At 62.9% G+C, this 57,671-nt stretch carries 50 protein-coding genes (1 of these 50 cut by a window edge); 34 read left to right on the top strand and 16 right to left on the bottom strand.

Annotation, left to right across the window (positions count from 1 at the left end):
* A protein-coding gene (radA, locus tag QCE79_RS07545; protein WP_244827742.1) for a DNA repair protein RadA crosses the window boundary here: on the top strand, positions 1-345 show its end. The gene continues 1,044 nt to the left of window position 1, outside the view; only the last 345 of its 1,389 coding nucleotides appear in the window; the start codon falls outside the window, past its left edge; the stop codon is at positions 343-345.
* 170 nt (positions 346-515) lie between these two features.
* Positions 516-779, top strand: a complete 264-nt coding sequence (locus QCE79_RS07540; protein ID WP_244827743.1) for a DUF2866 domain-containing protein — start codon at positions 516-518, stop codon at positions 777-779.
* A gap of 152 nt (positions 780-931) precedes the next feature.
* Here the strand turns inward: QCE79_RS07540 and QCE79_RS07535 are convergent, their stop codons facing one another.
* On the bottom strand, positions 932-2,872 hold the full coding sequence (locus QCE79_RS07535; protein ID WP_309843115.1) for an ATP-binding cassette domain-containing protein: 1,941 nt from the start codon (positions 2,870-2,872) through the stop codon (positions 932-934).
* Between the two features lie 144 nt (positions 2,873-3,016).
* Between QCE79_RS07535 and QCE79_RS07530 the strand changes: the two genes are divergently transcribed.
* The gene (locus tag QCE79_RS07530) at positions 3,017-3,508 is read left to right on the top strand and encodes a glutathione peroxidase (protein ID WP_309843113.1); all 492 of its coding nucleotides are present in this window, start codon (positions 3,017-3,019) and stop codon (positions 3,506-3,508) included.
* Between the two features lie 4 nt (positions 3,509-3,512).
* On the opposite strand, the gene cls is transcribed toward QCE79_RS07530, so the two are convergent.
* The 6 genes from cls to dapC all read right to left on the bottom strand — a co-directional run bounded on the left by cls (position 3,513) and on the right by dapC (position 9,815).
* Positions 3,513-5,027 (bottom strand): cardiolipin synthase, encoded by a 1,515-nt coding sequence (gene cls / locus QCE79_RS07525; protein WP_250464474.1) that lies wholly within the window; start codon positions 5,025-5,027, stop codon positions 3,513-3,515.
* A gap of 150 nt (positions 5,028-5,177) precedes the next feature.
* Positions 5,178-6,065, bottom strand: coding sequence for a 50S ribosomal protein L3 N(5)-glutamine methyltransferase (gene prmB, locus QCE79_RS07520; RefSeq protein ID WP_309843109.1), 888 nt, complete (start codon positions 6,063-6,065; stop codon positions 5,178-5,180).
* 31 nt (positions 6,066-6,096) lie between these two features.
* Positions 6,097-7,236: a succinyl-diaminopimelate desuccinylase gene (gene dapE, locus QCE79_RS07515; RefSeq protein ID WP_309843106.1), complete on the bottom strand. Its 1,140-nt coding sequence runs from the start codon at positions 7,234-7,236 to the stop codon at positions 6,097-6,099.
* Positions 7,237-7,331: 95 nt separating this feature from the next.
* Positions 7,332-7,691: an ArsC family reductase gene (locus QCE79_RS07510; protein ID WP_404989191.1), complete on the bottom strand. Its 360-nt coding sequence runs from the start codon at positions 7,689-7,691 to the stop codon at positions 7,332-7,334.
* A 2-nt stretch (positions 7,692-7,693) separates the two neighbouring features.
* The gene (gene dapD, locus QCE79_RS07505; protein WP_244827749.1) at positions 7,694-8,521 is read right to left on the bottom strand and encodes a 2,3,4,5-tetrahydropyridine-2,6-dicarboxylate N-succinyltransferase; all 828 of its coding nucleotides are present in this window, start codon (positions 8,519-8,521) and stop codon (positions 7,694-7,696) included.
* Between the two features lie 43 nt (positions 8,522-8,564).
* Entirely contained in the window at positions 8,565-9,815 is a 1,251-nt protein-coding gene (dapC, locus tag QCE79_RS07500) for a succinyldiaminopimelate transaminase (protein ID WP_309843103.1), read from the bottom strand.
* Between the two features lie 280 nt (positions 9,816-10,095).
* Between dapC and QCE79_RS07495 the strand changes: the two genes are divergently transcribed.
* From QCE79_RS07495 to def, 5 genes are all read left to right on the top strand, one after another.
* Positions 10,096-11,055, top strand: coding sequence for a DMT family transporter (locus tag QCE79_RS07495; protein ID WP_250525741.1), 960 nt, complete (start codon positions 10,096-10,098; stop codon positions 11,053-11,055).
* Between the two features lie 135 nt (positions 11,056-11,190).
* A complete protein-coding gene (smc, locus tag QCE79_RS07490) occupies positions 11,191-14,706 on the top strand; it encodes a chromosome segregation protein SMC (protein ID WP_309843101.1) in 3,516 nt (1,171 codons plus the stop codon).
* A gap of 173 nt (positions 14,707-14,879) precedes the next feature.
* On the top strand, positions 14,880-16,124 hold the full coding sequence (locus tag QCE79_RS07485) for a cell division protein ZipA C-terminal FtsZ-binding domain-containing protein (RefSeq protein ID WP_244827753.1): 1,245 nt from the start codon (positions 14,880-14,882) through the stop codon (positions 16,122-16,124).
* A gap of 204 nt (positions 16,125-16,328) precedes the next feature.
* Entirely contained in the window at positions 16,329-18,407 is a 2,079-nt protein-coding gene (gene ligA, locus QCE79_RS07480; RefSeq protein ID WP_309843097.1) for an NAD-dependent DNA ligase LigA, read from the top strand.
* The gene (def, locus tag QCE79_RS07475) at positions 18,404-18,937 is read left to right on the top strand and encodes a peptide deformylase (protein WP_244827755.1); all 534 of its coding nucleotides are present in this window, start codon (positions 18,404-18,406) and stop codon (positions 18,935-18,937) included. The genes ligA and def overlap by 4 nt, the downstream gene beginning before the upstream one ends.
* Before the next feature lie 73 nt (positions 18,938-19,010).
* On the opposite strand, the gene QCE79_RS07470 is transcribed toward def, so the two are convergent.
* The 4 genes from QCE79_RS07470 to map all read right to left on the bottom strand — a co-directional run bounded on the left by QCE79_RS07470 (position 19,011) and on the right by map (position 25,053).
* The gene (locus QCE79_RS07470; RefSeq protein ID WP_309843092.1) at positions 19,011-19,247 is read right to left on the bottom strand and encodes a hypothetical protein; all 237 of its coding nucleotides are present in this window, start codon (positions 19,245-19,247) and stop codon (positions 19,011-19,013) included.
* 273 nt (positions 19,248-19,520) lie between these two features.
* Positions 19,521-21,584, bottom strand: a complete 2,064-nt coding sequence (locus tag QCE79_RS07465; RefSeq protein WP_309843089.1) for a pseudouridine synthase — start codon at positions 21,582-21,584, stop codon at positions 19,521-19,523.
* A 6-nt stretch (positions 21,585-21,590) separates the two neighbouring features.
* Positions 21,591-24,179: a [protein-PII] uridylyltransferase gene (locus QCE79_RS07460; RefSeq protein ID WP_309843087.1), complete on the bottom strand. Its 2,589-nt coding sequence runs from the start codon at positions 24,177-24,179 to the stop codon at positions 21,591-21,593.
* A 61-nt stretch (positions 24,180-24,240) separates the two neighbouring features.
* Positions 24,241-25,053, bottom strand: coding sequence for a type I methionyl aminopeptidase (gene map / locus QCE79_RS07455; protein ID WP_244827759.1), 813 nt, complete (start codon positions 25,051-25,053; stop codon positions 24,241-24,243).
* A 386-nt stretch (positions 25,054-25,439) separates the two neighbouring features.
* Here map and rpsB point away from each other — a divergent pair, with 386 nt between their 5' ends.
* From rpsB to QCE79_RS07375, 16 genes are all read left to right on the top strand, one after another.
* Positions 25,440-26,192, top strand: coding sequence for a 30S ribosomal protein S2 (gene rpsB, locus QCE79_RS07450; protein WP_244827760.1), 753 nt, complete (start codon positions 25,440-25,442; stop codon positions 26,190-26,192).
* Between the two features lie 160 nt (positions 26,193-26,352).
* Positions 26,353-27,234, top strand: coding sequence for a translation elongation factor Ts (tsf, locus tag QCE79_RS07445; protein ID WP_244828013.1), 882 nt, complete (start codon positions 26,353-26,355; stop codon positions 27,232-27,234).
* Positions 27,235-27,438: 204 nt separating this feature from the next.
* Entirely contained in the window at positions 27,439-28,152 is a 714-nt protein-coding gene (pyrH, locus tag QCE79_RS07440; protein WP_244827761.1) for a UMP kinase, read from the top strand.
* Positions 28,153-28,288: 136 nt separating this feature from the next.
* Complete coding sequence (frr, locus tag QCE79_RS07435) at positions 28,289-28,849, top strand: ribosome recycling factor (protein WP_244827762.1); 561 nt, start codon at positions 28,289-28,291, stop codon at positions 28,847-28,849.
* Positions 28,850-28,931: 82 nt separating this feature from the next.
* Positions 28,932-29,714 carry a polyprenyl diphosphate synthase gene (uppS, locus tag QCE79_RS07430; protein ID WP_244827763.1) on the top strand — a complete coding sequence of 261 codons (783 nt, stop codon included), beginning with the start codon at positions 28,932-28,934 and terminating at the stop codon, positions 29,712-29,714.
* Positions 29,708-30,520, top strand: coding sequence for a phosphatidate cytidylyltransferase (locus tag QCE79_RS07425; protein WP_244827764.1), 813 nt, complete (start codon positions 29,708-29,710; stop codon positions 30,518-30,520). The genes uppS and QCE79_RS07425 overlap by 7 nt, the downstream gene beginning before the upstream one ends.
* 10 nt (positions 30,521-30,530) lie before the next feature.
* Positions 30,531-31,748, top strand: coding sequence for a 1-deoxy-D-xylulose-5-phosphate reductoisomerase (locus tag QCE79_RS07420; RefSeq protein ID WP_250464499.1), 1,218 nt, complete (start codon positions 30,531-30,533; stop codon positions 31,746-31,748).
* 7 nt (positions 31,749-31,755) lie between these two features.
* Complete coding sequence (gene rseP / locus QCE79_RS07415) at positions 31,756-33,129, top strand: RIP metalloprotease RseP (protein WP_250464501.1); 1,374 nt, start codon at positions 31,756-31,758, stop codon at positions 33,127-33,129.
* A 77-nt stretch (positions 33,130-33,206) separates the two neighbouring features.
* Positions 33,207-35,519, top strand: coding sequence for an outer membrane protein assembly factor BamA (gene bamA / locus QCE79_RS07410; protein ID WP_244827767.1), 2,313 nt, complete (start codon positions 33,207-33,209; stop codon positions 35,517-35,519).
* An 84-nt stretch (positions 35,520-35,603) separates the two neighbouring features.
* On the top strand, positions 35,604-36,143 hold the full coding sequence (locus tag QCE79_RS07405) for an OmpH family outer membrane protein (protein WP_244827768.1): 540 nt from the start codon (positions 35,604-35,606) through the stop codon (positions 36,141-36,143).
* A gap of 30 nt (positions 36,144-36,173) precedes the next feature.
* Positions 36,174-37,265 (top strand): UDP-3-O-(3-hydroxymyristoyl)glucosamine N-acyltransferase, encoded by a 1,092-nt coding sequence (gene lpxD, locus QCE79_RS07400; protein ID WP_309845241.1) that lies wholly within the window; start codon positions 36,174-36,176, stop codon positions 37,263-37,265.
* Positions 37,266-37,661: 396 nt separating this feature from the next.
* Entirely contained in the window at positions 37,662-38,120 is a 459-nt protein-coding gene (gene fabZ, locus QCE79_RS07395; RefSeq protein WP_244827769.1) for a 3-hydroxyacyl-ACP dehydratase FabZ, read from the top strand.
* 55 nt (positions 38,121-38,175) lie between these two features.
* Positions 38,176-38,964: an acyl-ACP--UDP-N-acetylglucosamine O-acyltransferase gene (gene lpxA / locus QCE79_RS07390; RefSeq protein ID WP_309843075.1), complete on the top strand. Its 789-nt coding sequence runs from the start codon at positions 38,176-38,178 to the stop codon at positions 38,962-38,964.
* A 9-nt stretch (positions 38,965-38,973) separates the two neighbouring features.
* Positions 38,974-40,140 (top strand): lipid-A-disaccharide synthase, encoded by a 1,167-nt coding sequence (gene lpxB / locus QCE79_RS07385; RefSeq protein ID WP_309843072.1) that lies wholly within the window; start codon positions 38,974-38,976, stop codon positions 40,138-40,140.
* On the top strand, positions 40,140-40,856 hold the full coding sequence (rnhB, locus tag QCE79_RS07380) for a ribonuclease HII (RefSeq protein WP_244827772.1): 717 nt from the start codon (positions 40,140-40,142) through the stop codon (positions 40,854-40,856). The genes lpxB and rnhB overlap by 1 nt, the downstream gene beginning before the upstream one ends.
* A gap of 3 nt (positions 40,857-40,859) precedes the next feature.
* Positions 40,860-41,639: an RNA methyltransferase gene (locus QCE79_RS07375; RefSeq protein WP_309843069.1), complete on the top strand. Its 780-nt coding sequence runs from the start codon at positions 40,860-40,862 to the stop codon at positions 41,637-41,639.
* Here the strand turns inward: QCE79_RS07375 and QCE79_RS07370 are convergent, their stop codons facing one another.
* Entirely contained in the window at positions 41,640-42,458 is an 819-nt protein-coding gene (locus QCE79_RS07370) for a pyruvate, water dikinase regulatory protein (protein WP_244827774.1), read from the bottom strand.
* Between the two features lie 431 nt (positions 42,459-42,889).
* On the opposite strand from QCE79_RS07370, the gene ppsA reads away from it, so the two are divergent.
* The 3 genes from ppsA to QCE79_RS07355 all read left to right on the top strand — a co-directional run bounded on the left by ppsA (position 42,890) and on the right by QCE79_RS07355 (position 46,810).
* A complete protein-coding gene (gene ppsA, locus QCE79_RS07365) occupies positions 42,890-45,307 on the top strand; it encodes a phosphoenolpyruvate synthase (RefSeq protein ID WP_244827775.1) in 2,418 nt (805 codons plus the stop codon).
* A gap of 94 nt (positions 45,308-45,401) precedes the next feature.
* A complete protein-coding gene (locus QCE79_RS07360; RefSeq protein WP_250464507.1) occupies positions 45,402-45,833 on the top strand; it encodes an NfeD family protein in 432 nt (143 codons plus the stop codon).
* 47 nt (positions 45,834-45,880) lie between these two features.
* Positions 45,881-46,810 carry an SPFH domain-containing protein gene (locus QCE79_RS07355; protein WP_244827777.1) on the top strand — a complete coding sequence of 310 codons (930 nt, stop codon included), beginning with the start codon at positions 45,881-45,883 and terminating at the stop codon, positions 46,808-46,810.
* Between the two features lie 42 nt (positions 46,811-46,852).
* On the opposite strand, the gene smpB is transcribed toward QCE79_RS07355, so the two are convergent.
* The gene (gene smpB / locus QCE79_RS07350) at positions 46,853-47,302 is read right to left on the bottom strand and encodes an SsrA-binding protein SmpB (RefSeq protein WP_250464509.1); all 450 of its coding nucleotides are present in this window, start codon (positions 47,300-47,302) and stop codon (positions 46,853-46,855) included.
* 115 nt (positions 47,303-47,417) lie between these two features.
* Between smpB and QCE79_RS07345 the strand changes: the two genes are divergently transcribed.
* Together QCE79_RS07345 and QCE79_RS07340 are read left to right on the top strand one after the other, a co-directional pair.
* On the top strand, positions 47,418-47,855 hold the full coding sequence (locus QCE79_RS07345) for a type II toxin-antitoxin system RatA family toxin (protein WP_244827779.1): 438 nt from the start codon (positions 47,418-47,420) through the stop codon (positions 47,853-47,855).
* Entirely contained in the window at positions 47,852-48,181 is a 330-nt protein-coding gene (locus QCE79_RS07340) for an RnfH family protein (protein ID WP_244827780.1), read from the top strand. Before QCE79_RS07345 ends, QCE79_RS07340 begins: the two co-directional genes overlap by 4 nt.
* Before the next feature lie 10 nt (positions 48,182-48,191).
* Here QCE79_RS07340 and QCE79_RS07335 read toward each other — a convergent pair whose 3' ends face one another.
* The gene (locus tag QCE79_RS07335; protein ID WP_309845239.1) at positions 48,192-49,166 is read right to left on the bottom strand and encodes a DMT family transporter; all 975 of its coding nucleotides are present in this window, start codon (positions 49,164-49,166) and stop codon (positions 48,192-48,194) included.
* Between the two features lie 211 nt (positions 49,167-49,377).
* On the opposite strand from QCE79_RS07335, the gene guaB reads away from it, so the two are divergent.
* From guaB to guaA, 3 genes are all read left to right on the top strand, one after another.
* Positions 49,378-50,838 (top strand): IMP dehydrogenase, encoded by a 1,461-nt coding sequence (gene guaB, locus QCE79_RS07330; RefSeq protein ID WP_244827782.1) that lies wholly within the window; start codon positions 49,378-49,380, stop codon positions 50,836-50,838.
* Positions 50,839-50,865: 27 nt separating this feature from the next.
* A complete protein-coding gene (locus QCE79_RS07325) occupies positions 50,866-51,654 on the top strand; it encodes a hypothetical protein (RefSeq protein ID WP_244827783.1) in 789 nt (262 codons plus the stop codon).
* A 159-nt stretch (positions 51,655-51,813) separates the two neighbouring features.
* Entirely contained in the window at positions 51,814-53,397 is a 1,584-nt protein-coding gene (gene guaA, locus QCE79_RS07320; protein WP_250508934.1) for a glutamine-hydrolyzing GMP synthase, read from the top strand.
* 306 nt (positions 53,398-53,703) lie between these two features.
* On the opposite strand, the gene serB is transcribed toward guaA, so the two are convergent.
* Together serB and QCE79_RS07310 are read right to left on the bottom strand one after the other, a co-directional pair.
* Complete coding sequence (serB, locus tag QCE79_RS07315; protein WP_309843065.1) at positions 53,704-54,543, bottom strand: phosphoserine phosphatase SerB; 840 nt, start codon at positions 54,541-54,543, stop codon at positions 53,704-53,706.
* Between the two features lie 141 nt (positions 54,544-54,684).
* Positions 54,685-55,650, bottom strand: coding sequence for a LysR substrate-binding domain-containing protein (locus QCE79_RS07310; protein ID WP_309843063.1), 966 nt, complete (start codon positions 55,648-55,650; stop codon positions 54,685-54,687).
* A 105-nt stretch (positions 55,651-55,755) separates the two neighbouring features.
* Here QCE79_RS07310 and QCE79_RS07305 point away from each other — a divergent pair, with 105 nt between their 5' ends.
* Together QCE79_RS07305 and QCE79_RS07300 are read left to right on the top strand one after the other, a co-directional pair.
* Entirely contained in the window at positions 55,756-56,772 is a 1,017-nt protein-coding gene (locus QCE79_RS07305; RefSeq protein WP_250525751.1) for a zinc-binding alcohol dehydrogenase family protein, read from the top strand.
* Positions 56,773-56,928: 156 nt separating this feature from the next.
* Positions 56,929-57,483, top strand: coding sequence for a DUF6013 family protein (locus QCE79_RS07300; RefSeq protein ID WP_250464526.1), 555 nt, complete (start codon positions 56,929-56,931; stop codon positions 57,481-57,483).
* Positions 57,484-57,671 lie beyond the last annotated feature (188 nt).

The raw sequence follows: 57,671 nt of genomic DNA, 5'->3' as shown, positions 1-57,671 counted from the left end.
CATGCGGGCATCGCGTGTTTCGATCAGGACGTGTTCCTGAACGCCGTCGGCGGCGTGAAGATCACCGAACCCGCGGCCGATCTCGCCGTGCTGCTCGCCATCCATTCGTCGATGCGCAACAAGCCGCTGCCGAAGGGCCTCATCACGTTCGGCGAAGTGGGACTCGCCGGCGAGATCCGGCCTTCGCCGCGCGGACAAGACCGGCTCAAGGAAGCGGCCAAGCTGGGCTTTTCGGCCGCGCTGATTCCGAAGGCCAACGCGCCGAAGCAGCCTATCGACGGGCTGAACGTGATCGCGGTGGATCGGATCGAGGAAGCGATCGACCGCGTGCGCGACCTGGAGTGAGCTCCTGGCGCGCTTGGTCAGAGCTTCGTAATGCGGCGTAAAAATGTCGCGTCGATATGTAACCTGATTCGCGCGCGATCTTCTTATCCTTACAGGGCTACGGAACCGGCCGGCTTCGTCTGCTGTCTCGACACAGGCGAAGTGATTGCAAGGATCGAGAGGACCACGCTTTGAACCACATCAAATCAACGCGGCCCAAGCCCGCGTTTCATCTGCGCGGGTGCCGTGTCTCCGCGCCGCTGCAGCAGCCTTTCGGTGGCGGATGCCGGATCGTCGAATGGATCGACGGTGAAGGGCAGATTTCGCGCCGTGTCGTCGCGGCCGATGCCACCGAGGACGAAGTCGTCGCGACTATCCGCCGCCATGTGACGGGGCGCAAGCACGTGCTCGTCGATGACGAACGGCAACCAAGGCAGACCTTGCCGCGAAGGTGAAATTCGTGGCGGCGGCGTGGGTGAACGTGTTGCGTGTCGATCTGTGAAGGGTTGCGCTTCCTACGAAGCACGGTGGCGTTCGAAGGCTTGCGGCGCGCCAGGCACGCGAAGCTACGTGAGTCCGGCCGCTGGATCAGCGCGCCGCAAAGTCATCACCCGATCTGCTCAAGCTCTTCATGCGCTTCCAGCCACTCCATTTCGAGCGCCTCCAGCCGCGCGCCGACTTCGCCTTGCCGGCGAATGGTGTCGGTTAGCTTCGTTTTCATCGCGGCCTCGTAACTCGCGGGATCGGCCACGAACGCATCGAGCGTGGCTTTCTCCGCGTTCAGCGCATCCATTTCCTTTTCTATCTTCGCAATGCGTGACTGCAGCGGCTTCTTCAGATGCGCGAGCTTCTGCCGCTCCTGCGCCTCCAGACGGCGCTGTTCCTTGCGGTTCTGCGCGCTGTCCTGCGTGTCTGCGTTCGTGGACGACGCGCCATTCGCGTCCTTTGCCGCCGCGCGCGTTTCGGCGGCGTGTTGCAGCAGCCAGTCGCGATAATCGTCGAGATCGCCGTCGAACGGACTCAGACGATGCTTCGCCACCAGCATGAAGGTGTCGGTCGTCGCGCGCAGCAAGTGCCGGTCGTGCGACACGAGGATCAGCGTGCCTTCGAACTGCGCGAGCGCCATGGTCAGCGCGTGGCGGGTTTCGAGGTCGAGGTGATTGGTCGGCTCGTCCAGCAGCAGCAGATTCGGCTTCTGCCAAATGATGAGCGCCAGCGCGAGCCGCGCCTTTTCGCCACCGGAAAACGGCGCGATCTTCGCGGTCGCCATTTCGCCCGAAAAGTTGAAGCTGCCGAGAAAGTCGCGCAGTTCCTGCTCGCGCGTGTCGGGCGCAAGCCGCGCGAGATGCTGAATGGCGGAGTCGTCGGGACGCAGCGTTTCGAGCTGATGCTGCGCGAAGTAGCCAATCTGCAAGCCCTTGCCTTGCCGCACGCTGCCGGACAGCGCGGCAAGCGTGCCGGCGAGCGTCTTGATGAGCGTCGATTTACCCTGCCCGTTCGCGCCGAGCAAGCCGATGCGCTGACCGTTTTGAATCGACAGCGTCACGCCTTCGACAATCGGAATCTCGATGCCCTCGTTGCGATAACCGCAGCGCACGTCTTCCATGACCATCATCGGATTGGGCGCGGCGTCGGGCGCGCGGAACTCGAACGTGAACGGCGAGCTCGCATGCGCGGGCGCGATCAGCTCCATCTTCTCCAGCGCCTTGACACGGCTTTGCGCCTGCTTGGCCTTGGTCGCCTTGGCCTTGAAGCGGTCGATGAAACTCTGCAGATGCGCCACCGTTCTCTGCTGCTTTTCGTAGGCGTTCTGCTGCAAGGCGAGCTGCTGCGCGCGCAGCACTTCGAACCGGCTGTAGTTGCCGCCGTAGCGCTTGATCTGACGACTCTCAAGATGCAGCGTGACATTGCAGACCGCGTCGAGAAATTCGCGGTCGTGCGAAATCACGACGAGCGTGCCGGGATAACGGCCGAGCCAGTCTTCGAGCCAGATGATTGCATCGAGGTCCAGGTGATTCGTGGGTTCGTCGAGCAGCAAGAGGTCGGACGGACACATCAGCGCCTGCGCCAGATTCAGGCGCATGCGCCAACCGCCCGAGAAGCTCGTCACCGGTTCGCGTGTCTGCGCGAGCGTGAAGCCCAGGCCGAGCAACAGCGTTTCGGCGCGCGCGGGCGCGGTGTAGCCGTCGGCATCGGCGAAAGCGGCGTGGGCTTCGGCTTCGGCCGCGCCGTCATGCGCCGCCGAAGCCGCCGCGATGCGTGCCTCGATAGCCCGCAGTCGCGTGTCGCCGTCGAGCGTGTAGTCGAGCGCCGTGCGGTCCACGGCGGGCGTTTCCTGTGCGACATGCGCAATGCGCCACGAAGGCGGCAGCGCGAAATCGCCGCCGTCCGCGTGCAACTCGCCGCGCAACACGGAGAAGAGCGTGGATTTGCCCGCGCCGTTCGCGCCGACGAGACCGGCTTTCTCGCCCGGATTGAGCGTGAAACTGGTCTCTTCGAAAAGCGGCTTGGTGCCGCGGGAGAGGCTGAACTGGTTGAAGCGAATCACGGAAGATGGCGGCGCGGCATGAGGGAAACCGCTATTTTAGACTGCGGCCACGAAGCGCCGGGGGTCGTCCGTTCGGCCAATGGCGGTAAGTGGCGCGCGGTAGTAGCATCGCCTTTCTTCGAATCTTTCCAGCGGGAGCAACTCATGAGTGCAGCAAGCGACGACATTTACGCGTTCAAGGCCGAGACGCTGGGCGGCGAGACGGTGGGCATCGACCAGTATCGCGGCAAGGTGCTTTTGATCGTGAACACCGCGAGCGAATGCGGCTTCACGCCGCAATACAAGGGTTTGCAGGAAGTCTATGAGCGCTTCGCGGCGCGCGGTTTCGAAGTGCTCGGTTTTCCCTGCAACCAGTTCGGCGCGCAGGAACCGGGCGATGCCACGCAGATCGGCAGCTTCTGCGAAAAGAACTACGGCGTCACGTTCCCGATGTTCGCGAAAATCGACGTCAAGGGGCCAAATGCGCATCCGCTCTTCAAATATCTGACATCGAAGGAACCGGGCGTGCTCGGCACCGAGGTCATCAAGTGGAATTTCACGAAGTTTCTCGTGAACCGCAACGGCGACATCCTGAAGCGCTACGCGTCGCTGACGAAACCGGAGTCGATTGCCGAGGACATCGAAAAACTGCTGTAGCGCCTTAGAGGATAGGCGAGAAGAGGCGCGCCACGTGCATGGCCATGCGTCGCCAGGACGCCGCGCCGCGATAGTCCTCGCGGTCGATCTCATACGAAAGCGCGAAGTCGGCGAGCAGCATGCTTTCGACTTCACGCGCGAAAGCGTTGTCGACGGTCAGCACCATGACCTCGAAGTTGAGGCGAAAGGAGCGGTTGTCGAGATTGGCGCTGCCTATGGCCGCGCCGACATCGTCGACGAGCACGACCTTTTGATGCAGAAAACCCGGCTTGTAGCGGAAGATGCGCACGCCCGCCTGCAACAAATCGTAGGCATACAGCTTCGATGCCGCGAACACCACGCGATGATCGCGCCGGCTCGGAATCAGGATGCGTACATCGACGCCACGCATCACGGCAAGGCGCAGCGCGGAGAACACGGCTTCGTCGGGAATCAGATAGGGCGAGGTGATCCAGACACGTTGGCGCGCCGCGTTGATCGCCTCGACGAAGAAGAGCGAACAGGTCTCCTGTTTGTCGGCCGGGCCGCTCGACAACACCATGCAGTGCATGTTTTCGTCCGAATGCGGCGCGGGGCCGAGCTCGGGCAGGCGTTGCGTGGCCCAGTACCAATCTTCCGTGAAAACGAACTGGATGCTCGCCACGGCGGGGCCGCGCACCTCGACGTGGGTATCGCGCCAGGGCGTGAGGCGTGGATTGCCGCCGAGATACTCGACGCCCACGTTGTGTCCGCCGACGAACGCGCGCTTGCCGTCGACCACCACGATCTTCCGGTGATTGCGGAAGTTGATCTGGAAGCGGTGCACGAACTTGCGCTTGGCCGCGAACGGATGTGCCTGTACGCCGCTCGCACGCAGCGCATTCACGTAGCGATGCGGCAAGTCGAAGCTGCCGATGCTGTCGTAGAGAAAATAGACGCGCACGCCCGCTTTCGCCCGCGCGATGAGCATCTCCTTGAGCAACTCGCCGAGCGCATCGGCGCGCACGATGAAGAACTGCACGACGACATAGTGCTCGGCCGCTTCGATGGCGGAGAGAATCGCGGAGAACGTGGCGTCTCCGTTGACGAGCACGCGCACCGAGTTGCCGCGCAGGAACGGCATGCCCGAGAGGCGCTGCAAAGTGCGAATGGTCGGATTGCCGAGATAGCTCGCCGGTCCCGGCGCAATCTCGCCGCGCACGCCCGACGCGTCGAGCAGCGCGCCGGCTTCGTCGCGATGAATCGGGAGCGGCTGAGGCGCGTCGCTGCGATCCGTCGAGTCCCATTCGGCGGGTTTCGAGCGGCTGCGCAGAATCTCGACTTCGAGCCGACGCGCGTCGATATAACCCGCGAACTTGCTACGGCCGAGAAACAGATAAGGAATGAGCGTGAAGTAAGGCATGGCCACGAGCGACACCGCCCACGCCACCGCGCCCTGCGAGGTGCGCGTATTGATGATGGCGTGAATCGCCGCGATCACGCCGAGCACATGCGCGGCTATCACGAGCGTGCCGAGGTGTAGCCAGTCTGCTGCTTGCATGGAATGCCGTTGGTCCGATGACGACGCGTGCAGCCTGCACGGCGCGACAGCAAATGCGCTGCCGCGAGGATGCGTCATATTACCGAACCTTGGGCGCAAGTCGCGGCCCGAAAAGGACCGCGCTTGCGTTGAAACAACGCCGCTGAAGGCTCAGGCCGGCAGGTCGGCGGCCTGGATCAGGAACACGTTGTCGTCGCCGGCGCTGGTCGAGAGCCAGATTAGATCGAGACCGCCGAGCGCCGCTTCGACATTGGCGCGTTCGTTGCCGATCTCGACGACGAGCACGCCGTCTTCGGTCAGCCACTTGCTCGCCTCGTGCACGATACGCCGCACCACGTCCATGCCGTCCGCGCCGCCCGCGAGCGCGAGTGCCGGCTCGTGGCGATATTCCTCGGGCAGCGACTGCATGGCGGTGGCGTTGACGTATGGCGGGTTCGTGATGATCACTTCGTAGCGCGTGTCTTGCGGCAGCGGCGCGTACAGGTCGCCTTCGTAAAGCGAGATGCGTTCGTCGAGTTCGTAGTCGTCGACGTTGCGGCGCGCGACCGCGAGCGCATCGGCGGAGATGTCGACGGCATCGATATCGGCGTTTTCGAACGCCTGCGCCGCGAGCACCGCGAGGCAGCCCGAACCCGTGCAGAGTTCGAGCACGCGCGTGACCTGGTCGGGGTCGGCCACGTAAGGCTGCAAGCCGTCCTGCAGCAATTCGCCGATGAACGAACGCGGCACGATCACGCGCTCATCGACGTAGAAACGGTGTCCGTGCATCCACGCTTCCTGCGTGATGTAGGCGGCGGGCACGCGTTCCTTCGCGCGGCGCTCGATCACTTTCATGACGGCGTCGATTTCGGTGTCGAGCAGGCGCGCGTCGAGAAACGGGTCGAGCGTGTCGAGCGGCAGATGCAGCGTATGCAGAATCAGATACGCGGCTTCGTCATAGGCGTTGGTCGAACCGTGGCCGAACGAGAGTCCGGCCTGTGTGAAGCGCGTAACGCCAAAGCGCAGCAAGTCGCGCAGGGTGGTGAAGGGCAGCGCCATCGAATGGCTCCTTGTGTGACGGGTAGAGGCTTTAAGCGACGAGTTGTTCGAGCACGCGGCGGTAGATGTTCTTCAGCGGCTCGATGAATCGCACTTCGACATGTTCGTCGATCTTATGGATGGTGCCGTTCGGCGGACCGAATTCGATCACCTGTTTGCAGATGCGCGCGATGAAGCGCCCATCCGACGTGCCGCCCGTGGTCGACAGTTCCGTCGCCACGCCGGTTTCGTCGCGGATCGCTTTTTCGAGCGCCTCGGAGAGTTCGCCGCGCGGCGTCAAGAAGGGCAGGCCGCTCACGGTCCAGGTCAGGTCGTAATCGAGGCCGTGCTTGTCGAGAATGGCTTGCACGCGGCTTTGCAGACCTTCGACCGTGCTCGCGGTCGAGAAGCGGAAGTTGAACATCAGGTCCGCGTGGCCGGGAATGATGTTGGTCGCGCCCGTGCCGGAATGCAGGTTCGAGACTTGCCACGTGGTCGGCGGAAAGTATTCGTTGCCGTCGTCCCAGCGCTCCGCCACGAGTTCGGCAAGCGCCGGTGCGAGCGCATGCACCGGATTTTTCGCGAGATGCGGATACGCGATATGCCCTTGCACGCCCTTGACGACGAGCTTGCCTGTCATCGAGCCGCGCCGGCCGTTCTTGACCATGTCGCCGAGCGTGGCGTTCGAAGTCGGCTCGCCGACGATGCAGTAATCGAGTCGCTCGCCGCGCGCCTTCAAGGCTTCGACGACCTTCACGGTGCCGTCGGTAGCGGGGCCTTCTTCGTCGCTCGTGATGAGAAAGGCGAGCGAGCCGCGATGCAACGGATGGTTCGCGACGAACTCTTCGCTCGATACGACGAACGCCGCAAGCGAGGCCTTCATGTCCGCCGCGCCGCGCCCGTAGAGCTTGCCGTCGCGCTGCGTCGGGGCGAACGGCGGCGAGGTCCATTGTTCGAGCGGGCCGGTGGGCACGACATCGGTGTGGCCGGCGAAGGCAAGCAGCTTGCCTTGCGATCCGTCCGTGCCGCGCTTGACCGCCCACAGGTTCGTGACGCCGCCCGAGGCGATGGTTTCGCAGTGAAAGCCGATCGCGGCGAGGCGTTCGATCATCAGCGCCTGACAATGCTGGTCGTCGGGCGTGACGGACGCGCGTTCGATCAATGCTTCGGTGAGGGATAAGGTGCCGGACATGGTGTCTTGACGTTGATGCGATAAAAAATGCCGGCGCAGGGGGCCGGCACTCGTGGCGCGTCAGTGACTCGGAAAAGCGAAGTCACCGCACGGGATCATGCGAAGATCGTCTCGTACTGCTCGGCCGAAAAGCCGAGCGTCTTCACGCGCCCGTTCACGACGACGACCGGCCGCTTGATGATCGACGGCTTGTGGATCATGAGCGCAATGGCGCCCGCGGTGGTATCCGCTTCGGCCTTGTGCACGTCCGACAGCCCGCGCCAGGTCGTGCCGCGCTTGTTGATGAGCTGGTCGAGCGGCACGTCCTTCAGCCAGTCCTGCACCAGCGCGTTCGACACGCCGGCTTTCTTGAAGTCGTGAAACTCGAACGGCACGCCATGTTCCTCCAGCCACACGCGTGCTTTCTTCACCGTGTCGCAATTGGGAATGCCGTACACGACCGTTGTCTTCGCCACGATCAGTCGCCTCGCAGCAGTTCGTTCAGGCCAACCTTGGCGCGCGTCTTGGCGTCGACCTTCTTGACGATGACCGCGCAATACAGGCTGTGCGAACCGTCCTTCGAAGGCAGGTTGCCCGCGACCACCACCGAGCCCGCCGGAATGCGGCCGTAGCTCACCTGACCGGTTTCGCGGTCATAGATCTTGGTGCTCTGGCCGAGATACACGCCCATGGAAATGACCGAATTTTCCTCGACGATCACGCCTTCCACCACTTCCGAGCGCGCGCCGATAAAGCAGTTGTCCTCGATGATGACCGGATTCGCCTGTAACGGTTCCAGCACGCCGCCAATGCCCACGCCGCCCGACAGATGCACGTTCTTGCCGATCTGCGCGCACGAACCGACGGTGGCCCAGGTATCGACCATGGTGCCTTCATCGACATAAGCGCCAATGTTGGTGTACGAGGGCATCAGCACCACGTTCTTCGCGATGAACGAGCCGCGCCGCGCGATGGCCGGCGGCACCACGCGGAAACCGCCTGCCGCGAAGTCTTCGGGCGTGTAGTTCGCGAACTTCGAGGGCACTTTGTCGTAGAACTGCGAGTAGCCGCCGGCGGGCATCGGCGCGTTGTCTTCCAGACGGAACGACAGCAGCACCGCCTTCTTCAGCCATTGATTCACGACCCAGTCGCCGTCGCGCTTTTCGGCGACACGCAACGCGCCCTTGTCCAGTTGTTCGATGGCATGGGCAACGGCTTCGCGGACTTCCGCGGGCGCGGCCTTGGGCGACAGTTCAGCGCGGTTTTCCCAGGCTTGATCGATGATGCTCTGAAGTTGTTGCGACATAGTTGGTATCGAGGATGATGGAGAGATGGACTGGCCGCGCCCGTCACGGCGAGGCGGGTGCCGTGACCGGCGACAGCGTGCGGCAGAATTCGACGATGCGGCGGGCGCCTTCGACACATTCCTCGACGCCAGCGACGAGCGCGATGCGCACGAAGCCTTCGCCCGGATTCGTGCCGTGCGCCGTGCGGGCGAGAAAGGACCCCGGCAGGACCGTCACATTATAGTCGGCGTACAGACGCGCGGCGAACTCGGTATCCGTGAGACCGGTCTTGGCGACGTTGGCCCACAAATAGAACGCGGCGTCGGGCAGACGCACGTCGAGCACCTCGGCGAGCATGGGCGTGACGGTTTCGAACTGCCGCAGATACTTCGCGCGATTGTCGCGAACGTGCGTTTCATCCTGCCACGCGACCACGCTCGCTTTCTGAAACACCGTCGAAAGCGCCGCGCCATGATAGGTGCGATACAGCAGGAAACTTTTGAGGATAGCGGCGTCGCCAGCGACGAAGCCCGAGCGCATGCCGGGCACGTTCGAGCGCTTCGACAAGCTCGACAGCATGACGAGACGCTCGAAACCGCGATTCAGCTTGTGCGCGGCTTCGAGGCCGCCGAGCGGCGGATTGGCTTCGTCGAAATAGATTTCCGAATAGCACTCGTCGGAGGCAATCACGAAGCCGTGCTTGTCCGACAGCGCGAAGAGTTCGCGCCAGTTGTCGAGCGTGAGCACGGCGCCTGTCGGATTGCCCGGCGAACACACGTAGAGCAGTTGCGTGCGCGCCCAGATTGCTTCGGGCACCGTCGAGTAATCGCACGCGAAGTTGCGCGACGGGTCGCTATTGACGAAGTAAGGCTCGGCGCCCGCGAGCAGCGCCGCGCCTTCGTAGATTTGATAGAACGGGTTCGGACAGAGTACGATGGGCGGCTCGCCCGACGCCGCCGCGTGACTCGCGCCGCGGCTGTCGACAACGGTTTGCGCCAGCGCGAACAAGGCTTCGCGCGAACCGGAAACGGGCAGCACCTCGGTGGCGGGATTGATCGAAGGCAGACCGTAGCGCGTCATCACCCACTTGGCGATGGCTTCGCGCAAGGGCGCGCTGCCGAGCGTTGCCGGATAGCTCGCCATGCCGTCGAGCGAATCGATGACGGCGTCGCGTATCAGCGCGGGCGTGGGATGCTTCGGCTCGCCAATACCGAAGCTGATCGGCGTGAATCCGGCGCGCGGCTCGATGCCCTGAAAAAGCAGACGCAGCTTTTCGAACGGATACGACTGAAGTTTCTGGAGTAGTGGATTCACGGCGTGACCGGTTTTGCGGTTATGCGGTTATGCGTCTGTACGTATGTATGAGCGAACGGCATCCGACGCATGCGTGCAGCGGGCTTGAAGAAGAGCTTCGTCGCGACACGACGAACACGCGAAATGCACACGCAAGAGCACGAGATTATAGCGCGCGGCCTTATGCCGGACGCGTTGCAGCAAAGGACAAACGAATAATGAGCCTCATGAAAGGCGCACTGGTACAGCCGGTTGATCACGATGAGATGCGCGCAATCGCGCAGCCGGCCGGAGTAACACGATGAGCAGCCGCTTCCACGACGCCGGCCCGACGCTCGCCATCATGATCGGCGCATCGGTCTGGGGCCTCGTGTGGTATCCCATGCGCATGCTCGCCGCCATGGGCCTTTCCGGCACCGCCGCCAGCGCAAGCACGAGCGCGGTCGCCTGTCTCTTCGTGCTGCTGTTCCGGCATCGCTCGATCAAGAGCCTTTCGTGGCATTGGCTGCTCGTCGCGCTTGGACTCGCGGCGGGCGTGACGAGCATCGGCTTCGTCTGGGGCGCTATTCACGGCCAGGTGATGCGCGTGCTGCTGCTGTTCTATCTCACGCCCGCCTGGACCGCGATCTTCGCGCACTTCATCCTGAAGGAACGCCTGACTCGCGTGGATGCCGCGCTGTCCTTGCTGTCGCTCGCGGGCGCGGTCACCATGCTGTGGTCGCCCGAACTCGGCCTGCCGTTGCCCGCCAATCTCGCGGAATGGGCGGGGCTCATGGGCGGCATGGGCTTTTCCATCAGCAACGTGCTGGTGGTGCGCATCACGCGCACGCTTCCGGCAATGAAGCCGGAGATGCGCACGGCGGTGATCTTCGGCGGCGCGGCTATCGTCGCTTCGCTCGTCACCGTGTTCGAGCCGATGCCCGCGCCGCCTTCAGCCGCGCAATTGGGCACGGTCGCGTCGATCGTGCTGGGCCTCGGCGTCGTGCTCGCGGTGAACAACATGATCGTGCAGATCGGCCTGGCGCGCGTGCCCGCCAATCGCGCGTCGATCATCATGCTGTTCGAACTCGTCGTCACCGCGCTCTCGTCGTGGCTCTTCGCGCATGAAGTGCCGGGCCCGCGCGAATGGGCCGGCGGCGCGTGCATCGTGGCGGCTTGCGTGCTGTCGGCATGGGTGCATCGGCAGCGAAAAGAAGCCGCTGAAAATACATCGCGCGATGAAGGCGCAGGCAAAAAGAAATCGAGACGGGCGATGGTATGATGGTGACCGCTCGCCGGGTAGGGCTTTAAGCTCATGCCCGGGCCTCGACTGCCTTCAAGGCGAGCATGATCGACGGGCCGCTGTGCGGCCTGTCTGCTATTTACCTCCGTATTCATCTCAAACAGCGAAATCGCCGTGCGTCTGACCTCGATCAAACTCGCTGGCTTCAAGTCCTTCGTCGATCCCACGCATTTCCAGGTCCCCGGCCAGTTAGTCGGCGTGGTCGGTCCGAATGGCTGCGGCAAGTCAAACATCATCGATGCCGTGCGCTGGGTGCTCGGCGAATCGCGCGCGTCCGAACTGCGCGGCGAATCGATGCAGGACGTCATCTTCAACGGCTCCACGGCGCGTAAGCCGGGCAGCCGGGCAAGCGTCGAACTGATCTTCGATAACGGCGACGGCCGCGCCGCCGGGCAATGGAGCGCTTACGGCGAGATCGCGGTCAAGCGCGTGCTCACGCGCGACGGCACCTCCAGCTACTACATCAACAACCTGCCCGCGCGACGCCGCGACATCCAGGACATCTTCCTCGGCACGGGCTTAGGTCCGCGTGCTTACGCGATCATCGGCCAGGGCATGATCGCGCGGATCATCGAGGCCAAGCCCGAAGAACTGCGCGTGTTTCTGGAAGAAGCTGCGGGCGTGTCGAAGTACAAGGAGCGCCGCCGCGAGACGGAGAATCGTCTGCACGATACACGCGAGAATCTGACGCGCGTGGAAGACATCGTCCGCGAGCTCGGCGCGAATCTCGAGAAGCTCGAAGCGCAGGCGGTCGTAGCGACGAAGTACAAGGATCTGCAGGCCGAAGGCGAGGAAAAGCAGCGCCTGTTGTGGCTTTTGCGCAAGAACGAAGCGGGCAACGAAGCCGAGCGGCAGCAACGCGCTATCCGCGACGCGCAGATCGAACTCGAAGCGCAGACCGCGCGTCTGCGCGAAGTGGAAGCGCAACTCGAGACGCTGCGTGTCGCGCACTACAGCGCGAGCGACGCCATGCAAGGCGCGCAAGGCGCGCTCTACGAAGCCAACGGCGAAGTGAGCCGGCTGGAAGCGGAGATTCGCTTCATCGTCGAATCGCGCAATCGCGTGCAGGCTCAGATCGCCGCGCTCAACGCGCAGCGCGAGCAATGGCAAATGCAGGCGCAAAAGGCGCGCGACGAAATCGAGACGGCATCGGAAGCGCTCGCGGAAGGCGAAGAGAAAGCAGTCATCGCGCGGGAAAACGCTGCCGCAAAGCATGACGAACTGCCGGCGCTCGAAGCCCGCTGGCGCGACGCGCAGACGCATCTGAACGAAGAACGCGCAGGCATCGCGCGCGCGGAGCAGGCGTTGAAGCTCGAAGCGGCGCATCAGCGCAATGCGGATCAGCAGCTTCAGCAGTTGCAGCAGCGCGAGGAGCGGCTCAGGACCGAATCGAAAGGACTCGACGCACCCGACGAAGCGCAACTCGAAGAACTGCGCATGCAGCTCGCCGAGCATGAGGAAGTACAGAGCGAAGCGCAGGCGCGTCTCGCCGATGCGCAGGAAACCGTGCCGCGTCTGGATGCCGAGCGCCGCGCGGCGCAGGAGCGTGTACAGGCCGAAAGCGCGCAGAACCACCAGCTCGAAGCGCGGCTTGCTGCCTTGCGGCAGCTTCAGGAAAGCGTTCAGACCGAAGGCAAGATCCAGCCGTGGCTCGACAAGCACGAGCTCGGCGCGCTGCCGCGCCTCTGGAAGAAGCTGCATGTCGAAGCGGGCTGGGAAGCGGCGCTCGAATCGGTGCTGCGTGAGCGGCTGGCGGCGCTCGAAGTATCGAATCTGGACTGGATCAAGGCTTTCGCCGCCGACGCGCCGCCCGCCAAGCTCGCGTTCTATTCGCCGCCCGTCGCCGGCAAGCCGCTCGACACGCCGCAAGGCTTGCGGCCGTTGCTGTCGCTCGTGCGCATCGACGACCCGGGCTTGCGCGCGGTGCTGAACGAGTGGCTCGCCACGACCTTCATCGCCGACGACATCGGCGAGGCGCTCGCGGCGCGCACGCAATTGCCGGAAGGCGGCGCGTTCATCGTGAAGGCAGGGCATGTGGTGACGCGTGTCGGCGTGCAGCTGTACGCCGCCGATTCCGAGCAGTCGGGCATGCTCGCGCGTTCGCAGGATATCGAAAATCTCACGCGGCAAGTGCGCGCGCAGGCATTGCTCGCCGACGAAGCAAAGGCCAACGCGGTACGCGCAGAAGCCGCGCATACCCAAGGCTCGCAAACTCTTGCCGATGCCCGCGCCGCCGCCGAACGCGCGACGCAACGCGTCCACGCGCTGCAACTCGATGTGCTGAAGCTCGCGCAGGCGCATGAGCGCTACACGCAGCGCAGCACGCAGATTGGCGAGGAACTCGAGGAAATCGTCGCGCAGATCGAGGAACAACGCGCGCTGCGGGCCGAATCCGAGGCGGCGTTCGAACATCACGATACGGAGCTCGCGCAATTGCAGGCGCGCTTCGAAGACAACCAGATGGCGTTCGAAGCGCTCGACGAAACGCTCACGGCCGCCCGTCAGGAACTGCGCGAACTGGAACGCGCCGCGAGCGACGCGGGTTTCGCCGCGCGCGGTCTTGCCGCGAAGATCGAGGAATACAAGCGCAACATCGACACGGCGCACGACCAAAGCGAACGCGTGGCGGCATCGCTCGAAGATGCGCGCGCCGAACTCGAAACCATCAACGAACAGACGGCGCAGACCGGCTTGCAGGACGCGCTCGAAGTCCGCGCGGCACGCGAGGAAGCGCTGCATGCCGCGCGCGTCGAACTGGACGATCTGACGGCGCGTCTGCGTGCCTCCGACGAACAGCGGCTACTCGCCGAACGCTCGCTGCAGCCGCTGCGCGACCGCATCAACGAATTGCAGTTGAAGGAGCAGGCCGCGCGCATCAGTGGCGAACAGTTCGTCGAACAGTTGCAGGCAGCGGGCGTCGACGAAGCCGAACTGCAGGCGAAGCTCACGCCGGACATGAAGCCTTCGTATCTGCAAGGCGAAGTCACGCGTCTGAACAACGCGATCACGGCGCTTGGGCCGGTCAACATGGCGGCGCTCGAAGAGCTCGTCGCGGCCACCGAGCGCAAGCAGTTCCTCGACGCGCAATCGGCGGATCTGAACGACGCCATCGGTACGCTGGAAGATGCAATCCAGCGAATCGACCAGGAAACGCGCGCGCTGTTGCAAGGTACGTTCGACGAAGTGAACCGACACTTCGGCGAACTGTTCCCCCGGCTGTTCGGCGGTGGCCAGGCCAAGCTCATCATGACGGGCGACGAAATCCTGGACGCTGGCGTACAGGTGATGGCGCAGCCGCCCGGCAAGAAGAATTCGACCATTCACTTGCTGTCAGGCGGCGAGAAAGCGCTTACCGCGACCGCGCTCGTGTTTGCGATGTTCCAGTTGAACCCGGCGCCGTTCTGTCTGCTCGACGAAGTGGACGCGCCGCTCGACGACGCCAACACGGAACGCTTCGCGAATCTCGTGCGCGCGATGTCGGTCAAGACGCAGTTCCTGTTCATCTCGCACAACAAGATCGCGATGGAAATGGCGCAGCAACTGATCGGCGTGACGATGCAGGAGCAGGGCGTATCGCGCATCGTCGCGGTGGACATGGAGTCGGCGGCGGGCTTCGCCCAAAACGGCTGAAGCGCGCGACGCAGCACCAGGATTTGAATAAGTGGCAGGCCGGACGCTGATCCGGCCAGGCGCGCAGGCGCGGAGTGGTGCGCAAAAGACCCGAGGCGTGATGCCGGAACGCGGTCCGATGCGTGCGACAGATCGCGCGGCGCTTCGTAACCCAAAAGAACGATGGAGCGTGCATGGACGAGTTGACACTCGGTTTGATCGGAGCAGGAGCCGTGGTGGTGGGCGGCGTGGTGGTGTACAACGCGTGGCAGAGCGCCAAGGTGCGCCGCAAGATGCCGCGTCCGATGCCCGACGAGGCAGCCGACGCGCTCGCGCGTCAGGAGACGGACGACGAGCAACCGTTTATCGAACCGGTGCGCCAGCCGCGTCGCGAGCCGGTTTCGAGCGAGAGCGAAGCGCGCGTCGAGCCGAGTTTTGGCGGCGTGAGCCTTGCGGCCGAGCCGGCGCCCGTCGCGCCCGCGCCTATCGCTCCGGCTGACACCGCCGTCGATCTGCAGGCTGAAGCCACCGCCGCCGATGAAGCGGAACTCGCGAGCATCGACGAAGACGGACGCAACGAGCCGACCTTGCCCGCCACGAACACCATTTCGTCGGCGCCGCCGGCGCTGGTAGATCGCCGCATCGATTGCGTCGTGCCGATTCGCCTTGGTGGACCCGTTGCGGGAGACCGCGTGTTGCCGCTGGCGCAGCGTCTGCGTCGCGCGGGCACCAAGCCCGTGACGATAGAAGGCAAGCCCGAGGGCGATTCGACCTGGGAATTGCTGCGCAACGGCGCGCGTTATGAAGAGTTGCGTGCCGCCGCGCAACTGGCAAACCGCAGTGGCCCGCTCAACGAACTCGAGTTTTCCGAATTCGTGACCGGCGTGCAGCGTCTGGCCGATGCCATCGACGGTTCGCCCGAGTTTCCGGACATGATGGAAACCGTGGGCATGGCGCGCGAGCTGGACGCCTTCGCCGCCCAGTGCGACGCGCAGCTCTCCATCAATATCCTGTCCGACGGCGCGCCGTGGTCGGCCAACTACGTGCAGGCGGTGGCCTCGCAAGACGGCCTTTTGCTCTCGCGCGACGGCACGCGTTTCGTGAAACTGGATGCGAAGCAGAACCCGGTTTTCATGCTCCTTTTCGGCGATACCAACTTCCTGCGTGACGACCTCACGTACAAGGGCGGCCAGATGATCACGCTGGTGCTCGACGTGCCGGTGGCGGACGAAGACATCCTGCCGTTCAGGCTCATGTGCGATTACGCCAAGTCGCTGTCCGAGCGTATCGGCGCGCGGGTCGTGGACGATCAGCGCCGGCCGTTGCCGGAATCCGCGTTGCTCAACATCGAAAAGCAATTGATGACGCTGTACGCCAAGCTTGAGCAGGCGGGCATGCCAGCAGGCTCGCCCGCCACGCGGCGGCTCTTCAGCCAATAAGCGCGAGGTCTCACGGCGCGCTCGTCTTTTAGCGTGCAGCGGGCTTCGAAATTGCGCCCCCGACCGGGGCGCTTTCTTTTGCGCGCGCGGCATCGCACGTTTCGTCACATCCTGGCCGTTTGGCCGATGCCACGATTTACCGATCTTCTGAGACAATCGAACGGTCGTTGGCAGACTTAATTCACTTTCCCAAGTATTTGTCGCATGTCCGCTAAAACGAAAGCCGAATCCGCCGCTGCCAGAAAGTCGGGCGCAGCCGTCCCCAGTGCCGATCGTCCGGCCGAGCGCGCGGCGTGGTTGCGCTCGGAACTCGAACGCGCGAATTACGCCTACTACGTGCTCGACCAGCCGGATCTGCCCGACGCCGAATACGACACGCTCTTCAAGGAATTGCAGGGAATCGAGACGGACCGTCCCGATCTCGTCACGCCCGATTCGCCGACGCAACGCGTGGGCGGCAAGGCGGCGGAAGGTTTCGAGCCCGTGGTGCACGACGTGCCGATGCTTTCGCTCAACAACGGTTTCGCCGACGAAGACATCGCCGCGTTCGACAAGCGTGTGTCGGACGCGCTCGCGCACGCGCCGGTGCAATATGCGTGCGAACTGAAATTCGACGGCCTGGCCATTTCCCTGCGTTACGAGGACGGCCGCTTCGTGCAGGCGTCCACGCGCGGCGACGGCGCGACCGGCGAAGATGTGACGGCCAACGTGCGCACCATTCGCTCCATTCCGCTCACGCTCAAGGGCAAGCACGTGCCGAAGCGGCTCGACGTGCGCGGCGAAGCACTGATGTTCAAGCGCGACTTCGAACGGCTCAACGCACGTCAGCGCGATGCCGAGCAGCGCGAGTTCGCCAATCCGCGTAACGCCGCGGCGGGCAGTCTGCGTCAACTCGATCCGAAGATGACCGCGCAACGGCCGCTATCCTTTTTCGCGTATGGCATCGGCGTGCTGGAAGGCGCGGAGATGCCGGATACGCACGCCGGTCTGCTCGACTGGTACAAGGAAATGGGCTTGCCGGTGAACGCGGAACGCGGCGTGGTCGATGGCGCCGAGGGCCTGCTCGACTTTTTCCGCAAGACGGGCGAAAAGCGCGAGCAGCTGCCGTACGACATCGACGGCGTGGTCTACAAGGTCAACCGGCGCGACGAACAGGACAAGCTCGGCTTCGTTTCGCGCGCGCCGCGCTTTGCGCTCGCGCACAAGTTTCCGGCGCAGGAAGCGCTCACGCAGCTGCTGGCCATCGACGTGCAGGTGGGCCGCACGGGCGCCATCACGCCGGTTGCGCGCCTGGCGCCGGTCTTCGTCGGCGGCGCGACCGTCACGAATGCGACGCTGCATAACGAAGACGAAGTGCGCCGGAAGGACATCCGTATCGGCGACACGGTGACCGTGCGCCGTGCGGGCGACGTCATTCCCGAAGTGGTGGGCGCGATTCTCGACCGCCGTCCGGACGACGCGCGCGAGTTCGACATGCCGACCGAGTGTCCGGTGTGCGGCTCGAAGATCGAACGTCTGCCCGACGAAGCCATTGCGCGTTGCACGGGCGGCCTTTTTTGTCCGGCGCAGCGCAAGCAGGCGCTGTGGCATTTCGCCCAGCGCCGTGCGCTCGACATCGACGGCCTCGGCGAGAAGATCATCGATCAACTGGTCGAAGAGAATCTCGTGCGCACGCCCGCCGATCTCTTCAGCCTCGGTTTCTCGACGCTCGCCGCGCTCGACCGGTTCGCCGACAAATCCGCGCAAAACCTGCTCGATTCGCTCGACAAGGCGCGCCACACGACGCTCGCGCGTTTCATTTACGCGCTCGGCATCCGCCACGTGGGCGAGTCGACGGCAAAAGATCTCGCGAAGCATTTCGGCTCGCTCGACCCAATCATCGCCGCTTCGGTCGAGGAATTGCTGGAAGTGAACGATGTCGGGCCGGTCGTCGCCGAAGCCATCCATAATTTCTTCAGCGAAGAGCACAACCAGCACGTCATCGAACAATTGCGCGTCAAGGTGTCGTGGCCGGAAGGTCCGCCCGCACCGAAAGCGCCGCTGGGCGTGCTGGCGGGCAAGACCGTGGTGCTGACGGGCACCTTGCCCACGCTCACGCGCGAAGATGCAAAGGAGATGCTGGAGGCGGCCGGAGCGAAAGTGGCCGGTTCGGTATCGAAAAAGACCGACTACGTGGTGGCGGGCGCGGAAGCAGGCAGCAAGCTTGCGAAAGCGGAGGAACTCGGGGTTCCCGTTCTCGACGAAGACGGCATGAAGAAGCTTTTGGAAGGAGTCACCCCATGATCCGAGAAATCCTGAAGATGGGCGATCCGCGGCTGTTGCGTATCGCCGAGCCGGTCGAGCATTTCGACACGCCGGAACTGCACACGCTGGTGCAGGACATGTTCGATACGATGCGCGACGCCAATGGCGCGGGCCTCGCCGCTCCGCAGATCGGCGTCGATCTGCAGGTGGTGATCTTCGGCTTCGGACAGAATCCGCGCTATCCCGACGCGCCGTCGGTGCCGGAGACGGTGCTCATCAACCCGATCATCACGCCGAACGGTCACGACATGGAGGAGGGCTGGGAAGGCTGCCTGTCCGTCCCCGGCCTGCGCGGCGCGGTACAGCGCTTTTCGATGATCCGCTACCAGGGCTTCGATCAGTACGGCAACGCCATCGAGCGGCTGGCGGAAGGTTTTCACGCGCGCGTCGTGCAGCACGAGTGCGACCATCTGATCGGCAAGCTTTATCCGATGCGTATTACCGACTTCTCGAAGTTCGGCTTCACGGACGTGCTGTTTCCTGGGCTCGATCCGGTTGGCGACGACTGAGAACGTGCGGACGCGCGAGGGCGCGTTCCGCATTTGCACACATCAAAAGCCGCTCCTTGCGGGCGGCTTTTGTTCAGGCGAAGGATTTGGCCGTTCCGCTAACGGCAGGCTGGCGGAACAGCGCGACATGTTCAGGGTTCGCGGACGCTTGCAGACGTCCGTCCGGCAGGCGCGCAACCACGATTTCGCCGATGCCGGGGCTCATGACGACCACTTCATCTCGCAGGGCGAGCAAGGCGTCGAGCCGTCGACGGCCGCTGACGATTTCGAGGCCGCTTTTCGTTTCTCGGACAATGATCTCGACTGACATGGCGATTCTCCTTCGATCAGTTAAATGCTGAATCCTTGGTGCGCTGCAGGACGGTAAAAAAGTCTCTGCGTCACACTTGCCTAACGGAATAATGACTTATTTTCTTTAGGCGGTAATCAGCAAAAAAATAAAACTGGCGATCGATGCCGCGCCATCAGGGGATGCAAGTCGAGACGTCGCTTTTTTGCGACGCAGCCGCGAAGCGGAGAGGATTGCGAGAACGGTCGTTCGTGGTTCACTCCGAACGATGATCGTCCGGAGCGAAACGCGCGATCAGAAGCTCTCGTCGGCGCCGAGATAGCGCCAGTGACCCGGCGGCAGCGCGCCCAGCGTGACGCGGCCCATGCGGATGCGTTTCAGACCGACGACTTCCAGTCCGACCAGTTCGCACATCCGGCGAATCTGGCGTTTTTTGCCTTCATGCAGCACGAAGCGCAACTGCTCGCCGTTCTGCCAACTGACTTGTGCGGTCTTGAGCGGAACGTCGTCGAGCGACAAGCCGTGACGCAGCAGCGCGAGTTGTTCTTCCGGGAAGTGCTGATCCACATCGACTTCGTGTTCGCCGTAGCGCACGCGCACGAGGTACTCCTTGTCGACTTCGGAATGGTTGCCGATCAATTGCTTCGCGATGCGGCCATCCTGCGTGAGTACGAGCAGCCCGGTCGAATCGATATCGAGTCGGCCGGCCGGCGCGAGCGTGCGCAGATGACCCGGTGCGAAACGAATGCCGCTGCGGTCGTCTTGCCAGTGATTGGCCGGATTGATGAGCGTGACGGCGGGCTCGTAGCCGTCTTCTGCCTGACCCGATACGTAGCCGACCGGCTTGTGCAGCAAGATCGTGACGAGCAGCGACTGTGCGGAACGCGCGGCGGGCAGGACATCGATTTCCTGATCCGGGCGGATACGCGTGCCGAGCGTATCGGTGACTTCGCCATCGACGAGCACCCAGCCTTTTTCGATCCACTCGTCCGCTTCGCGGCGCGAGCAGAGGCCGAGTTCGGACATCACCTTCGACAGGCGGACGAGGCCGTCGTCGTGGGCGCGGGGCTTGTGGGCGGGTTCGGTGGATGCCGGGATGACTTCGGCGTGCGGTGGGCGGTCGTCGCGTGATGCGGGACGACGGTCGCCCGCGCCGCGCTTGTCGAAGCTCGGGCGTGAATCGTCGCCACGCGGTTTGAACGTGCGTCGTTCATCGGTGCCGGGCGTGCGGTCGTCGCGTACGAACGGCCGACGCTCCGACCGATCGCCCGCGCCGCGCTTGTCGAAGCTCGGACGCGAATCATCGCGCGGTTTGAAAGGGCGTCGTTCATCGCCACCGGTCGGGCGCTCATCGCGCGCAAACGGCCGCCGTTCGGAGCGATCGCCCGCGCCGCGTTTATCGAAGCTCGGACGCGAATCGTCGCGCGGCTTGAAAGGGCGTCGTTCATCGCTGCCGAGCGTGCGGTCGTCGCGCGCAAACGGACGGCGTTCGGAGCGATCGCTCGCGCCGCGTTTATCGGAGCTCGGACGCGAATCATCGCGCGGTTTGAAAGGGCGTCGTTCATCGCTGCCGGGGTTGCGGTCGTCGCGCGCAAACGGACGGCGTTCGGAGCGATCGCCCGCGCCGCGCTTATCAAAGCTCGGACGCGAATCGTCGCGCGGTTTGAAAGGGCGTCGTTCATCGCTGCCGGGCGTGCGGTCGTCGCGCGCAAACGGCCGGCGTTCCGAGCGATCGCTCGGGCCGCGCTTGTCGAAGCTCGGACGCGAATCATCGCGCGGTTTGAAAGGGCGTCGTTCATCGCTGCCGGGCGTACGGTCGTCGCGCGCAAACGGCCGGCGTTCCGAGCGATCGCTCGCGCCGCGCTTATCGAAGCTCGGACGCGAATCATCGCGCGGTTTGAAAGGGCGTCGTTCATCGCTGCCGGGCGTGCGGTCGTCGCGCGCAAACGGCCGGCGCTCCGATCGATCGCTCGGGCCGCGTTTATCGAAGCTCGGACGCGAATCATCACCACGCGGTTTAAACGCGCGTCGCTCGTCGCCGCCCGAAGAACCGGGCCGACGCTCCGACCGATCGCCCGCGCCGCGCTTATCGAAGCTCGGACGCGAATCATCACCACGCGGTTTAAACGCGCGCCGCTCGTCGCCACCCGAAGAACCGGGCCGACGCTCCGACCGATCCCCCGCGCCACGCTTGTCGAACCCCGCGCGCGAATCGCCCCCCGCACCGCGTGGTGTCGACGGCCGCTCGTGCGGCGTTTCAGGCCGCGTGGTCTTGCGGGCGGTGGAACTACCGGTGCGAACCGGCGACCGCGTCGACGATGTCGGACGCGGATGTTTGGCTGTCAGTTTGACGCGCATAAAGTTTCAGGCTGCGATCGCGCGCAGCAGTTCGGTCTCGATCTGGATCTGGGTGCGATTGTTCGACAAGCTCTTGCCGTCGAGCAAAAACACGTCCTCGACGCGTTCGCCAAGCGTGTTGATTCGCGCTGCCTGCACGCCGATCCGGTGTTGCGCCAGAACGCGCGCGATCGAATAAAGAAGGCCCTGCCGGTCGTTGGCCGACACGGAAAGGATGTAGTACTGGCCACGCTCGTCCGGGCGCAAATCCACACGCGGCGTGACAGGAAAGGTGCGCACGAGCCGCGATACGCGGCCCTTCGACGGCTCGGGCAAAATGCGCTCGTCCGCCAAAAGCGTGCTCAATTGTTGTTCGACGAGATTCGCGATGTCGCGATAACTCCCATCGTGATCGGGATGCGCCACGAGAAAGTTATCGAGCGCGTAGCCATGTCGCGTCGTCGTCACGCGGGCATCCAGCACGGAAAGGCCATTGCGGTCGAAGTACGCGCAGATGCCGGCGAACAGATCCGGCCGGTCCTTCACGTACACCAGCACCTGTAGCGCCGCGCCGATGGGCGACGGGCGCGCGCGCACGATCGGCGCGTCGCTTTCGACATGCCGGTACAGCACACGCGTTTGCCACGCAATATCCGCGGCATCGTGACGCAAGAAGTAGCCGACATCCAGTTTGTCCCACAGCTCGCGCTGCGCATTCTCCGGCACGGTTTCCAGACGCAGGAGCGCGAGCGCCGCCTCCTGACGCGACTTGAGTTCCGAGTGCGCATCCGGCTGTGCGCCGCCGAGCACGGCGAGCGTCGCGCGGAACAGGTCTTCGAGCAGCTTGCCCTTCCAGTTGTTCCAGACCTTGGGCGACGTGCCGCGAATGTCCGCCACGGTCAGAAGATAAAGCGCGGTCAGCCGCCGCTCGGTCTTTACCACGGAGGCGAACTGCTTGATGACTTCAGGGTCGCTCGTGTCCTGCTTCTGCGCGACATGGCTCATCGTCAGATGCTGCTGCACGAGCCACACGACGAGGTCGGTGTCTTCCTGACACATGTCGTGTTCGCGGCAGAAGCGACGGGCATCGGCCATGCCGAGGGTCGAATGATCGCCGCCGCGACCTTTCGCGATGTCGTGGAAAAGCGCCGCGACGTAGAGCACCCACGGGCGCTCGAAATTTCCCATCAACTGACTGCAAAACGGATACTCGTGCGCATGTTCCGCTATCGCAAAGCGGCGCAGGTTGCGCAGCACCATCAGGATGTGTTGATCGACCGTATAGACATGGTAAAGGTCATGCTGCATCTGTCCGACGATGCGCCGGAAGTTCAGCAGATAACGCCCGAGCACGCTCGTCTGGTTCATGAGACGCAGCGCGTGCGTGATGCCCTCGGGCTGCTTGAGAATCTCCATGAAGAGACGCCGGTTCTCCGGATCGCGCCGCCAGCCGCGGCCCATGAGTTCGCGCGCGTTGTAGATCGCGCGCAGCGTGCGCGCCGAGAGTCCCTTGATGCCGCGGGTCTGCTCGTAGAGCAGGAACGCTTCGAGAATGGCGTGCGGTTCGCGCTCGAAGACGTCGTCGCGGGCAATTTCCAGCATGCCCTGCTTCTCGACGAAGCGCCCCGAAATGACGCGCGTGATGCCGCTCGTCGACGGGAACAACTGCGCCTCGACGTTCTGAATCAGAATGGTCGCGAGCTGCGTGACTGCCTTTGCCGCCCAGTAGTAGCGGCGCATCAACTGCTCGCTCGCGCGCTTGGCGGTCGTCGGTTTGAAGCCGAAACTCTCGGCGAGCGGCGTCTGCAAATCGAAGACGAGAATGTCCTGGCGACGCTTCGCAATCACGTGCAACCGCGCACGCAAAGTCTTGAGAAACGCTTCGTTGCGGCGCAGTTCGCGCGCTTCGCGGTCGGTAATGAGACCGCGCAGGTCGAGTTCGCGCCAGCTACTGCCGAAACCGGCTGCGCGCGAAATCCAGAGAATGAGCTGAAGATCGCGCAGACCGCCCGGACTTTCCTTGATGTTCGGCTCGAGGCTGTACGGCGTGTCCTGAAACTTCGCGTGGCGCTGACGCATTTCCAGCACCTTCGCCTGGAAGAAGCCGCGCGGATCGAGCGTCTCCTTGTAGCGCGCGGAAAAGCGTTCGAACAGTTCCGCGCTGCCGAAGATGCGCCGCGCCTCCAGCAGCGACGTGAGGACGGTGACATCGCCGCTCGCTTCCGCGATGCATTGCTCGACCGAACGCACGCTGCTGCCGATATCGAGTCCGAGATCCCACGCCATGCCGATAAACCGCTCGACGCGCGCGTTGAGCGGGCCCACGTCTTCCTGATCGCCGCCGGCATCGGGCAGAAGCACGAGGATATCGACGTCCGAATACGGCGCGAGCTCGCCGCGCCCATAGCCGCCGACCGCGACCAGCGCCGCGTCCACCGGCATCTCGCAGGCGGCCCAGGCGCCCTTGAGCGCGTCGTCGGCGGCGCGCCCGAGCGCGTGCATCAACGGTTCGACGTTCGAAGCCGTCTGAAAGCGTTCGATGAGCGCCGACTTCGCCGCCTTGTAGGCAGCGCGCAGCGTTTCACACGGCGTGGCGACAGGGACTGTGACGCTCATGGGCTCGGATTCAGGAAGGAAGAAGGCCGCGCACGCAAGCGCGGCCGGAGAGCGGCGGAGCTCAGGAAGCCGTGGCCGCGATCAAATGCGAGGGCGCCTGCGTGCCCGCGGACACGGTCAGGACTTCGTAACCGGTCGGCGTGACGAGAACGGTATGTTCCCACTGCGCGGAAAGGCTGCGATCACGCGTCTTGACGGTCCATTGATCCGGCATCGTGCGGATCTCGCGGCGACCGGCGTTGATCATCGGCTCGACGGTGAAGATCATGCCCGCTTCCAGTTCGATACCCGTACCCGCGCGCCCGTAATGCAGCACCTGCGGCTCTTCATGGAACACCTGGCCGATGCCGTGACCGCAATATTCGCGCACCACGCTGTAACCTTGCGCCTCGGCATGCTTCTGGATAGCCGCGCCGATGTCGCCGAGATGCGCGCCCGGACGCACCTGATCGATGCCGAGCCACATGCAATCGAAGGTGGTTTGCACCAGACGCTTCGCCAGAATGGACCCTTCGCCGACGATGAACATGCGGCTCGTGTCGCCGAAATAGCCGTTCTTGATGACGGTGACGTCGATATTGAGCGCGTCGCCGTTCTTGAGCACTTTTTCGCCGGGAATGCCGTGGCAGATTACGTCGTTGACGGAAATGCAGGTGGCTTTCGGGTAAGGCGGATAACCCGGCGGCTGATAGTTGAGCGGTGCGGGCACCGTGCCCTGTTCCTTCACCATGAGTTCGTGGCAAAGGCGGTCGAGTTCTTCGGTGGTCACGCCAGCAACGATATGCGGCGTGATGAAATCGAGCACTTCGCTGGCGAGCCGGCAGGCGACGCGCATTTGCGCGATATCGTGATCGTTTTTCAGCGTAATGGACATGACTAGGCTCAGAAATGCGTGTATGCGGCCGTGAGCCGCGAAATCGGCATTATCGCACCTTAGAGAGGGCGCCGCAGCCCGAATCAAAGGCATGCGGGGCATGGATCGGGCTTCCCCAAGCGCTTTCGGGCACCTGCAAGCGGCTTGAGCTAGTCAATCCTCACATGCTATAGTTACGGGCTAAGTCCTATCCACACTTTTATCTAGGTGTAGTAGGGCTTGGAAAGTAGGTTGAAAGTTAGGGTGGCGGGACGTCTCGCTTCTCTTACAGACAATCGTTCGATTCGCAAGCCGGCGCACCCAGGGTGTCCGGCGTCCGGTTAGCTAGAAGCACCGGGCGCGGGATGCGGCAGCCGGCTTAAGACCCAACCCTCGCGGAGAATTTCATGGCAGTCACGATGCGTCAAATGCTGGAAGCCGGTGTCCACTTCGGTCACCAAACGCGCTTCTGGAACCCCAAGATGGCCCCGTTCATCTTCGGTCATCGCAACAAGATTCACATCATCAACCTCGAAAAGACGCTGCCGCTCTACAACGACGCGCTGAAGTACGTGCGCCAGTTGGCAGCGAACCGCGGCACGATCCTGTTCGTGGGCACGAAGCGTCAATCTCGCGACACCATCGCTCAGGAAGCCGCCCGCTCGGGTATGCCTTTCGTCAACGCCCGCTGGCTCGGCGGCATGCTGACCAACTTCAAGACCTTGAAGGTTTCGATCAAGCGCCTGAAGGACATGGAAGCATCCGTCGAATCGGGTGAAACCGAGCGCATGAGCAAGAAGGAAGCGCTTCTGTTCGAACGCGAAATGCAGAAGTTGCAGAAGTCGATCGGCGGCGTGAAGGACATGGGCGGCATTCCGGACGCGATCTTCGTGATCGACGTCGGCTACCACAAGATTGCCGTGACCGAAGCCAAGAAGCTTGGTATTCCGGTCATCGCCGTGGTCGACACGAACCACTCGCCGGAAGGCATCGACTACGTCATTCCGGGTAACGACGACGCCAGCAAGGCCGTCGCGCTGTACGCCGAAGGCGTGGCCGACGCGATCCTCGAAGGCCGTGCGAACGCGGTGAACGACGTGGTCCAGGCTGTCCGCGAAGGCGACGGCGACGAGTTCGTCGAGGTCAACGCAGAGGCGTAATCGAGCCCTGCGGCCGACATAAAAGGGGGCTTTGCGAAAGGCCCCTTTTTTTTAAGCCGCGGCACTCGGGAGCGCGGCATTGCGTTCTCGCACGTCTAGTACCCTTTCCCGTGGCGGATTCAAGCGGCGGGACGTATCAAACAGACTCAAGGAGCGAATGATGGCGGCAATTACCGCAAGCATGGTGGCAGAACTGCGCGCGAAGACCGACGCGCCGATGATGGAATGCAAGAAGGCGCTGACGGAAGCCGACGGCGACATGGCGCGCGCCGAAGAGCTGCTGCGCGTGAAGCTCGGCAACAAGGCGAGCAAGGCGGCATCGCGCGTGACGGCTGAAGGCATCGTCACGTCGTATATCGACGGCGGCGTGGGCGCGCTCGTCGAACTGAACTGCGAAACCGACTTCGTTGCCAAGAACGACGACTTCCTGGCCTTCGCCAAGACGATCGCCGAACTCGTGGCCAAGAACAATCCGGCTGACGTGGCCGCGCTCTCCGCGCTGCCGCTCGAAAGCTCGACGGTCGACGCCGTGCGCCTCGCGCTCGTCGGCAAGATCGGTGAAAACCTGTCGATTCGCCGTTTCGTGCGCTTTGAATCCGCGAACAAGCTGGCCTCGTATCTGCACGGTGCGCGTATCGGTGTTCTGGTCGAGTTCACGGGCGCGGACGAGCAAGTCGGCAAGGACGTCGCCATGCACGTCGCGGCCATGAAGCCGGTCTCGCTGTCGTCGGACGAAGTGCCGGCCGACCTGATCGCGAAGGAACGCAGCATCGCCGAGCAAAAGGCCGCTGAATCGGGCAAGCCGGCTGAAATCGTCGCCAAGATGGTCGAAGGCAGCGTCCAGAAGTACCTGAAGGAAGTGTCGCTCCTGAACCAGCCGTTCGTGAAGAACGACAAGCAGACGATCGAACAGATGTTGAAGGCCGCAAACGCGTCGGTGCAGAAGTTCGCGCTGTTCGTGGTGGGCGAGGGCATCGAGAAGCGTCAGGACGACTTCGCGGCGGAAGTGGCTGCGCAAGTTGCTGCCGCCAAGCAAGGCTGAGTTTTAAAGTGAAGGCGCTCGGCGGTATGGCGGCGCCGGGCATCGAAAGGCAGTAAGGCGGCAAGGCATCGCGCGGGCGCGGCGAATTCGGGAAAACCCGTATGCGTCGCGCCCGTCGCCCGATCCGGCCGCTTGCGGTAAATATTGTTTCACCCCTACAGTTCTACGTTGTTGCAACCCTCCTCGGCGCGATCGGAAACTCATATGCCCACAGCCTACAAACGCGTACTCCTCAAACTCTCCGGCGAAGCCCTCATGGGCGACGATGCCTTCGGCATCAATCGCGCAACAATCGAAAGGATGGTGGCGGATGTCGCTGAAGTAGTGCGGATGGGCACGCAAATGGCCGTCGTGATCGGCGGCGGCAACATCTTCCGTGGCGTGGCGGGCGGCGCGGCCGGCATGGACCGGGCGACGGCCGACTACATGGGCATGCTCGCGACCATGATGAACGCGCTGGCGCTGCAAGACGCCATGCGTCACGCCGGCATCGAAGCGCGCGTTCAGTCCGCGCTGCGCATGGACCAGGTGGTCGAGCCGTACATCCGCCCCCGCGCGATTCGCCAGCTCGAAGAAGGCAAGGTCGTGATCTTCGCGGCCGGCACGGGCAACCCGTTCTTCACAACCGACACCGCTGCCGCCTTGCGTGGCGCGGAAGTGGGCGCCGAAGTGGTGTTGAAAGCAACCAAGGTCGATGGCGTATACTCCGCCGACCCGAAGAAAGATCCGAGCGCCACGCGCTACAGCACGATCAGCTTCGACGAAGCGATCGGCCGCAATCTGCAAGTCATGGACGCCACGGCTTTCGCGCTGTGTCGCGACCAAAAGCTGCCGATCCGCGTGTTCTCGATCACGAAGCCGGGCGCGCTCAAGCGCATCGTGCAAGGCGACGACGAAGGTACGCTCGTCCACGTGTAAACTCTCGCGTTGAGAGTGGTCAACGAGAAGTTCAAGCGACGTTGAAAGGGCGCCGCGCCGCGGCCGGTGTGGAGCACGCCGGAAGATCGCGCGAAGGCGCCTAGATTGCCAGTAACCCAAGGTTTCGGAGGTTCAAATGAGTGTGGCTGACATTAAAAAAGGCGTCGACCAGAAGATGACGCGGTCGATCGAAGCGTTCAAGGCCGATCTCGCGAAGATCCGCACGGGCCGCGCCCACACGGGTCTGCTCGATCACATCCAGGTCGACTACTACGGCTCGAATGTGCCCATCTCCCAAGTGGCGAACATGACGCTCGTCGACGCCCGCACGATCGGCGTGCAGCCGTGGGAAAAGAAGATGGTCGGCGTCGTCGAAAAGGCGATCCGCGAGTCGGACCTCGGTCTGAACCCGGCAACGCAGGGCGATTTGATCCGCGTGCCAATGCCCGCGCTCACCGAGGAGCGCCGCCGCGAGCTGACCAAGGTCGTGAAGAGCGAAGGCGAATCGGCGAAGATCGCCGTTCGTAACCTGCGCCGCGACGCGAACGAGCAACTGAAGAAGCTCGTGAAGGACAAAGAGATTTCGGAAGACGACGAGCGCCGCGCGAGCGACGACGTGCAGAAATTCACCGACAAGTTCGTCGCCGAAATCGACAAGCTCGTCCAGACCAAAGAAGCCGAAATCATGACGGTGTGAGGCCGTAGATACGGTCTTGCCAGCCTCGACCATTTAGATTGAGGCTGGCTCTCACTTCTGTCGATTTCAAGATTCAACGGCCATGACCTATACCAGCTCTACCGTTCGCGTGCCCGATGTCGCGGCTGTCCCGCGCCACGTCGCGATCATCATGGACGGCAACGGCCGTTGGGCGACCGAGCGGCGCCTGCCGCGCGTCGCCGGTCACACCCGCGGCGTCGATGCGGTGCGCGCCACCGTCGAAAGTTGCGCGCGGCGCGGCGTCGAATTCGTCACGCTGTTCGCGTTCAGTTCCGAAAACTGGCGCCGTCCGACCGAGGAAGTGTCGTTTCTCATGCGCCTGTTCGTGACCGCGCTCGAGCGCGAGATCGGCAAGCTGCACGCCAACGGCATCCGTCTGCGCGTGGTCGGCGACACCGCCATGTTCGACGACCGCATCCGCGCGCTCATTCAGCGTGCCGAGACCAAGACGGCGCGCAATACGCGTTTGACGCTCACCATCGCCGCCAATTACGGCGGGCGCTGGGACATCATGCAGGCGACGAAGAAGCTCATCGCGCAATCGCTCGAACAGGGCGTGCCGGCGCGCGTGGACGACGAATCCTTCGCCGAGCATCTCGCCATGGCTTACGCGCCCGAGCCGGATCTCTTCATCCGTACGGGCGGCGAGCAGCGCATCAGCAATTTTCTGCTGTGGCAACTCGCCTACACCGAGTTCTATTTCACCGATACCTACTGGCCCGATTTCGACGCCGAAGCGCTGGATCGCGCCATCGCGTCGTATGGCGAGCGTGAACGCCGCTTCGGGCGCACCAGCGCACAAGTCGAAAACCAATCGCAGAAGGCCGACACCCTTTCATGCTAAGAACCCGTGTCATCACGGCAATCGTCCTGCTTGCGGTCCTCGTGCCGGTCACGTTGTTCGCGCCGATCGGCGTATTCGGGGCGTTGATCGGTTTTGTCGTCGTCTTCGCCGCATGGGAATGGGGACGGCTCCTCAAGCTCAACGGCGCGGGTCCGGTGGCCTACGCGCTCATTGCGGGACTCGCGCTCATTTTCAGCACGTTTCTCGGCGTCGCGCCCAAGGCGCTCTTCGAAATGGCCGCTATTTTCTGGGTGTTGGCCGGGCCATATGCGCTTTTGCGCAAGCCCGTGCTTTCGGCGGGTGCGTGGCGCGGCTTCCTGCTTTTTGCCGGAATCGTCGTGTTCGTGGCCTGCTGGCACGCGGTGGTCGCGGCCCGCACCGTGGGCGTGGCTTTCGTGCTATCGCTTCTTCTAGTAGTCTGGCTGGCCGATGTGGGCGCATACTTCGCCGGCAAAGCCCTTGGCCGCCACAAGCTGGCCCCGTCCATCAGTCCGGGCAAGACCTGGGAAGGCGCGATCGGCGGCTGGGTCGCGGTGATGGTCATCGGCACGATTGCCGCCGCCACCGCTTTCGAGGCGCCGACCGTCTTCAGCGCGTTCGTCGAACATCTAGGCTGGGCGCGCGCGCTCCTCGCGCTGACCGTGCTGGTTGCGTTCAGCGTGGTCGGCGACTTGTTCGAATCGCTCCTTAAGCGCCAGGCGGGCGTCAAGGATTCGAGCGGTTTGCTGCCGGGTCACGGCGGCGTACTCGACCGGATCGACGCGTTGCTGCCCGTACTGCCGATTGCATTGCTGATGCTCGGCTAGAGAAGAATTCATGCAAAAACGTCTTACATTGCTCGGCTCCACGGGCTCGATCGGCGACAGCACGCTCGACGTCGTGGCGCGGCACCCGGACCGTTTCTCGGTCTACGCGCTCACCGCGCATCGCAACGGCGACAAGCTCGTCGAACAGTGTCTGCGCTTCACGCCCGAAGTAGCCGTGGTCGGCGACGCGGAAACGGCTGCGCACGTGGCGGGCGCCTTGAACGCCGCGGGCTGCAAAACCGAGGTGACGCACGGCGAAGCCGCGCTGGTCGAGGTGGCGCGGGCGTCGCAATGCGACACCGTGGTCGCGGCCATCGTCGGCGCGGCGGGCCTTGCGCCTACGCTCGCGGCGGCGCGCGCGGGCAAGCGCATCCTGCTTGCCAACAAGGAAGCGCTCGTCATGTCCGGCCAGATTTTCATGGATGCGGTGCGTGACAACGGCGCCATCCTGCTGCCGGTGGACAGCGAACATAACGCCGTGTTTCAGTGCCTGCCGCCCTGCGCGGACAGCGAGGCAAAGCTGCACGGCGGCGTATCGAAGATCATCCTGACCGCATCGGGCGGCCCGTTTCGCACGCGCGAGCCGGCAACGCTCATCGACGTCACGCCGGACGAAGCCTGCAAGCACCCGAACTGGGCAATGGGCCGCAAGATTTCCGTCGATTCCGCGACCATGATGAACAAGGGCCTCGAAGTCATCGAGGCTCACTGGCTCTTCAATTTGCCCGGTTCGCGCATCGAGGTGCTGATTCATCCGCAAAGCGTGATCCATTCCATGGTCTCGTATGCGGACGGCTCCGTGCTCGCGCAACTCGGCAACCCGGACATGCGCACGCCGATCGCACATGCGCTGGCGTTTCCGGATCGCGTCGATTCGGGCGTCGCGCCGCTCGATCTCGCACAGATCGCCACGCTCAGTTTCGAAAAGCCGGACTTCACGCGCTTTCCGTGTCTCGCGCTCGCAATCGGCGCGCTGGAAGCGGGCGGTCTGGCAAGCGCGGCGCTGAATGCCGCAAACGAGATCGCGGTGGAAGCGTTCCTCGCGCGCCGCATCGGTTTCATGGCGATCGGCGATGTCGTCGATCGCGTGCTGAACTCCTTGCCAAACGGCAGCGCTGCATCGCTCGACGACGTCCTCGCCGCCGATGCGAACGCGCGCCGTCTGGCGCATCGGTTTGTCGCGGAACTCACCGCCAGCGCGCCAGGCGCCGAGTCCATCGCCCATTGAGGCCGTCATGAACTTTCTGACCGAAATCGTCGCCTTCGTCGTTGCGATTGGCGTACTTGTCGTCGTCCACGAATTCGGTCACTACAGCGTCGCGCGCATGTGCGGCGTCAAGGTGCTGCGTTTTTCCGTGGGCTTCGGCAAGCCGCTCGTGAGCTGGGTCAGCAAGAAGACCGGCGTCGAGTGGACCATTGCCGCGTTGCCGCTCGGCGGTTACGTGAAGATGCTCGACGAGCGCGAAAGCGAAGAGAGCATCGCGCCCGAGGACCTGCCACGCGCCTTCAACCGGCAGCCGGTCGTGAAGCGCATTGCGATTGTCGCGGCGGGGCCTGTCGCGAACTTCATTCTTGCCATCGTGCTGTTCGCGGCGGTATTCGCGGGCGGCGTGTCGGAGCCCGAAGCAATCGTCGCGACGCCCGTGGCGAACACGGCAGCCGCGCGCGCGGGTTTCGAAGGCGGCGAAAAGATCGTTTCGATGCGCGACGCGGACAACGGCGGCGAAACGCACGCTATTCGCTCGTGGTCGGATCTGCGTTGGAAGATTCTCGATGCATCGTTCGATCATCGCCGCATCGTGCTTTCGGCGAAGACGCACGAAGGCACGTACGACTTTCCGCTGAGTGTCGGCACCATTTCGGATGCGGACGCCGAGCAGGACTTCATGGACAAGCTCGGCTTCACGCCGGGCGGTGGCACGCTTACGGTCGCGGGTGTGGAGGCGGGCAGCGCCGCGCAAAAGAGCGGTCTGCAGGCGGGCGACAAGCTGCGCGCAATAGACGGCCATAACGTCGATAACGCGACGAGCTTCATCGACTACGTGAAGGCGCACGGCGCGAAAGCGGTCACGCTCACGATCGAGCGTGCGGGCAAGCAGCAGACGGTGCAGGTGACGCCCGACGTCAAGCACGATGCGGCGAGCGGCAAGGATATCGGCCGTATAGGTGCTGCGCTCGCCAATCAGTTGCCTAGCGTCGACGTGCGTTACGGACCGGTGGAAAGTCTGCGTCTCGGCGTGAATCGCACGTGGGACATCAGCATGTATTCGCTGCGCATGTTCGGGCGGATGATCACCGGCGAGGCATCGCTCAAGAACCTTTCGGGACCGGTCACGATTGCGGACTATGCAGGAAAGAGCGCGCGTTTGGGTCTGGCGGCTTTCGTTTCCTTTCTCGCGCTCGTGAGTATCAGCCTCGGTGTGTTGAACTTGTTACCGATTCCGGTTTTGGACGGTGGGCATCTGTTATATTATTTGGTTGAAGCCGTTACCGGCAAGGCGGTGTCCGATCGCTGGCAGCTGGTTCTGCAACGGGCGGGGCTGGTGTGCATCGTCGCTTTGTCGATGATCGCGCTGTTCAATGACCTGGCTCGCCTGATCCGTTTCTGATCCACTTTGACAATCTCTGGCGGCGTTGTTCGAGCGACCGCCGGAATGAATGCAGCTTTAAATACTGGGGAAGCACGTTGTTCAAACCTCATCGCTTTGTTCCTAAGACGGCTGTAGCCGCGGCGCTTGCCGCAACGGGTATCACGGCACACGCCGTTACGCCGTTCGTCGTGCAGGATATTCGGATCGAAGGTCTTCAGCGCATCGAACCGGGTTCCGTGTTCGCCTATCTGCCGATCAAGCAAGGCGACACGTTCACCGACGACAAGGCCTCCGAAGCGATTCGCGCCCTCTATGCAACGGGCTTCTTCAACGACGTTCAAATCGCAACCGAAGGCAATGTCGTGGTCGTGCAGGTGCAAGAACGGCCGGCCATTTCGAGCATCGATTTCGCGGGTCTGCACGAGTTCGACAAGGACACCATCACCAAGGCGCTGCGCTCGGTCGGCTTGTCGCAAGGCCGCTCCTACGACAAGGCGCTGCTCGACAAGGCCGAACAGGAACTGAAACGTCAGTACCTGACGCGCGGCTACTACGCGGCCGAAGTCACCACCACCGTCACGCCGGTCGACCGTAATCGCGTCACCATTCTGTTCTCGGTGGCCGAAGGTCCGAGCGCGAAGATTCGCCAGATCAACTTCGTCGGCAACAAGGCCGTGAGTTCGAGCACGCTGCTCGGCGAAATGCAGCTCTCCACGCCGAACTGGTTCTCCTGGTACACGAAGAGCGATCTCTACGCGAAAGAAAAGCTCACGGGCGACCTCGAAAATGTCCGCTCGTACTATCTGAATCACGGTTACCTCGAGTTCAGCATCGACTCCACGCAGGTGTCGATCTCGCCGGACAAGAAGGACATGTACCTGACCGTCGCCTTGCATGAAGGCGAGCCGTACAAGGTCAGCAGCGTCAAGCTGTCGGGCAATCTGCTGAGTCGCGACGCCGAGTTGAGCAAGCTCATCAAGATCAAACCGGGCGAACTCTTTTCGGCCGAGAAGCTGCAGTCCTCGACCAAGGCCGTCGTCGACAAGCTCGGTGAATACGGCTACGCGTTCGCACAGGTCAACGCGCAGCCGGAAATCGATCAGGCGCATCACACGGTGGCGCTCACGCTGCAAGTGGATCCGAGCCGCCGCGTGTATGTGCGCCGCGTGAATATCGACGGCAACACCCGTACGCGGGACGAAGTCGTGCGTCGCGAAATGCGTCAGCTGGAAAGCTCGTGGTTCGATTCGAGCCGCCTTGCGCTCTCGAAAGACCGCATCAACCGTCTCGGTTACTTCACGGATGTCGATGTCACCACCACGCCGGTGGAAGGCACCAACGACCAGGTGGACGTGGACGTAAAGGTCGCGGAAAAGCCGACCGGCGCCATCACGCTGGGTGCGGGTTTCTCGTCGACGGACAAGGTGGTGCTCTCGGCAGGCGTCTCGCAGGACAACGTGTTCGGCTCCGGCACGAGTCTCTCGGTGAACGTGAACACCGCGAAGACCTACCGTACCTTGACGGTCACGCAGGTCGATCCGTACTTCACCATCGACGGTATCAAGCGGATCACGGACGCCTACTACCGCACGTATCAGCCGCTCTACTACTCGACTGATTCGAGCTTCAAGATCGTGACGATGGGCGCGGACACCAAGTTCGGCATTCCGTTCTCCGAGCAGGACACGGTCTTCTTCGGCGTCGGCGCCGAGCAGAACACCATGGACGTCGACTCGGCCACGCCGCAGTCGTACATCAACTACGTGAACGAATTCGGTCGCGTGGTGAACAACTATCCGCTGACGGTTGGCTGGTCGCGCGACAATCGCGACAGCGCGCTCGTGCCGAGCCGCGGTTACTACCTGCAATCGAACGCGGAGTACGGCACGCCTATCGGCAACACGACCTACGCTAAATTCGACGCGCAGTTCCAGTATTACTACTCGTTCGCGCGCGGCTTCGTGCTCGGCTTCAACCTGCAAGGCGGTTACGGCAAGGGCCTCGACGGCCAGACGTACCCGATCTTCAAGAACTACTACGCGGGCGGTATCGGCTCGGTGCGCGGTTACTCGCCGAGTTCGCTGGGTCCGCGTGACGCGAAAACGGGCGACCCGATCGGCGGTTCGCGCATGGCGGTGGGTAATATCGAACTCACGTTCCCGCTGCCGGGAACGGGTTATGACCGCACGCTGCGCGTCTTCACCTTCCTCGACGCCGGCAACGTCTGGGGCGACCCGAATCAGGGCGGCACGAGCGCCGGCGCGAACGGCTTGCGGTATGGCTATGGTGTCGGTCTTGCATGGATCTCGCCAATCGGCCCGCTCAAGCTGAGCCTGGGCTTCCCGCTGCAGAAACATGAAGGCGACCAGTATCAGAAGTTCCAGTTCCAGATCGGCACGGCGTTCTAAGCTGCGTCGCGACGAGAACAGAGGCTTCATTCATTTCGACGTAACGTGAGGAACACTTTGCGAACCGGTAAGCTTTCGAAACATATGGCGCTGGCGCTTGCGTTGTCGATGGTTCTCGGCCTGGGTGCGGCTGCGAGCGCGAGCGCTCAGGAAGCGCGCATCGCCGCGGTCAACTCCGACCGCATCCTGCGCGAGTCGGCGGCGGCGAAGGCTGCGCAGTCGAAACTCGAGCAGGAGTTCTCCAAGCGCGACAAGGCGCTGCAGGACATGGCGCAGCGCATGAAGGCCATGTCCGACAACATGGACAAGAATGGCGCCTCGCTCGCGCCAACCGACCGCGCCGCGCGCCAACGCGATCTGGCGCAGCTCGACGCCGACTTCCAGCGCAAGCAGCGCGAGTTTCGCGAAGACCTGAATCAGCGTCGTAACGAAGAACTCGCGGCGGTGCTGGATCGCGCGAACAAGGTCATCAAGCAGATCGCGGAACAGCAGCATTACGATCTGATCGTGCAGGAAGCGGTGTATGTGAGCCCGCGCATCGATATCACGGATCAAGTGCTGAAGGCGCTGGCTGCGAGCACGCAAAATGGTGCGAGCGGCGCGAGTGGCGCAAGCTCGAACTGACACGGAGTAATTGAACGCATGGCATCAGGCATGGCGATCACGCTCGACGAATTGGTCAGCCGCTTTGGCGGCGAGATAGTCGGCGCGGGCACGCAAAAGGTCGAGGCGCTTGCGCCGCTCGACAAAGCCGGCCCCGCGCAACTCGCGTTTCTCGCCAACCAGAAGTATCTGGCGCAAGTCGAGACGACGCGCGCCGGCGCGGTGTTGATCTCGCCCGCCGATCTGGAGAAGGTGGGCAATCGTGCGGGCACGAATTTCATCGTCACGGCGAACCCTTACGCTTATTTCGCTCGCGTCGCACAGGCGTTTATCGATCTTGCAACGCCCGTCTCGAAGCCCGGCGTGAATCCGAGCGCGTATGTCGATCCGGCTGCGCACGTCGCGGCGAGCGCGGTGATCGGGCCTCATGTGACGGTGGAAGCGGGCGCGGTCGTCGGTGAGCGCGTGAAACTGGATGCAGGTGTGGTCATCGGACGCGGCGTGAAGTTGGGCGACGACGTGCATCTGTATCCGAACGTCACCGTGTATCACGGCTGCAAACTGGGTGCGCGCGTGATCGTGCACGCCGGCGCGGTCATTGGCGCGGATGGCTTCGGCTTCGCGCCGGATTTCGTGGGCGAAGGCGATGCTCGCACCGGTACCTGGGTGAAGATTCCGCAGGTGGGCGCGGTGGACATCGGCGAGGACGTGGAAATTGGCGCGAACACCACGATCGATCGCGGCGCCATGGCGGATACCGTCATCGAAGAAAGCGTGAAGATCGACAATCTCGTGCAGATCGGGCACAACTGCCGCATCGGCGCGTACACGGTTATCGCCGGTTGTGCGGGTATCGCGGGCAGCACGAATATCGGGCGGCATTGCATGATCGGCGGCGCAGTGGGCATCGCAGGCCACGTCACATTGGCGGACTACGTGATCGTCACGGCGCAGTCGGGCGTCTCCAAGTCGCTGACGAAGCCTGGCATGTACACGAGCGCTTTCCCGGCGGTGAATCATGCCGACTGGAACAAAAGCGCAGCGCTGGTGCGCAATCTGGACAAGCTGCGTGATCGCATCAAGGCGCTCGAAACGGCGTTGGGCGAGAAAGCAGGTAAGGGCGACGCGGGCTGCGCGGAGTAAGCAAGCCAAGATCCGCTGGTTCAAAGCACTTGCCGGCAACCTTGATACGGGCAGTAAGCCGGCGACGTCAGCAATTTCAGCAGCGCAAGGGGTTGGTATTCTCACCGAGGCAGCGTCGAAACGTGCCGTGAGCAGGCCGAGTCAAGCAGTGTAAAAGCAGTGTAAAAGCGTCGAGGGTTCGTATCATCGCCGGCGCATAAACGAAACGCGCAGTAAGCGAGCCGGGTTCAACGGTTTCAAAAGGCGTCGACGGTCCATCCCATCATCGAGGCAGCAACAATACACGCAGCAAGCCGCATCGAAGATAAACACAAAGGCATTTCCGGCGGGCGCAAGATTCGTTCAACGCGTCCGCAGTCAATTTCCGCGCACAATACGCGCGCGAGCAGAACGACCATGAGCACAGAAAAAATCAACCTCGATATTCACAAGATCCTCACGCTGCTGCCGCATCGGTATCCGATCCTGCTCGTGGATCGCGTACTCGAACTCGAGCCGCACAAGAGCATCAAAGCGCTGAAGAACGTGACGATCAACGAGCCGTATTTTCAGGGTCACTTCCCGACGCGGCCCGTCATGCCCGGCGTGCTGATTCTCGAAGCGCTCGCGCAGACCGCGGCGCTCCTGACTTTCGCCGAGGAACCGCACGATCCGTCAACCACGCTGTATTACTTCGTGGGTATCGACGGCGCGCGCTTCAAGCGCGTAGTGGAGCCGGGCGATCAACTGATCCTCAACGTCAACTTCGAGCGGTACATGCGAGGCATCTGGAAGTTCAAGGCGCGCGCCGAAGTGGACGGCGTGACCGCTGCCGAGGCCGAGCTCATGTGTACCGTGAAGAACACGGCCGCCTGAGGCCGCGTTCACCGTCAAGACACAGGCAGCACGAACAGCTTGAGGCGATAAGCGCATGAGCAAGATTCACCCTACCGCGATCATCGAGCCGGGCGCTCGACTCGACGATACCGTCGAAATCGGACCGTACGCGATCGTCGGCCCCCACGTCGTGATCGGCGCGGGCACGACGGTCGGTTCGCACAGCGTGCTCGAAGGGCACACGAGCATCGGACGCGACAACCGCATCGGCCACTATGCGTCGATCGGCGGGCGCCCGCAGGACATGAAATACCGCGACGAGCCCACGCGTCTCGTGATCGGCGACCGCAATACCATCCGTGAATTCACCACGCTGCATACCGGCACGGCGCAGGATCAGGGCGAGACGTCCATCGGCGACGATTGCTGGATCATGGCTTACGTGCACGTCGGCCATGATTGCCGGCTCGGCAACAACATCATCATGTCGAGCAACGCGCAACTGGCGGGCCATGTGACGGTCGGCGATCACGCTATCGTCGGCGGCATGTCGGGCGTGCATCAGTTCGTGCGTATCGGCGCGCATTCCATGCTGGGCGGGGCTTCCGCGCTCGTGCAGGACGTGCCGCCGTTCGTCATCGCGGCGGGTAACAAGGCCGAGCCGCACGGTATCAATGTCGAAGGGTTGCGCCGGCGCGGCTTCACGCCCGACGCCATTTCGGCGCTGCGCCAGGCGTATCGCATCGTCTACAAGAGCGGTTTGTCACTCGAAGAAGCGAAATTGCAACTGAAGGAGCTGGGCAAGGCAGGCGGCGAGGGCGATGCTCCGGTCAAGGCGTTCTCCGATTTCATCGCGACGTCGCAGCGCGGCATCATCCGCTAAGCGCGCCCGATGACGCCAATCACCCACTCGCCACGCATTGCGATGGTCGCGGGCGAGCCTTCCGGCGACCTGCTCGCGGCGTCGCTGCTTCAAGGTTTGCAAGAAAGGTTGCCTGCCGATACGCGTTACAGCGGCATCGGCGGTCCGCGCATGACTGCGGCGGGCTTCGAAGCCCACTGGCCCATGGACAAGCTGTCCGTGCGCGGCTATGTCGAAGCGCTGCGCCATATTCCCGAAATTCTCGGCATTCGCAACGAACTGAAGCGGCAACTGCTCGCGGAGCCGCCGTCGGTGTTCATCGGCGTCGACGCGCCCGATTTCAATTTCGGTCTCGAAGAGCCATTGCGCGCAGCGGGCATTTCGACGGTGCACTTCGTCTGCCCGTCGATCTGGGCGTGGCGCGGTGGCCGCATCAAGAAGATCGTGAAAGCGGTCGATCACATGCTGTGCGTCTTTCCGTTCGAAATCGCGTTGATGGAAAAGGCGGGCGTGGCGGCGAGCTATGTCGGCCATCCGCTCGCCGATGAAATCCCGCTCGAACCGGATGTCGCTGGCGCGCGACGCGAACTCGGTATCGCACAAGGCGGTCCGGTGATTGCCGTGCTGCCGGGCAGCCGCCGCTCGGAGATCGCGCTGATCGGCCCGACCTTTTTCGACGCCATGGAACTCATGCAGTTGCGCGAGCCCGGCGTGCGCTTTCTGATGCCGGCCGCGAACCCCGCGTTGCGCGAGCTTCTGCAGCCGCTCGTCGATGCGCATCCGAATCTCTCGCTGACGATTACCGACGGCCGCGCGCAAACCGCCATGACCGCCGCGGACGCCATCCTCGTGAAAAGCGGCACGGTCACGCTCGAAGCCGCGCTGCTCAAGAAGCCGATGGTCATTTCCTACAAGGTGCCCTGGCTCACGGGCCAGATCATGAAGCGTCAGGGCTATCTGCCCTATGTCGGCTTGCCGAACATTCTCGCGGGGCGCTTCGTGGTGCCGGAAATCCTGCAGCACTTCGCCACGCCCGAAGCGCTCGCCGACGCCACGCTCAAACAGTTGAACGACGAAGCGAACCGCCGTACCCTGACGGAGATTTTCACGGACATGCATATCGCGCTGCGTCAGAACACGTCGCAGAAGGCGGCCGACGCGGTCGCGCGAGTGCTGCAAACGCGGAGAGCCGGATAATGGCGCGTGAGACAAAGGCGGTGCGGGCGACACTCCAAAGCGGGCTGGACTTCAGTTCGCCTTTCGACATCGTCTGTGGCGTGGATGAAGCGGGGCGCGGTCCACTGGCGGGGCCGGTCGTGGCCGCCGCGGTGATCTTCGATCCCGCGAAGCCGCGCATCAACGGTCTCGACGATTCGAAGGCCTTGAGCGCGAAACGGCGCGAGGAACTTTACGAGAAGATCGTCGATCGCGCGCTTGCTTTTTGCATCGCGTCGGCAAGCGTCGAGGAAATCGACACCATCAACATCCTGCATGCTTCCATGCTCGCCATGAAGCGCGCGGTCGAAGGGCTTGCGGTTGCGCCGACGCTCGTGAAAGTGGACGGCAACCGCTGCCCGACGCTGTCGATCCGCTCGGAAGCCGTGATTGGCGGCGACGCACTCATCAAGCAGATTTCGGCGGCATCGATTCTGGCCAAGGTCACGCGCGACCGCATGCTGCTGGAATTGCACGACGTTCATCCTGTCTACGGATTCAATGCACACGCGGGCTACGGCACGCCGCAACATCTGAAAGCGCTTCATGAGCATGGGCCGTGCGAGCATCATCGGCGTTCGTTCGCGCCGGTGCGCGAGGCGCATATCCGTTTCGGCTCGATGCTGCCGGCCATCGCGCCCGAGGTGCTGCAAGCCGCCGCGACCATCAACGACGACCCCGATGCACGCGCGTTCTGAATCTTGAAATCGATCACCTCGCGGGACAACCCGCTCTACAAGCGTCTCAAGGCGCTCGCCGGTTCGACCGCGCAGCAGCGCCGCAGCGCTCACGCGCTCCTCGAAGGGCTCCACCTCGCTTCAGCCTATCTCGACGCCGCCGGTCAGCCGGAAACCTGCGTCTTGACCGAAGGCGCGCTCTCCCATGCCGAAGCGCGGGAGATCGTCGCGCGCATCGAGGAAAAACGTGTGATCGTGCTGCCGGATGCGCTCTTCGGCCAATTGTCGAGCGTCGTGCACGGCGTTGGCATGTTGTTGCTCGTTGAGAAGATCGATGCCGCGCTGCCCGACCGCGTCGAGGCAACCTGCGTGATTCTCGATGGCATTCAGGACGCGGGCAACGTCGGTTCCATTTTGCGCAGCGCGGCGGCGGCGGGTATCACGCGCGTTTTCTGCGCGCCGGGAACGGCTTACGCGTGGTCGTCGAAGGTCTTGCGCTCGGGCATGGGCGCACACTTTCTGCTCGATATCTTCGAGGATGTCGAACCGGCAAACCTGATTGCGCGCCTGGATGCGCCCGTGACCATCACCGACTCACATGGCGCGGTCGCGCTTTACGATTGCGATCTCGTGGGTCCGCTCGCATGGGTCTTCGGCAACGAAGGCGCGGGCGTGTCGCAGGTCTGGCGCGATGCAGTCACGCATCGCGTGACGATTCCACAGCCGGGCGGCATGGAATCGCTGAACGTGGCGGCTGCGGCGGCAATTTGTCTTTTCGAACAATGCCGCCAGCAGCGGCGCTGATCAGTAGTACGACGGCCGCTCCGGCTTGATCTCCTGCAGAATCGTGGTGGCGATTTCCTCGATCGACTTGTGTGTCGACGAAAGCCATTTCACGCCTTCGCGCTTCATCATCGATTCGGCTTCGTTGATCTCGTAACGGCAGTTTTCAAGTGCCGCGTACTTGCTGCCCGGCCGGCGCTCGTTGCGAATCTCCGAGAGCCGCTGCGGGTCGATGGAAAGACCGAACATCTTCTCGCGATGTTCCAGCAAGGGCGTCGGCAGTTTGCCGCGCTCGAAATCTTCCGGAATCAGCGGGTAGTTCGCCGCCTTCACCCCGTATTGCATTGCCAGATAGAGGCTCGTCGGCGTCTTGCCGCTGCGCGAGACGCCCACGAGAATCACGTCCGCTTCCGTGAGATTGCGGTTGGATTGACCGTCGTCGTGCGCGAGCGAGAAGTTGATGGCCTCGATACGGTTCTTGTATTCCTCGGTATCCGCGTTCTGGTGGACGCGGCCCATGGCGTGCGTCGACTTGATTTCCAGTTCGTGTTCGAGCGGCTCGATGAAGGTCTGGAACATATCGAGCACGAGCGCATTGCAGCCCTTGACGATCTCGTTCGACGCGCTGTCGACGAGCGTCGTGAAGACAATGGGCCGCCGTCCGTCCAGTGACACCACTTCGTTGATCTTCTCGACGGTCGCATGCGCCTTGTCGATCGAGTCGACGAACGGCACGCGCACCAGCCGGAATTTCTGGTCGAACTGGGCGAGGATCGAATGCGCGAACGTCTCGGCGGTGATTCCTGTACCGTCGGAAACGATGAATACGGATGGCGGCATCGGCGATATGGGGAACGAGTTGGAAGGCACGTGCTCGAAGGTAACGCGCGAGCACGGGAGCGGAAAAGGCCTGTGTTAAGGTAACTGGATTCGGGGTGTGCGCCGCCGAACCATCGGGCGTCAAAGACCTCGATTTTGCCGTCTATTTGCTGATTATGCCGGGACAAAATTGAGAAATGGCACGGTAGAATAGCGGCAACCTGTTCGATAAGCAATTGCGTATGGATTGATTGGGATTTTCGTCAAAACGAGGTTGCTTCGCTTATTTTTGCTTCAAAGAAGCATGAATCCGAGCAGTTTCAGACGTCCCTATCCATACCGCGATGGCTTATCAAACAGGTTGTACGAGATGCGTCTCGCGCTTCCAATGAGCGCCGCCGCATATGAGCCCACTCGTGCGATCGTGAATTTCATCCACCTTAGGGGCTTGTATGACTAACGCAGTTAATGTTGCGAACGATGTCGCAAAGGATCAGGCGTATGTAGTTCCATTCGAGCAGTTGCGAATGACCGACGTGGAAATCGTCGGTGGCAAGAATGCGTCGCTCGGCGAGATGATCAGCCAGCTTTCCGAAGCTGGCGTTCGCGTGCCCACGGGCTTTGCCACAACTGCACTCGCGTTTCGCGATTTCCTGCATCACAACAATCTGACCGAACGCATTGCGAAGCGTTTGGAGACGCTCGACGTCGACGACGTGAAGTCGCTCGCCGAAGCCGGCAAGGAAATCCGCCAGTGGATCGTCGACGCGCCCATGCAGCCGCGTCTCGAAGACGAAATCCGTCGTGGGTTCGACGTCCTTCAGAACAGCTCGCCCGAAGAGCTTTCGTTCGCCGTGCGTTCCTCGGCGACCGCTGAGGATTTGCCCGACGCATCGTTCGCGGGTCAGCAGGAGAGCTATCTGAACGTCGTCGGCATCGAAGACGTGCTCGACCGCATGAAGCACGTGTTCGCGTCGCTGTACAACGACCGCGCCATTTCTTATCGCGTCCACAAGGGCTTCACCCACGCCGAAGTCGCGTTGTCGGCTGGCGTGCAGCGCATGGTCCGTTCGGACGTGGGCGCGGCGGGCGTCATGTTCACCATCGACACGGAATCGGGCTTCAAGGAAACTGTGTTCATCACGTCGAGCTACGGTCTCGGCGAAACGGTGGTGCAGGGCGCGGTGAATCCGGACGAGTTCCACGTCTTCAAGACCACGCTCGCGCAGAACAAGTATCCGATCATCCGCCGTTCCATCGGCTCGAAGCTCATCAAGATGGAGTTCACGAAGGCCGGCGAAGCGGGCCGCGTGAAGACGGTGGACGTGCCGCACGAGCAGCGCAACCGCTTCTCCATTTCCGATGAAGACGTGATCGAGCTCGCGAAGTACGCGGTGATCATCGAGAAGCACTATCAGCGTCCGATGGACATCGAGTGGGGCCGCGACGGTCGCGACGGCAAGATTTTCATTCTCCAGGCGCGTCCGGAAACGGTGAAGAGCCAGGCTGCGGGCAAGGCCGAGATGCGTTTCAAGCTGAAGGGCCAGTCGAACGTGCTGACCACGGGCCGCGCAATCGGCCAGAAGATCGGCGCGGGTCCGGTGCGTGTGATTCACGACCCGTCGGAAATGGAACGTGTGCAACCGGGCGACGTGCTCGTCGCCGACATGACCGACCCGAACTGGGAACCGGTGATGAAGCGCGCATCGGCCATCGTGACGAATCGCGGCGGGCGCACGTGCCACGCGGCAATCATCGCGCGTGAATTGGGCGTGCCGGCAGTGGTTGGCTGCGGCGACGCAACGGACTTGCTGAAGGACGGCGCGCTCGTCACGGTATCGTGCGCGGAAGGCGACGAAGGCAAGATTTACGACGGCCTGCTCGAAACCGAAGTGACCGAAGTGCAGCGCGGCGAACTGCCGAAGATTCCGGTCAAGATCATGATGAACGTCGGCAATCCGCAACTTGCGTTCGACTTCTCGCAGTTGCCGAACGCGGGTGTGGGCCTGGCGCGGCTCGAATTCATCATCAACAACAATATCGGCGTGCATCCGCGAGCTATTCTCGAGTACCCGAATATCGACGCCGATTTGAAGAAGGCCGTCGAAAGCGTTGCGCGCGGTCATGCGTCGCCGCGTGCGTTCTACGTCGACAAGCTGACCGAAGGCATCGCCACGATCGCGGCGGCGTTCTATCCGAAGCCCGTCATCGTGCGTCTGTCCGACTTCAAGTCGAACGAGTACAAGAAGCTGATCGGCGGTTCGCGCTACGAGCCGGACGAAGAAAATCCGATGCTCGGTTTCCGCGGCGCATCGCGCTATATCTCGGACGACTTCGCCGAAGCGTTCCATATGGAATGCATCGCGCTGAAGAAGGTGCGTGAAGACATGGGACTCGACAACGTCGAGATCATGGTGCCGTTCGTGCGCACGCTGAAGCAGGCGGAGCGCGTGGTCGGTCTGCTCGACAAGTTCGGGCTCAAGCGCGGCGTGAACGGCCTCAAGCTCGTGATGATGTGCGAAGTGCCGTCCAACGCGATTCTCGCCGAAGAATTCCTGCAGTTCTTCGACGGCTTCTCCATCGGTTCGAACGACTTGACGCAGCTTACGCTCGGGCTCGACCGCGACTCCGGCATGGAACTGCTCGCCGCCGACTTCGACGAACGCGACGAAGCCGTGAAGTTCATGCTGAAGCGCGCAATCGAGACGTGTCTGCGGCTCAACAAGTACGTCGGCATTTGCGGCCAGGGCCCGTCGGATCACCCGGACCTCGCCGAATGGCTGGCAAAGCAGGGCATCGAATCCATGTCGCTGAACCCGGACACCATCATTGACACCTGGCAGCAATTGGCGACTACTTTGTCAAAATAAGTAAGCCGTGCCTTTCCGTGTGCTGACGGAGAGGCGCATCATGCTATAAAAAACACCCCGGACCTTTCCGGGGTGTTTTCGTTTGGAGACGAGCATGGCGACGAATGGACTGATCTGGTGGATCGCAGCCGGTGCGTTGATCGTAACGGAGTTGTTTACCGGCACGTTCTATCTGCTGATGATCGCGCTCGGGTTGATCGCGGGCGGTCTTGCGCATGCAATGGGCGCGTTGCCGCACGTGCAGTTCGGCGTGGCGGCGGTCGTCGCGCTGGTCGCGGTCGCCGTGTTGCGGCGTTCGCGCTTCGGCAACTGGAAGCGGCGCGACGCCACGCGCGATGCGGCGGTGAATCTCGACATCGGCGCGACGCTCGAGGTCGACGAATGGCGCGATGGCCGCGCGCGGGCGATGTATCGCGGCGCGCAGTGGGACATCGTGCTGGCGCCGGGCGAGTCGGAAACGGCGCGCTGGTATCGCATCACCGCGCTCGACGGCAGCCGGCTCGTCGTTGCCGCAAAAGGCTCCTGAGCGCAAACCGGTCGAAACTCGATCAACAAGAACCCAAGGAGTAGAAAATGATTTTCGCGCTAGTCTTGCTCGTCATCGCAATCGTGATTGTGGTGAACACGGTCAAGATCGTTCCGCAGCAGCACGCATGGGTGCTGGAACGTCTCGGCCGCTATCACGCGACGTTGACGCCGGGCCTGAACATCGTGCTGCCGTTCATCGACCGCATTGCGTACAAGCACGTGCTCAAGGAGATTCCGCTCGAAGTGCCGAGCCAGGTCTGCATTACGCGCGACAACACGCAATTGCAGGTGGATGGCGTGCTGTACTTTCAGGTCACGGATGCCATGAAGGCGTCGTATGGATCGAGCAACTTCGTTTTTGCCATCACGCAGCTCTCGCAGACGACGTTGCGTTCGGTCATCGGCAAGCTGGAACTGGACAAGACTTTCGAGGAGCGCGATTACATCAACCAGAACATCGTCGCTTCGCTGGACGAAGCCGCGTCGAATTGGGGCGTGAAGGTGTTGCGCTACGAGATCAAGGACCTGACGCCGCCGAAGGACATCCTTCACGCGATGCAGGCGCAGATCACCGCCGAGCGCGAGAAGCGGGCGTTGATCGCGGCATCCGAAGGGCGCAAGCAGGAGCAGATCAACATCGCTTCCGGCGCGCGCGAGGCGGCGATTCAGAAGTCCGAGGGCGAGCGTCAGGCGGCGATCAATCAGGCGCAGGGCGAGGCAGCGGCCATTCTCGCGGTGGCCGAGGCGAACGCGCAAGCCATCGAGAAGATCGGCGCGGCGATTCAGACGGCGGGCGGCATGGAAGCGGTGAACCTCAAGGTCGCCGAGCAGTATGTCGGCGCGTTCGGCAATATCGCGAAGGCGGGCAACACGCTCATCGTGCCGGGCAACATGTCCGACATGGGCTCGATGATCGCATCGGCGCTCGCTATCGTGAAAGGCGAGGGCGGGGGCGGCATCATCAGGAAGAGCTAAAGCAGAAGGGGCGCTTTGGGGCGCCCCTTTTTGCATGCGGAATCAACGCGCGGCCGTTCGCATGAGACGCGCGCGTTCGCGGTCCCAGTCGCGCTTCTTCTCCGTCTCGCGCTTGTCATGCAGCTTCTTGCCCTTGGCAAGCCCGATCTCGCATTTCACGCGGCCTTCCTTGTAGTGGAAGTTGAGCGGCACGAGCGTATGCCCACGCTGCTCGACCTTGCCGATGAGCTTGTCGATCTGATCGCGATGCAAAAGCAGCTTGCGCGTGCGCACCGGGTCCGGGTTGATATGCGTCGAGGCTTCGGGCAGCGGGCTGATATGCGTGCCAATCAGGTACAGCTCGCCTTGCTTGATGACGACGTAGCCTTCCTTGATCTGCCCGCGGCCCGCGCGCAGCGCCTTGACTTCCCAGCCTTCGAGCACGAGACCCGCCTCGAAGCGTTCCTCGATGAAGTAATCGAAGAAGGCTTTTCTGTTGTCGATGATGCTCATGAATGGAAAGTGCCCAACTCGTTTAAAATCACAATTTTAGCAGCGCGCCGTCTGTGGGACGATCCCATGCGTGAAGCGCAGTTGCCGCCCAATCAAGCCACCCGCCGCGCCCTTTATGGCAGACGTCCAAAAAACAGTATTGATCCGCCATTCAGCGGAAGAAATGTTCGACCTCGTCACCGATGTCGCCGACTACCCCAATTTTCTGCCGTGGTGCGGCGGCGTGGAGATCGGGCGGCAGGACGAGAACGGCATGGAAGCGAAGATCGACATCAGCTTCAAAGGCATCAAGCAGCACTTTGCCACGCGCAACGTGCAAAAACGTCCGACCAGCATCGATATGGTGTTCTTAAGCGGCCCTTTCAAGAAGTTCACGGGTTACTGGCGCTTCACGCCCCTGCGCGCGGACGCCTGCAAGATCGAGTTCGCGCTCCACTACGAGTTCTCGAACCTCATTCTGGAGAAGCTGATCGGGCCGGTGTTCAGCCATATTGCCAATACGTTCGTCGATTCCTTCGTGAAGCGCGCGGATCAACGGTACGGCAAGAAATGAGCCTTCGTATCGACGTTTGCTACGGTCTTGCCGATGGCGCGAGCTTTCTCGCACACCTCGATCTGCGCGAAGGTGCGACGGTGCGAGAGGCCATTGAAGTGAGCGGGGTCTTGAAGCAGCATCCGGAAATCGATTTGTCGACACAAAAGGTCGGCGTGTTCGGCAAGGCCCAGCCGCTCGATACAGCGTTGTCGGACTTCGATCGCGTGGAGATTTATCGGCCGCTCAAGGTCGACCCAAAAACCGCGCGCTTGCGCCGGGTGGCGAAGACACGCAAGGCCGGTTCGATCGAAGGCCGCAAGTGGCAGTCGAAGGATTCGCGTTAGCCGGCGCCTTTCAATGCGCAGGCGCTTCCTTGCTGACGCGAGGCGTCACGACGCTGTGCTGACGCACCGACCAACTCACGCCCGCAGTCAGCAAAGCGATGGCGCAGAATTCAGGCACGCGCGGCCAGCGGCCATCGTAGACAAAGGCATAGAGCAGCGCGAAGAGCGTTTCGAACGCAATCAACTGACCGGACAGCGTCAGCGGCAAGCGCTTGGACGCCGCGTTCCACAAGATGTTGCCGACCCACGAACCGCCCGCCGCCAGGGCAAAACTCACGAGCCAGAACAACTGCCAGCGTTCGAGCGACACGGCGGCCTGCACGCTGCCTGCGGGCAACATCCACATGATCGCGCCGAGGATTGCGCCCAGCACGCCCGTCACGATTCCCCACAGCACCGACCATTCGTTGCCGTCGAAACGATGGTTCGCCTGCACGTAGCGCGCGTTGACGACCGCATACCAGGTCCACGCGGCGAGCGCCCCGAGCGCGCATGCGAGGCCGGCAAGACGTGTCGGCACGCTGCTCGTCTCGACGCTGCCATGCTGCAAAAACACGTCGCGAAACACATCCAGATTGATGCACGCGATGCCCGCCAGGATCATCGACAACGGCCCGGCGAGGCGCCGCAATTCCACCGCGCCATCATCGCGCCGCCCCGCGAGCGTGACGGTGACGGGCAGGATGCCGACGATCAGCGATGTCGGCGCGACGCCGACCAGTTGCACCGCGCTTGCAAGCAGCATGTAGTAAAGAAGGTTGCCGACGAGCGCCAGTTTTACGAGCGCGAGGAGATCGGCGCGCGTGAGCTTGGTCATCAACCGCCGCGCGATAGGTAGCGCCACCGCGAGCGACACGGCGCCATACATCAGATACCGTCCGACGCTCAAAGCAAGCGGCGAGAAATCGGGCAACAGCCGCGGCGCCAGAAAAATGAAACCCCAGATTGCTCCGGCCGACATTCCGTACATCACACCGCGCTGCATCCCGACTCCCTGACCCACGTCCATTCGATGTAGGCGAGGGTAAAGGCGCGCGCCAGCCAGCGTCTTGTCTAATTCTGCATATGCCAGGAGCGGACAGAACGCCCGCACGCCCGGCCCGTAACTTGCATGCGTTTGGGCTAAGCCGCTGTTCGGGCAGTGAAAACCCGAGGAACTATCGGTATAATCTGCTTTTGCGCCCATAGGATTTGCCATGCGTCTGATCCAGAAAGCACTCACGTTCGATGACGTGCTCCTCGTGCCTGCGTTCTCCAGCGTACTTCCGCGCGATACCAGTCTGAAATCCCAGCTGACTCGCAACATCTCCCTGAATATGCCCCTCGTGTCCGCCGCCATGGACACGGTCACCGAAGGCCGGCTCGCCATCGCGATGGCGCAGATGGGCGGCATCGGCATCGTTCACAAGAATCTCACTGCCAAAGAGCAAGCGCGCGAAGTCGCCAAGGTCAAGCGCTTCGAGTCGGGTGTGGTGCGCGATCCGATCACCGTGCCGCCGGAAATGCGCGTACGCGACGTCATCGCGCTCACGCAGCAGCATGGCATTTCGGGCTTTCCTGTCGTGGAAGGCGCGAAGCTCATCGGCATCGTCACTAACCGCGACCTGCGCTTCGAAGAGCGCATGGAAGAGCCCGTGCGCAACATCATGACGCCGCGCGAGCGCCTCGTGACGGTCAAGGAAGGCACGCCGCTCGCGCAAGCCAAGGCGCTGATGCATAGCCATCGCCTGGAACGCGTGCTCGTGGTCAATGACGCGTTCGAACTGCGCGGCCTGATGACCGTGAAAGACATCACGAAGCAGACCGAGAATCCGGACGCGTGTAAAGACGAAGACGGCAAGCTGCGGGTGGGCGCGGCAGTGGGCGTGGGCGCGGACAACGAGGAGCGCGTCGAGCTGCTCGCGGCGGCGGGCGTGGACGTGATCGTCGTCGATACCGCGCACGGCCACAGCCAGGGCGTGCTCGAACGCGTGCGCTGGGTGAAGCAGAACTACCCGAAGGTGCAGGTGATCGGCGGCAACATCGCTACGGCGGCTGCCGCCAAGGCGCTCGTCGAATACGGCGCGGACGCGGTGAAGGTCGGTATCGGTCCGGGCTCCATCTGCACGACGCGCATCGTCGCGGGCGTGGGCGTGCCGCAGATCACGGCAATCGCGAACGTCTCTGAAGGATTGCGCGGCAGCGGCGTGCCGGTGATCGCGGACGGCGGCGCGCGCTTCTCGGGCGATGTCGCCAAGGCGCTTGCGGCCGGCGCGAACGTCGTCATGATGGGCAGCATGCTCGCGGGCACGGAAGAGTCGCCCGGCGACGTGTTCCTGTTCCAGGGCCGCCAGTACAAGGCGTATCGCGGCATGGGTTCGGTCGGCGCGATGAAGGACGGCGCGGCGGACCGCTACTTCCAGGACAACTCGGCGAACATCGACAAGCTCGTGCCGGAAGGCATCGAAGGCCGCGTGGCCTACAAGGGCTCGGTCAACGCCATCCTGTTCCAGGTCATTGGCGGTGTGCGCGCGAGCATGGGTTATTGCGGCTGCAGCACCATTGCCGAGTTGCACGACAAGGCTGAGTTCGTGCAGATCACGGCGGCCGGCATGCGCGAGTCGCACGTGCACGACGTGCAGATCACGAAGGAAGCGCCGAATTACCACGTCGACTGAACATATTGACTAACCCGGGGATCGATCATGAAACCGTTGCTGCGGGCCGTGCTGATCGTCAATGCGCTGATCTTTCTGGCGTTCGGCGTATTGTTCCTGCTGACGCCGTGGACCGGCCTGTACGCCGCGCTGCAACTCGATCCCATCCTCGTTCAGCCCGCCTTCGCCGGGCAATTGCTCGGCGTGGCGTTGCTCGGACTGGCGTGGCTTTCACTGCACGCGGCTATCGACGGCGCGTTGACGGCGCGGGCCGCAAGAGTTTCGGGCCATGTGGAGTGGCTTTCCGGCGTCATCGTGCTGGTCTGGCTGCTTGGGTTGCGCACGCCGGAAGTGGCCGGCTTCGGGCAGGTGAGCGCAACGCTCGTTGGCATCGTGCTCATGGTGCTAGGTCTTGGCAGCGTGCGTTTGTCGTCGGCCGTGCGGCGGCGTGAGCGTCTGGCGGCGGCAGGCAAGGCTTCGGCCACGCGGGCAGAACAGAAGGCGGCGGACAAGCGCGAGCAAGGCATACCGTTGGACACCGCGACACGTCCGTTGGCGCGCGCGCCGGAAGCCACGGCCATCGATCCAGTTTCAGGCCGCACGGTCGATTCGTCCGGGCGTCCGCTTGATACCGCGACGCCGCTGTCTCGCACGCGTATGGACGGCGGCGCGGTCGATCCGGTCACGGGCCGCACGTTCGACCCCGTCGGTGGCCGCGAAATCGATCCGGTGACGGGCAAGCGCATCGAGCCTGTAATCAGCGGCGATATCGATCCGGTCACGGGCAGACGCGTCGATCCGCTGACCGGTGCAGATGTGCGCCAGACGCCGCTCTGATGGCGTGCAGACGGCAGATCATCGTCGGGCAGTACCGCAGTAAGACAAGCACGGTCGGCCTTTGCGCCGACCGTCGATTTATTGGCAGCCGGACTTCGCGCGAGATTCGCGCGCAGCCGGCACAAGACCCATTCGTTCACTTAGCCTTTGGCCGCAGCCATGCACGACAAAATCCTGATCCTCGATTTCGGCTCCCAAGTCACGCAACTGATCGCGCGGCGCATCCGCGAATCGCACGTCTACTCGGAAATCCATCCGTACGACGTCGATGAAACCTTCATCCGCGAGTTCGCGCCGAAGGGCATCATCCTGTCGGGCGGCCCGAACTCGGTCACCGAGGCGGGCTCGCCGCGCGCGCCGCAGGTTGTGTTCGATCTCGGCGTGCCGGTGCTCGGCATCTGCTACGGCATGCAGACGATGGCCGATCAGCTTGGCGGCAAGGTCGAACTCGGCAGCGTGCGCGAATTCGGCTATGCGGAAGTGGCTGCGCTCAACCACACGGGCTTTCTTGAAGGCATCGAAGACTTCAAGAGCGCCGAGGGCGAGGCGATGCTAAAGGTGTGGATGAGTCACGGCGACAAGGTCGCCGACTTGCCGGCCGGCTTCAAACTCATGGCCTCGACGCCTGCGTGTCCGATCGCCGCGATGGCCGACGACGACCGCCGCTTCTACGGCGTGCAATGGCATCCCGAAGTCACGCACACCGTGCAAGGCCGCGCGATGCTCGATCGCTTCGTGCTTGGACTGTGCGGCGCGAAAGCGGACTGGGAGATGGGCCATTACATCGACGAAGCGGTCGCGAAAATTCGCGAGCAGGTTGGCAGCGAGCATGTCATTCTGGGCTTGTCGGGCGGCGTGGATTCGTCGGTGGCGGCGGCGCTGTTGCATCGCGCGATCGGCGATCAGCTGACTTGCGTGTTTGTCGATCACGGCCTCTTGCGTCAGAACGAAGCCGAGCAGGTGATGTCCACGTTCGCCGATCACCTTGGCGTGAAGGTCATCCACGTCGATGCGAGCGCGGAGTTTCTCGCGAAGCTCGCGGGCGTGACGGACCCGGAGGCGAAGCGCAAGATCATCGGCGCCGAGTTCGTCGAAGTGTTCGATGCGGAATCCCAGAAGCTCACGGATGCCAAGTGGCTCGCGCAGGGCACCATTTATCCGGACGTGATCGAATCGGCGGGCAAGGGCAAGAAGGGCGCGCATACGATCAAGAGCCATCACAACGTCGGCGGCTTGCCGGAGACGCTGAACCTGAAGCTGCTCGAACCGTTGCGCGAGCTGTTCAAGGACGAAGTGCGCGAGTTGGGCGTGAAGCTTGGTTTGCCGCACGCGATGGTGTACCGCCATCCGTTCCCGGGACCGGGACTTGGCGTGCGTATTCTCGGCGAAGTAAAGCGCGAGTTCGCTGACCTTTTGCGTCAGGCGGACGCGATCTTTATCGAAACGTTGCGCAATACCATCGACAAGGAAACGGGCAAGTCGTGGTATGACCTCACGAGCCAGGCGTTCGCGGTGTTCTTGCCGGTGAAGAGCGTTGGTGTCATGGGCGACGGGCGGACTTATGAGTATGTCGTTGCCCTGCGCGCCGTGCAGACGCTGGACTTCATGACTGCGCATTGGGCGCATCTGCCGCATGAGTTGCTTGGGCATGTGTCCAATCGGATCATTAATGAAGTGCGGGGGATTAACCGGGTGGTTTATGACATCTCGGGGAAGCCGCCAGCGACGATCGAGTGGGAGTGAATCGACGGGTCCTTATGGGCCATCGCCGGGTAACAAAGCCGTTACGAGCCGGCGGACGATGCCCTGACAGCTGAACAATCGTGGGTGGCGCGGGATCAAAAGCTTTTGGGAGGTGACGGGTTGACAAGCCCGTCGCTGCCCTGAGTTCTATGCTGGAGTGCCACCGCTAGAGCAGACGTGCAGCTTGCCCTTGCTTCGTCAGCAGTGACATCGCCTTCTGGTGGAAAGAAACGAAGGTCTCCGCTTTCATCTGCACCAACGAGAAAGGCACCGATGAGGTGGCAGTATTTCAGAACGAATCTAGCGTCAAAACAACCTCAACAACCCATCCAGCCCAACGAAGTTAAACGCGAGACTAGCCGCCTCCCTCACCACCGGCTTTGCGCGAAACGCCACCGACAGACCCGCTTTTGCCATCATCTTTAAATCGTTGGACCCATCGCCCATGGCGATCGCGCGTTTCGGATCGATGCCGAGCTCCAAGCACGTCTCGCGCAGCGTGCGCGCCTTGACATCCGCGTTGACGATCTCGCCTAGCACCTTGCCCGTCAATTTGCCATCGACGATTTCGAGCGTATTCGCGCGCGTGTAGTCGAGGCCGAGCCGCACTTTCAGCCGCTCGGTGAAGAACGTGAATCCGCCCGACACCAGCAGCGTTTTCAAGCCCGCTGCCCGCGCGCCAGCGAGCATGCGTTCCGCGCCCGGCGACAACTGCAGACGCTCGTCGAACACGCGTTGCAATGCGGTCGCCTCCAGTCCCTTCAACAGTGCGACGCGGCGCGTGAGACTCTCGTTGAAGTCCTTGATCTCGCCGCGCATCGAGGCTTCCGTGATCGCCGCGACTTCCGCCTTCAGCCCGCAGAAATCCGCGATCTCATCGATACATTCGATCGTGATGAGCGTCGAATCCATATCCATCGCGACGAGGCCGAAGTCGGTCAACTTCGCGTTTGCGTCGATGAACGCGTAGTCGAGCGCGTGCGTGCCGCAATAAGCGTCGATGTCGGCGCGTTGCAGCGGATCGGCATCGGTCAGGCGCAAGAGCGTGTCGTCGATACGCTGCGTTTCGCGCGAACGGGCGAGGGCGGCGAGCGGCTTCAGATGCGCATCGGAGATAAGACTGGGGCTTTGAATGACGAGGTTCATCGCAGGCGGATTGTGATAAGCGCGAAAATCGACATTGTACGGGCCACACGCGGGTGAAGACCGGCTAGCCTGTTCCAAAGCCAAAGCCCAAGCCCAAGCCCAAGCCCAAGCCCAAGCCCAAGCCCAAGCCCAAGCCCAAGCCTACCGCTGCACGCTTCCCGGATCGACGTCCCAATACGGCGGCTCGCCGAAGCGCTCGGCCAGAAAATCGATGAAAGCCAGCGTCTTCGGCGGCACGAACGCGCGACTCGGATACACCGCCCAAATCGCGACCGTCTGCGCGCACGGATAATCATCGAGCAGCGTCACGAGTTCGCCGCTCGCGAGCAGCGGCGCCACGCTCCACGTCGACTTCAACGCGATACCGACGCCCGCCGCGATCGCGTCCCGGATCACTTCGCCGTTGTCGGTCACGATGCGCCCCGACACGCGTACATCGATCACGCCCGTCGGCGTATGAAAGCTCCAGTCGCGCTGGTCGGATAGGATCACGCACTCGTGCTCCGCAAGCTCGGCCGGGTGCCGCGGCCGGCCATGCGCCTCGATATACGCAGGCGACGCGCACAACACGCGCCGGTTGCTCGCCAGCTTGCGCGCGACGAGCGTCGAGTCCTTCAACGCACCGATACGAATGGCGAGATCGATGCCCTCATCGACGAGATCGATGATCTGATCCGTCATGCGCAACTCGATGCTCACGCCCGGATACAACCGCAGAAACGCCGGAATCAGCGGCGAAACATGCTGACGCCCAAGCGACGACGGCATGGTCACCCGCAGCCGTCCGTGAGGCCGTTCGCGTGCGCGGCCCACCGATGCGCGCGCGGCCTCGGCGGCATCGAGCAGTTCACGTGCGTGGGCCGCGAAAATCTCGCCTTCCTGCGTGACGCTCACGCGCCGCGTCGTCCGATGCAAAAGCCGCGCGCCGAGCATGCGCTCCAGCCCCGCGATGCGCGCGCTCGCCACCGCCGGCGAGAGGCCGAATTCACGCGCCGCCGCCGACAAACTGGCAAGCGCCGCCGCGCGCACGAACAAGCCGACGTCGAGCAGATCGAGACGTTCGCGTGCGTCGGAATCGGCATGGCTGGCAAGCGGTTCGCTAATCATTCGATGGATTTCCCAAAAAATGTTTCAACGATTATGACGGTTTTACGGAACGCCGACGGCGGCTAAGATGACTACACCTCATGCAATCAAACACGGAGCTCGAACATGAAAGCCATTGGACTGACTCGCTATCTGCCGATTTCGAATCCCGAATCGCTCGTCGATATCGAGCTCGACAAACCTGCACCTTACGGGCGCGACCTGCTCGTGAAAATCGAGGCGATCGCCGTCAACCCCGTCGACACGAAAGTGCGCGCGCCGAAGGACAAGACCGAGGCCACGCCGCGCGTGCTCGGTTGGGACGCGGCGGGCGTCGTCGAAGCGGTCGGCCCCGAGGTCACGCTCTTCAAGCCGGGCGATGCCGTCTATTACGCAGGCGACATCACGCGGCAAGGCGCGAACAGCGAATTTCATCTGATCGATGAACGCATCGTCGGCGCGAAGCCGAAGTCGCTTGATTTCACGTGCGCGGCGGCGTTGCCGCTCACGACCATCACCGCATGGGAAGCGCTCTTCGACCGCCTGAACGTGTCCGCCGAAGGCAAGGACGCGGGCAAGACGGTGCTGATCATTGGCGGGGCGGGCGGAGTGGGGTCCATCGGCATTCAGTTGGCCAAGCAGGTTGCGAAGCTGAACGTGATCGCCACCGCATCGCGGCCGGAATCCGCGCAATGGGCGAAGGAGCTGGGCGCGGATCACATCGTCAATCACTTCGAGGACATCCCTAAGCAGCTGAAGGACGCGGGCTTCCCGCAAGTCGATTTCGTGTTGATCTTCAACGACACCGACAAGCATTTTCCGGCAGCGGCGGAAGTGATCAAACCTCAAGGCGGCATCTGTACGATTGTCGAGAATGCGAAGCCGATCGCGGTCGAACTGCTGAAGGCGAAAAGCGCGGCGTTCCACTGGGAGTTCATGTTCACGCGCGCGATGTTCCATACGCCCGACATGATCGAACAACACAAGCTGCTCACGGAAGTGGCGCGGCTGATCGACGCAGGCGCGATCCGCACGACGCTCGGCCGCGACCTCGGCAAGATCAATGCGACGAATCTGCGTGAGGCGCATCGCCTGCTGGAAGAAGGGCGCGCGATCGGCAAGCTCGTGCTGACCGGTTTTTGACGAACTTCAACGAAGCGGGCCATCGTTCAAGTGCACACGGGTTTTCCATTAGGAGACCCGGGCATGCTCGGCGCTAGACTGAATTCGCCTTCAGTCATCCGGCGCGTCGTTCGCGGCGCGCCGGAATTCCCCAAGCGTTTAAACGGAGGTGCCGGCATGAATCGTCGCCCGAATTTCAGTCGCATCGTTTCAGCGTTTGCGCTCGCGTTGGGCGTGATGGCGAGCGCGCATGCGACGCCAGGCATCAAGGTTCTCTCCGAAGCGCCCAATGACGGGCCGATCAAATACAGCGTGAAGATGGTGTCGAAGAGCTTCGGCAACGAACAGGAAACGCGCACCATCCGCTCGGGGCAGAGCGACGACTTTACCTGGCAGGGCGCGGCGCCCGCTGGCGCGCAGCCGGTGCCGGATGGCTGTCCGCAGGCGGCATCGGTGCCGCATAGCGCGGACGGCGCGGCCGTGCGCCAGGTGCAGATTCGTTTTGCGCCGGTCATCGCGGATAACGGCGCGGCCAATGTGCAGATCAGCTTTCGAGCTTATGCGCCGAAGGGTGTAAATAAGGTCACGGTCGGCGGCAAGAGCTTGCAGTGTCCCGTCGATAACCGCTTCAGCCAAGTCGTGCGCTTTTCCATGTCGACTTCGACCGGCTCCAAGAAGACCGTCACGCTCGATGATGGAACGCAACTGACGATCACGGCGAGTCGGAAGTAGGGCGCTGATGGCGCGGGCTTGTTTCGCGCTGATCGTGACTCGCTGCTTTGATCGGCATGTAAGCGGCGGGGCGGTGGCTTAAGCATCGGCCCCGACGATGATCTCAGTGCAATCGGTCCGCGTGCGTCTCAGGTGAGGTCAACGAGGCTCTTGCCAGAGGCGATGTCGCAACCGCAATGCACAAGCGC

It is taken from the genome of Caballeronia sp. LZ003 (assembly GCF_031451465.1).
Lineage (GTDB): Bacteria > Pseudomonadota > Gammaproteobacteria > Burkholderiales > Burkholderiaceae > Caballeronia.
The sequence above is the reverse complement of the archived record's forward strand: the minus strand, read 5'-3'. Positions and strand labels throughout refer to the sequence as shown.

Bases quoted from the DNA above. Each gene is read 5' to 3' on its own strand.
- QCE79_RS07530 (WP_309843113.1), top strand. From the start codon at position 3,017: ATGAGTGCAGCAAGCGACGACATTTACGCGTTCAAGGCCGAGACGCTG.
- cls (WP_250464474.1), bottom strand. From the start codon at position 5,027: ATGCAAGCAGCAGACTGGCTACACCTCGGCACGCTCGTGATAGCCGCG.
- prmB (WP_309843109.1), bottom strand. From the start codon at position 6,065: ATGGCGCTGCCCTTCACCACCCTGCGCGACTTGCTGCGCTTTGGCGTT.
- dapE (WP_309843106.1), bottom strand. From the start codon at position 7,236: ATGTCCGGCACCTTATCCCTCACCGAAGCATTGATCGAACGCGCGTCC.
- dapD (WP_244827749.1), bottom strand. From the start codon at position 8,521: ATGTCGCAACAACTTCAGAGCATCATCGATCAAGCCTGGGAAAACCGC.
- QCE79_RS07495 (WP_250525741.1), top strand. From the start codon at position 10,096: ATGAGCAGCCGCTTCCACGACGCCGGCCCGACGCTCGCCATCATGATC.
- QCE79_RS07485 (WP_244827753.1), top strand. From the start codon at position 14,880: ATGGACGAGTTGACACTCGGTTTGATCGGAGCAGGAGCCGTGGTGGTG.
- ligA (WP_309843097.1), top strand. From the start codon at position 16,329: ATGTCCGCTAAAACGAAAGCCGAATCCGCCGCTGCCAGAAAGTCGGGC.
- def (WP_244827755.1), top strand. From the start codon at position 18,404: ATGATCCGAGAAATCCTGAAGATGGGCGATCCGCGGCTGTTGCGTATC.
- QCE79_RS07470 (WP_309843092.1), bottom strand. From the start codon at position 19,247: ATGTCAGTCGAGATCATTGTCCGAGAAACGAAAAGCGGCCTCGAAATC.
- QCE79_RS07465 (WP_309843089.1), bottom strand. From the start codon at position 21,584: ATGCGCGTCAAACTGACAGCCAAACATCCGCGTCCGACATCGTCGACG.
- QCE79_RS07460 (WP_309843087.1), bottom strand. From the start codon at position 24,179: ATGAGCGTCACAGTCCCTGTCGCCACGCCGTGTGAAACGCTGCGCGCT.
- map (WP_244827759.1), bottom strand. From the start codon at position 25,053: ATGTCCATTACGCTGAAAAACGATCACGATATCGCGCAAATGCGCGTC.
- rpsB (WP_244827760.1), top strand. From the start codon at position 25,440: ATGGCAGTCACGATGCGTCAAATGCTGGAAGCCGGTGTCCACTTCGGT.
- tsf (WP_244828013.1), top strand. From the start codon at position 26,353: ATGGCGGCAATTACCGCAAGCATGGTGGCAGAACTGCGCGCGAAGACC.
- pyrH (WP_244827761.1), top strand. From the start codon at position 27,439: ATGCCCACAGCCTACAAACGCGTACTCCTCAAACTCTCCGGCGAAGCC.
- frr (WP_244827762.1), top strand. From the start codon at position 28,289: ATGAGTGTGGCTGACATTAAAAAAGGCGTCGACCAGAAGATGACGCGG.
- uppS (WP_244827763.1), top strand. From the start codon at position 28,932: ATGACCTATACCAGCTCTACCGTTCGCGTGCCCGATGTCGCGGCTGTC.
- QCE79_RS07425 (WP_244827764.1), top strand. From the start codon at position 29,708: ATGCTAAGAACCCGTGTCATCACGGCAATCGTCCTGCTTGCGGTCCTC.
- QCE79_RS07420 (WP_250464499.1), top strand. From the start codon at position 30,531: ATGCAAAAACGTCTTACATTGCTCGGCTCCACGGGCTCGATCGGCGAC.
- rseP (WP_250464501.1), top strand. From the start codon at position 31,756: ATGAACTTTCTGACCGAAATCGTCGCCTTCGTCGTTGCGATTGGCGTA.
- QCE79_RS07405 (WP_244827768.1), top strand. From the start codon at position 35,604: ATGGCGCTGGCGCTTGCGTTGTCGATGGTTCTCGGCCTGGGTGCGGCT.
- lpxD (WP_309845241.1), top strand. From the start codon at position 36,174: ATGGCGATCACGCTCGACGAATTGGTCAGCCGCTTTGGCGGCGAGATA.
- fabZ (WP_244827769.1), top strand. From the start codon at position 37,662: ATGAGCACAGAAAAAATCAACCTCGATATTCACAAGATCCTCACGCTG.
- lpxA (WP_309843075.1), top strand. From the start codon at position 38,176: ATGAGCAAGATTCACCCTACCGCGATCATCGAGCCGGGCGCTCGACTC.
- lpxB (WP_309843072.1), top strand. From the start codon at position 38,974: ATGACGCCAATCACCCACTCGCCACGCATTGCGATGGTCGCGGGCGAG.
- rnhB (WP_244827772.1), top strand. From the start codon at position 40,140: ATGGCGCGTGAGACAAAGGCGGTGCGGGCGACACTCCAAAGCGGGCTG.
- QCE79_RS07370 (WP_244827774.1), bottom strand. From the start codon at position 42,458: ATGCCGCCATCCGTATTCATCGTTTCCGACGGTACAGGAATCACCGCC.
- ppsA (WP_244827775.1), top strand. From the start codon at position 42,890: ATGACTAACGCAGTTAATGTTGCGAACGATGTCGCAAAGGATCAGGCG.
- QCE79_RS07360 (WP_250464507.1), top strand. From the start codon at position 45,402: ATGGCGACGAATGGACTGATCTGGTGGATCGCAGCCGGTGCGTTGATC.
- QCE79_RS07355 (WP_244827777.1), top strand. From the start codon at position 45,881: ATGATTTTCGCGCTAGTCTTGCTCGTCATCGCAATCGTGATTGTGGTG.
- smpB (WP_250464509.1), bottom strand. From the start codon at position 47,302: ATGAGCATCATCGACAACAGAAAAGCCTTCTTCGATTACTTCATCGAG.
- QCE79_RS07345 (WP_244827779.1), top strand. From the start codon at position 47,418: ATGGCAGACGTCCAAAAAACAGTATTGATCCGCCATTCAGCGGAAGAA.
- QCE79_RS07340 (WP_244827780.1), top strand. From the start codon at position 47,852: ATGAGCCTTCGTATCGACGTTTGCTACGGTCTTGCCGATGGCGCGAGC.
- QCE79_RS07335 (WP_309845239.1), bottom strand. From the start codon at position 49,166: ATGCAGCGCGGTGTGATGTACGGAATGTCGGCCGGAGCAATCTGGGGT.
- guaB (WP_244827782.1), top strand. From the start codon at position 49,378: ATGCGTCTGATCCAGAAAGCACTCACGTTCGATGACGTGCTCCTCGTG.
- QCE79_RS07325 (WP_244827783.1), top strand. From the start codon at position 50,866: ATGAAACCGTTGCTGCGGGCCGTGCTGATCGTCAATGCGCTGATCTTT.
- guaA (WP_250508934.1), top strand. From the start codon at position 51,814: ATGCACGACAAAATCCTGATCCTCGATTTCGGCTCCCAAGTCACGCAA.
- serB (WP_309843065.1), bottom strand. From the start codon at position 54,543: ATGAACCTCGTCATTCAAAGCCCCAGTCTTATCTCCGATGCGCATCTG.
- QCE79_RS07310 (WP_309843063.1), bottom strand. From the start codon at position 55,650: ATGATTAGCGAACCGCTTGCCAGCCATGCCGATTCCGACGCACGCGAA.
- QCE79_RS07305 (WP_250525751.1), top strand. From the start codon at position 55,756: ATGAAAGCCATTGGACTGACTCGCTATCTGCCGATTTCGAATCCCGAA.
- QCE79_RS07300 (WP_250464526.1), top strand. From the start codon at position 56,929: ATGAATCGTCGCCCGAATTTCAGTCGCATCGTTTCAGCGTTTGCGCTC.